Origin of the sequence: Streptomyces scopuliridis RB72, from assembly GCF_000718095.1 — a bacterium.
Taxonomy (GTDB): Bacteria; Actinomycetota; Actinomycetes; order Streptomycetales; family Streptomycetaceae; genus Streptomyces; species Streptomyces scopuliridis.
Window position 1 is genome coordinate 1 of record NZ_JOEI01000024.1, and the last position, 57,671, is coordinate 57,671.

At 67.8% G+C, this 57,671-nt stretch carries 48 protein-coding genes and 2 pseudogenes (1 of these 50 running past the window's edge); 29 read left to right on the forward strand and 21 right to left on the reverse strand.

Annotated features, from left to right (window positions below; all coding sequences use genetic code 11):
* Window positions 1–145: 145 nt before the first annotated feature.
* Window positions 146–1,894 (reverse strand): globin domain-containing protein, encoded by a 1,749-nt coding sequence (locus IF11_RS37030; RefSeq protein ID WP_037728705.1) that lies wholly within the window; start codon window positions 1,892–1,894, stop codon window positions 146–148.
* Window positions 1,895–2,234: 340 nt separating this feature from the next.
* Window positions 2,235–2,873: an HAD family hydrolase gene (locus IF11_RS0126980; protein ID WP_030354339.1), complete on the reverse strand. Its 639-nt coding sequence runs from the start codon at window positions 2,871–2,873 to the stop codon at window positions 2,235–2,237.
* A 76-nt stretch (window positions 2,874–2,949) separates the two neighbouring features.
* Between IF11_RS0126980 and IF11_RS0126985 the strand changes: the two genes are divergently transcribed.
* The 4 genes from IF11_RS0126985 (at window position 2,950) to IF11_RS0127000 (ending at window position 6,049) form a co-directional block, all read left to right on the forward strand.
* A complete protein-coding gene (locus IF11_RS0126985) occupies window positions 2,950–3,492 on the forward strand; it encodes a hypothetical protein (RefSeq protein WP_030354340.1) in 543 nt (180 codons plus the stop codon).
* 5 nt (window positions 3,493–3,497) lie between these two features.
* Complete coding sequence (locus IF11_RS0126990) at window positions 3,498–4,364, forward strand: GNAT family N-acetyltransferase (protein ID WP_030354341.1); 867 nt, start codon at window positions 3,498–3,500, stop codon at window positions 4,362–4,364.
* Between the two features lie 49 nt (window positions 4,365–4,413).
* A complete protein-coding gene (locus tag IF11_RS0126995; RefSeq protein ID WP_030354342.1) occupies window positions 4,414–4,866 on the forward strand; it encodes a GNAT family N-acetyltransferase in 453 nt (150 codons plus the stop codon).
* A gap of 115 nt (window positions 4,867–4,981) precedes the next feature.
* Window positions 4,982–6,049: a restriction endonuclease gene (locus tag IF11_RS0127000; RefSeq protein WP_037728685.1), complete on the forward strand. Its 1,068-nt coding sequence runs from the start codon at window positions 4,982–4,984 to the stop codon at window positions 6,047–6,049.
* A 115-nt stretch (window positions 6,050–6,164) separates the two neighbouring features.
* Here the strand turns inward: IF11_RS0127000 and IF11_RS0127005 are convergent, their stop codons facing one another.
* Window positions 6,165–7,556, reverse strand: coding sequence for a serine hydrolase domain-containing protein (locus IF11_RS0127005; RefSeq protein ID WP_030354344.1), 1,392 nt, complete (start codon window positions 7,554–7,556; stop codon window positions 6,165–6,167).
* Between the two features lie 98 nt (window positions 7,557–7,654).
* Between IF11_RS0127005 and IF11_RS41055 the strand changes: the two are divergent.
* From IF11_RS41055 to IF11_RS0127020, 3 genes and pseudogenes are all read left to right on the forward strand, one after another.
* Window positions 7,655–8,026 (forward strand): annotated as a pseudogene (locus IF11_RS41055) (VOC family protein); the annotation flags it as partial.
* Window positions 8,027–8,067: 41 nt separating this feature from the next.
* The gene (locus IF11_RS0127015; RefSeq protein WP_030354346.1) at window positions 8,068–9,033 is read left to right on the forward strand and encodes an aldo/keto reductase; all 966 of its coding nucleotides are present in this window, start codon (window positions 8,068–8,070) and stop codon (window positions 9,031–9,033) included.
* A gap of 325 nt (window positions 9,034–9,358) precedes the next feature.
* Entirely contained in the window at window positions 9,359–9,922 is a 564-nt protein-coding gene (locus IF11_RS0127020; protein ID WP_030354347.1) for a dihydrofolate reductase family protein, read from the forward strand.
* Window positions 9,923–9,994: 72 nt separating this feature from the next.
* Here the strand turns inward: IF11_RS0127020 and IF11_RS42360 are convergent.
* Window positions 9,995–10,321: pseudogene (locus tag IF11_RS42360) on the reverse strand (TnsA-like heteromeric transposase endonuclease subunit); the annotation flags it as partial.
* 231 nt (window positions 10,322–10,552) lie between these two features.
* The gene (gene dnaB, locus IF11_RS0127025) at window positions 10,553–12,031 is read right to left on the reverse strand and encodes a replicative DNA helicase (RefSeq protein WP_078490948.1); all 1,479 of its coding nucleotides are present in this window, start codon (window positions 12,029–12,031) and stop codon (window positions 10,553–10,555) included.
* Window positions 12,032–12,453: 422 nt separating this feature from the next.
* Between dnaB and IF11_RS0127030 the strand changes: the two genes are divergently transcribed.
* Window positions 12,454–13,791: an MATE family efflux transporter gene (locus IF11_RS0127030; RefSeq protein ID WP_030354349.1), complete on the forward strand. Its 1,338-nt coding sequence runs from the start codon at window positions 12,454–12,456 to the stop codon at window positions 13,789–13,791.
* A 150-nt stretch (window positions 13,792–13,941) separates the two neighbouring features.
* On the opposite strand, the gene rplI is transcribed toward IF11_RS0127030, so the two are convergent.
* The 4 genes from rplI to rpsF form a co-directional block, all read right to left on the reverse strand.
* Complete coding sequence (gene rplI, locus IF11_RS0127035) at window positions 13,942–14,388, reverse strand: 50S ribosomal protein L9 (RefSeq protein ID WP_030354350.1); 447 nt, start codon at window positions 14,386–14,388, stop codon at window positions 13,942–13,944.
* Window positions 14,389–14,406: 18 nt separating this feature from the next.
* A complete protein-coding gene (gene rpsR / locus IF11_RS0127040) occupies window positions 14,407–14,643 on the reverse strand; it encodes a 30S ribosomal protein S18 (RefSeq protein WP_003967857.1) in 237 nt (78 codons plus the stop codon).
* A gap of 43 nt (window positions 14,644–14,686) precedes the next feature.
* Window positions 14,687–15,280 (reverse strand): single-stranded DNA-binding protein, encoded by a 594-nt coding sequence (locus IF11_RS0127045; RefSeq protein WP_030354351.1) that lies wholly within the window; start codon window positions 15,278–15,280, stop codon window positions 14,687–14,689.
* A gap of 74 nt (window positions 15,281–15,354) precedes the next feature.
* Window positions 15,355–15,645, reverse strand: a complete 291-nt coding sequence (gene rpsF, locus IF11_RS0127050) for a 30S ribosomal protein S6 (RefSeq protein WP_006604399.1) — start codon at window positions 15,643–15,645, stop codon at window positions 15,355–15,357.
* A gap of 270 nt (window positions 15,646–15,915) precedes the next feature.
* Here rpsF and IF11_RS0127055 point away from each other — a divergent pair, with 270 nt between their 5' ends.
* The 3 genes from IF11_RS0127055 (at window position 15,916) to IF11_RS0127065 (ending at window position 18,571) form a co-directional block, all read left to right on the forward strand.
* On the forward strand, window positions 15,916–16,230 hold the full coding sequence (locus IF11_RS0127055; protein ID WP_030354352.1) for a hypothetical protein: 315 nt from the start codon (window positions 15,916–15,918) through the stop codon (window positions 16,228–16,230).
* Window positions 16,231–16,341: 111 nt separating this feature from the next.
* On the forward strand, window positions 16,342–17,460 hold the full coding sequence (locus IF11_RS0127060; protein WP_030354353.1) for a lipid II:glycine glycyltransferase FemX: 1,119 nt from the start codon (window positions 16,342–16,344) through the stop codon (window positions 17,458–17,460).
* Between the two features lie 79 nt (window positions 17,461–17,539).
* Window positions 17,540–18,571, forward strand: coding sequence for an alanine racemase (locus tag IF11_RS0127065; RefSeq protein WP_030354354.1), 1,032 nt, complete (start codon window positions 17,540–17,542; stop codon window positions 18,569–18,571).
* Between the two features lie 101 nt (window positions 18,572–18,672).
* Here IF11_RS0127065 and IF11_RS0127070 read toward each other — a convergent pair whose 3' ends face one another.
* A complete protein-coding gene (locus tag IF11_RS0127070) occupies window positions 18,673–20,163 on the reverse strand; it encodes a glycosyltransferase family 87 protein (RefSeq protein ID WP_030354355.1) in 1,491 nt (496 codons plus the stop codon).
* 115 nt (window positions 20,164–20,278) lie between these two features.
* Entirely contained in the window at window positions 20,279–22,912 is a 2,634-nt protein-coding gene (locus IF11_RS0127075; RefSeq protein WP_030354356.1) for a transglycosylase domain-containing protein, read from the reverse strand.
* 369 nt (window positions 22,913–23,281) lie between these two features.
* On the opposite strand from IF11_RS0127075, the gene IF11_RS0127080 reads away from it, so the two are divergent.
* The 3 genes from IF11_RS0127080 to IF11_RS0127090 all read left to right on the forward strand — a co-directional run bounded on the left by IF11_RS0127080 (window position 23,282) and on the right by IF11_RS0127090 (window position 26,510).
* Window positions 23,282–23,998, forward strand: coding sequence for a PadR family transcriptional regulator (locus tag IF11_RS0127080; protein ID WP_030354357.1), 717 nt, complete (start codon window positions 23,282–23,284; stop codon window positions 23,996–23,998).
* A gap of 60 nt (window positions 23,999–24,058) precedes the next feature.
* Window positions 24,059–25,141 (forward strand): inositol-3-phosphate synthase, encoded by a 1,083-nt coding sequence (locus tag IF11_RS0127085; RefSeq protein WP_030354358.1) that lies wholly within the window; start codon window positions 24,059–24,061, stop codon window positions 25,139–25,141.
* 97 nt (window positions 25,142–25,238) lie between these two features.
* Window positions 25,239–26,510: an MFS transporter gene (locus tag IF11_RS0127090; RefSeq protein ID WP_030354359.1), complete on the forward strand. Its 1,272-nt coding sequence runs from the start codon at window positions 25,239–25,241 to the stop codon at window positions 26,508–26,510.
* A gap of 62 nt (window positions 26,511–26,572) precedes the next feature.
* Here the strand turns inward: IF11_RS0127090 and IF11_RS0127095 are convergent, their stop codons facing one another.
* A complete protein-coding gene (locus IF11_RS0127095) occupies window positions 26,573–28,039 on the reverse strand; it encodes a CCA tRNA nucleotidyltransferase (RefSeq protein WP_206300699.1) in 1,467 nt (488 codons plus the stop codon).
* A gap of 211 nt (window positions 28,040–28,250) precedes the next feature.
* Between IF11_RS0127095 and IF11_RS0127100 the strand changes: the two genes are divergently transcribed.
* The 7 genes from IF11_RS0127100 (at window position 28,251) to trxA (ending at window position 37,826) form a co-directional block, all read left to right on the forward strand.
* Window positions 28,251–30,626, forward strand: coding sequence for a DUF6049 family protein (locus IF11_RS0127100; protein ID WP_030354361.1), 2,376 nt, complete (start codon window positions 28,251–28,253; stop codon window positions 30,624–30,626).
* A gap of 45 nt (window positions 30,627–30,671) precedes the next feature.
* Complete coding sequence (gene murJ / locus IF11_RS0127105) at window positions 30,672–32,816, forward strand: murein biosynthesis integral membrane protein MurJ (RefSeq protein ID WP_030354362.1); 2,145 nt, start codon at window positions 30,672–30,674, stop codon at window positions 32,814–32,816.
* A gap of 120 nt (window positions 32,817–32,936) precedes the next feature.
* Window positions 32,937–34,646, forward strand: a complete 1,710-nt coding sequence (locus IF11_RS0127110; RefSeq protein WP_030354363.1) for a protein kinase family protein — start codon at window positions 32,937–32,939, stop codon at window positions 34,644–34,646.
* Between the two features lie 25 nt (window positions 34,647–34,671).
* A complete protein-coding gene (gene sigM / locus IF11_RS0127115; RefSeq protein WP_030354364.1) occupies window positions 34,672–35,376 on the forward strand; it encodes an RNA polymerase sigma factor SigM in 705 nt (234 codons plus the stop codon).
* Window positions 35,373–36,359 carry an anti-sigma factor family protein gene (locus IF11_RS0127120; RefSeq protein ID WP_030354365.1) on the forward strand — a complete coding sequence of 329 codons (987 nt, stop codon included), beginning with the start codon at window positions 35,373–35,375 and terminating at the stop codon, window positions 36,357–36,359. Before sigM ends, IF11_RS0127120 begins: the two co-directional genes overlap by 4 nt.
* 119 nt (window positions 36,360–36,478) lie before the next feature.
* Entirely contained in the window at window positions 36,479–37,450 is a 972-nt protein-coding gene (trxB, locus tag IF11_RS0127125) for a thioredoxin-disulfide reductase (RefSeq protein ID WP_030354366.1), read from the forward strand.
* A gap of 43 nt (window positions 37,451–37,493) precedes the next feature.
* Window positions 37,494–37,826, forward strand: a complete 333-nt coding sequence (gene trxA / locus IF11_RS0127130) for a thioredoxin (RefSeq protein WP_030354367.1) — start codon at window positions 37,494–37,496, stop codon at window positions 37,824–37,826.
* A gap of 111 nt (window positions 37,827–37,937) precedes the next feature.
* On the opposite strand, the gene IF11_RS0127135 is transcribed toward trxA, so the two are convergent.
* The 9 genes from IF11_RS0127135 to rpmH all read right to left on the reverse strand — a co-directional run bounded on the left by IF11_RS0127135 (window position 37,938) and on the right by rpmH (window position 44,823).
* On the reverse strand, window positions 37,938–38,555 hold the full coding sequence (locus IF11_RS0127135; protein ID WP_030354368.1) for a GNAT family N-acetyltransferase: 618 nt from the start codon (window positions 38,553–38,555) through the stop codon (window positions 37,938–37,940).
* Window positions 38,556–38,857: 302 nt separating this feature from the next.
* Window positions 38,858–39,958 carry a ParB/RepB/Spo0J family partition protein gene (locus IF11_RS0127140; protein WP_078490949.1) on the reverse strand — a complete coding sequence of 367 codons (1,101 nt, stop codon included), beginning with the start codon at window positions 39,956–39,958 and terminating at the stop codon, window positions 38,858–38,860.
* Window positions 39,955–41,031 carry a ParA family protein gene (locus tag IF11_RS0127145; protein WP_078490950.1) on the reverse strand — a complete coding sequence of 359 codons (1,077 nt, stop codon included), beginning with the start codon at window positions 41,029–41,031 and terminating at the stop codon, window positions 39,955–39,957. The genes IF11_RS0127140 and IF11_RS0127145 overlap by 4 nt, the downstream gene beginning before the upstream one ends.
* A gap of 265 nt (window positions 41,032–41,296) precedes the next feature.
* On the reverse strand, window positions 41,297–42,013 hold the full coding sequence (gene rsmG, locus IF11_RS0127150; protein WP_030354371.1) for a 16S rRNA (guanine(527)-N(7))-methyltransferase RsmG: 717 nt from the start codon (window positions 42,011–42,013) through the stop codon (window positions 41,297–41,299).
* A gap of 104 nt (window positions 42,014–42,117) precedes the next feature.
* Window positions 42,118–42,636 (reverse strand): Jag family protein, encoded by a 519-nt coding sequence (locus tag IF11_RS0127155; RefSeq protein WP_030354372.1) that lies wholly within the window; start codon window positions 42,634–42,636, stop codon window positions 42,118–42,120.
* Between the two features lie 14 nt (window positions 42,637–42,650).
* Window positions 42,651–43,928, reverse strand: coding sequence for a membrane protein insertase YidC (gene yidC, locus IF11_RS0127160; RefSeq protein WP_030354373.1), 1,278 nt, complete (start codon window positions 43,926–43,928; stop codon window positions 42,651–42,653).
* A gap of 3 nt (window positions 43,929–43,931) precedes the next feature.
* Window positions 43,932–44,291 carry a membrane protein insertion efficiency factor YidD gene (gene yidD / locus IF11_RS0127165; RefSeq protein WP_030354374.1) on the reverse strand — a complete coding sequence of 120 codons (360 nt, stop codon included), beginning with the start codon at window positions 44,289–44,291 and terminating at the stop codon, window positions 43,932–43,934.
* Complete coding sequence (gene rnpA / locus IF11_RS39375) at window positions 44,288–44,659, reverse strand: ribonuclease P protein component (RefSeq protein ID WP_078490951.1); 372 nt, start codon at window positions 44,657–44,659, stop codon at window positions 44,288–44,290. Before rnpA ends, yidD begins: the two co-directional genes overlap by 4 nt.
* Window positions 44,660–44,685: 26 nt before the next feature.
* A complete protein-coding gene (rpmH, locus tag IF11_RS0127170; protein WP_030354375.1) occupies window positions 44,686–44,823 on the reverse strand; it encodes a 50S ribosomal protein L34 in 138 nt (45 codons plus the stop codon).
* A gap of 376 nt (window positions 44,824–45,199) precedes the next feature.
* Between rpmH and dnaA the strand changes: the two genes are divergently transcribed.
* The 8 genes from dnaA to IF11_RS39390 form a co-directional block, all read left to right on the forward strand.
* The gene (gene dnaA / locus IF11_RS0127175; protein WP_165840669.1) at window positions 45,200–46,975 is read left to right on the forward strand and encodes a chromosomal replication initiator protein DnaA; all 1,776 of its coding nucleotides are present in this window, start codon (window positions 45,200–45,202) and stop codon (window positions 46,973–46,975) included.
* An 861-nt stretch (window positions 46,976–47,836) separates the two neighbouring features.
* Window positions 47,837–48,967 (forward strand): DNA polymerase III subunit beta, encoded by a 1,131-nt coding sequence (gene dnaN, locus IF11_RS0127180; protein ID WP_030354377.1) that lies wholly within the window; start codon window positions 47,837–47,839, stop codon window positions 48,965–48,967.
* Window positions 48,968–49,056: 89 nt separating this feature from the next.
* Window positions 49,057–49,944 (forward strand): phosphogluconate dehydrogenase (NAD(+)-dependent, decarboxylating), encoded by an 888-nt coding sequence (gene gnd, locus IF11_RS0127185; protein ID WP_030354378.1) that lies wholly within the window; start codon window positions 49,057–49,059, stop codon window positions 49,942–49,944.
* A 32-nt stretch (window positions 49,945–49,976) separates the two neighbouring features.
* A complete protein-coding gene (gene recF / locus IF11_RS0127190; protein WP_030354379.1) occupies window positions 49,977–51,176 on the forward strand; it encodes a DNA replication/repair protein RecF in 1,200 nt (399 codons plus the stop codon).
* On the forward strand, window positions 51,173–51,793 hold the full coding sequence (locus IF11_RS0127195; RefSeq protein ID WP_037728696.1) for a DciA family protein: 621 nt from the start codon (window positions 51,173–51,175) through the stop codon (window positions 51,791–51,793). Before recF ends, IF11_RS0127195 begins: the two co-directional genes overlap by 4 nt.
* 453 nt (window positions 51,794–52,246) lie before the next feature.
* Window positions 52,247–54,325, forward strand: coding sequence for a DNA topoisomerase (ATP-hydrolyzing) subunit B (gene gyrB / locus IF11_RS0127200; protein WP_030354381.1), 2,079 nt, complete (start codon window positions 52,247–52,249; stop codon window positions 54,323–54,325).
* Window positions 54,326–54,376: 51 nt separating this feature from the next.
* Complete coding sequence (gyrA, locus tag IF11_RS0127205; RefSeq protein ID WP_030354382.1) at window positions 54,377–57,043, forward strand: DNA gyrase subunit A; 2,667 nt, start codon at window positions 54,377–54,379, stop codon at window positions 57,041–57,043.
* Window positions 57,044–57,130: 87 nt separating this feature from the next.
* On the forward strand, window positions 57,131–57,671 hold the 5' portion of the coding sequence (locus IF11_RS39390; protein WP_030354383.1) for a DUF3566 domain-containing protein. 80 nt of this gene lie beyond the right edge of the window; only the first 541 of its 621 coding nucleotides appear in the window; its start codon is at window positions 57,131–57,133; the stop codon falls past the right edge of the window.

A 57,671-nucleotide genomic window follows, 5' to 3' on the forward strand; every position in this document is an offset into this window, starting at 1 on the left:
TGGGGCGACCCTCCGCCTTGCGATCGCCGCTCGGCATCCGAAGGAGGAATCAAGGCGCCGAGACGGAGAGAGCGCAGCGAACGCAGTGCACCGGACGCCCCCGGGCCCGCCCTTCGGGCGGACGGCGCTACTTTGAAGACAGGCCCTAGCCGATCGCCCCCACAAGCTCTTCCAGGGAGTCGTGCCGGATCCGCTCCAGCGGGATCCCGGCCCCCTTGAGCGCGTCGAGACTGCTGCGGATCATCCCGGGCGGCCCCGACAGGTACGCGTCGTACTCATGCCAGGGACCGTATTCGCGCACCGCCTCCGGAAGCTGCCCCGTAAGCCCCTGGCTGGGCCCCTCGGCGACCACCGGACGCACCGCCAGCCACGGGTGCACGCTCTGGAGCTGCAGCATCGTCTCGATGTCGTACAGATCCTCGTCATGGCGCGCACCGTAGAAGACCTGGACGGGGCGCCGGTGCCCGTGCTCGGCGACATCCTCGACGAGCGCCTTGATCGGCGCTATGCCCGTGCCGCCGCCCAGACAGAGCAGACCGTTGTCCGTGCTGTGGTCGACCGTCATCGAACCGGCCGGCGGGCCGAGACGCAGCACGTCGCCGGGGCGGGCGTGATGGACCAGCGCGTTGGAGACCCAGCCCGCCGGAACCGCCTTCACATGGAAGGACAGCAGACCGTCCGGGCGGGGCGCGGAGGCGAACGAGTAGTGCCGCCAGACCCGCGGCCACCACGGCGTCTCCAGGCTGGTGTACTGGCCTGCCACAAACGGATACGGCTGGTCGGGGCGGACCGTGACAACAGCGATGTCGGACGTGCGGAGATCGTGCGAGACCACCTCGGCCTGCCACCAGGCCGGAGCGTGCAGCTCGTTCTCCGCCGCCGCGTCGATCATGATCTGCGAGATCGTGGTGTACGTCCTGACCCAGGCGCCCTCGGTCTCGTCGTCCCAACTGGACGAGGCGTAACGGGACAGCGCGCCCAGAAGCGCCTCACCGACGGCGGGGTAGTGCGTGGCCTGTGTGCCGTACTTGCGGTGCCCCCGGCCCAGTTGCCGGAGATAGCCCGTCAGGACGGCCGGGGAGTCCATGTGCTCGGCAGCGGTCAGCAGCGCCTTGAGGAGCCGGTCACGCTGGGCGTCCATGGCGACAGGAAACAGGCCGCGCAGATCCGGGTGGCGGACGAAGAGCAGCGAATAGAAGTACGAGGTGACCTGGTCGGAGACCGGAGCGATCTCGGCCAGCGTACGGCGGACCAGGATCGCGTCCGGCGAAGCGTTCGGATCGTCCGCGGGAGCGGAAGGAACGGCGGAAGCGGAGGGCGCGGCAGGGGCCACGGCGGACGGTTGCGGCGCCGGAGCCTCGGGGGGCAGCGCGGCCGATACGGGTGCGGCCGGCTTCGCCGCTCCTGACGCGGCTCCTGGCGCGGCTTCGGAGTCCGGCTCACCGCCGCTGCCGGCCGTCGTGGCGGGATCCGTAGCGGGATCTGCGGCGGCTGCGGCGGGGCCTGTGGCGGGATCCTCGTGGACCGGCGGATGAGGGGCAGGTCCGTCCCCGCCGCGCACCCCCTTGCCACGCGGCCGGAAGGCCTCGGGAACGTCATCCACCGGCCCCGGCTGCCGCCGGGCCGCCGTATCCGTCCGTGCCTCATGCCCTGCGGCGCCCTCGCGCGAGGGCGGAGCGGAACGAGCCGCCCCGGAGCCCACCGGGCGTATGGAGGCAAGCGAGCGACTCGGGACGGGTATTCGCTCCCGGCCCGCCGCCTCCTCAGCGCCGCCCGCGGTCCCGGAGTCCGGCCGGCCCTCGGCCCTCGGCGCTCGACGGGCGGCGAACCAACCGCCTCCTCCGCCGTCTCCAGAAGTGCCGTTGTCGGCCGACGTGGTGGTCGGAGCGTCCATGGTGTGCCTCGCCTCGAACATCTTTCGGTCGGTCTGCGCACTTCCGCTGGCCCGGAATACGCTAGCAATTCCCCGCTCTGACTAGGACTGTTGAGACCTCACGTTAACCTCCCCCGAAGCCCCAATTCGGGCACAAGGTGAAGGAGTGCGACATTGCCCACACCGCCCGCACAGGCAGCATGACAGGCCGGCTCACGACAGGGGACAAAGAGCGCGAAGTCCGGGCATCCACACCGGATTTACCGTTAGGCTCCATCGCTCCTGTGCTCATTCGCCGGATTCCGGCCGCGATTCCCGCGGCACCTCCGGGTCAGAGTATTACTGCCGACGCCGTACCGGTTCACTGGAGGCGCACCAGTTCATAGGCCTCACGCAGATCGCCCCCTGTGTACGTGTGCGTGGCAAGCCCCGACAGATGGTGATCCGCATTCACCGCCACCGCCCGGGGCGCCGCCGCGAAGATCTCCGCGTCCGACATCGAATCACCGTAGGCAACACAGTCGTCCAGGCTCACCCCGAACTCTGCACACAGCCGGTTCGCGATCTTCACCTTGGCAGCCGGGTTCAAAATGCCCGCACGGTCGACCGGCTCGGTGAAAGGCAGCACCGGCCAGCGAGAACCATGAGCGGCATGCACACCCCACTCCAGCAGCCGCGTGACAAAGAAGTCGGGCGACAAGGAGATAACAGCGCAGTAATCCCCCCGCTTCCGGATATCCGCCCAGACCTCACGGATACCCAGCAGCCAGGGCGCGCCCTCGAAAGCCGCCGCCACCTGCACCGTGGCGAGTTCGGCCCACAGCTCCCGGGCCCGCACCGCGAACTCGTCCGGCGCCAGCCCGAGTGACAGGAACTCACGCTCCAACTCCGCGATTTCGGCACCCAGCCCCAGCTGCCGGGAAATCTCCACAGCCGCCGCCGAACCACGGATCAGCGTTCCATCGAGATCGAAGAGATGCAGTCTGCGTACGCTCGCCATGTACGCCGAGGTTAGTACGCGCGGTTACTCCCGCGGGCAGACGCCCCAGACCCCGTCGCCAGGCACCGTGTTTCACGTGAAACAACTCAAGCGGCCCGCGCGCCGGACCCTCCTCGTCACCCATGTCGCCACATCCGTGAGCTGGCTGGGACTCACCCTCGGCCTCCTCACCCTCGGCGTCACCGCCTTCCTCACCAACGACGCCACCACCACACAGGCCGCCTACCGCGCCATGAAGATCCTCGCCGACTGGCTGATCATCCCCATCGCCCTGCTCGCCCTCATCAGCGGAGTGCTGCTCTCACTCGGAACCCCCTGGGGCCTGGCCCGGCACCGCTGGGTATGGACCAAGTTCTGGCTCACCCTGATCACCCTCGCGGCAACCGTCTTCGCCCTGCGGCCGACCATCAACGACGCCGCAGCCGCCGGACTCCCCGACAACAGCCTCGTCGCCGCGCCCACAGTGGCGAGCTGCGCCTATCTCTTCATGACAGCGATCTCCGTACTCAAACCCTGGGGACTCACGCGGCGCGGCCGACGTCTGCGGCGCACAGCCACATCCCATCGGACTACTTCTCGTAAAGCGGTGGACGAACGATCACCGGCTCCGACAGCCTGATCCTTATGCCGACACCGCTCTCCGCACAGCCGATCCGCCGTCTGACCTTGAGCGACCTCAAGTCCTGCGCAGACCTCGCCGAAGACCGCAGCTGGGCACGCGAGGAGCACAAATGGGGCCTGCTGCTCTCGGCGAGCACCGCCTACGGCATCGACGACCCGGCGGGCAAAGGGCTGGCCGCCGTATGCGTCGTCACCTCGTACGGCCCCACGGACCGCCCGGAACTCACCGCCATCGGCATGCTGCTCGTCGCCGGACGGCACGCCCGCCAGGGGCTCGGGCGACGGCTCATGGACCACGCACTGCACGAGGCCGGGAACACCCCCCTCACCCTCTACGCCACCCCGTTCGGACGCCCGCTCTACGAAAAGCTCGGCTTCACCGACATCGGCGAGGCCGAGACTCTCCTCGGACACCTCCGGTCACCGGAACACCCACTGCGGATCACCACCCGGCCCGCCTCCGCCGGCGACCTGCCGGCCCTCGTACGCCTGGACACCGAAGTCCTCGGAGCAGACCGCACCCACCTCATCGCGCGCCTCCCCGCCTTCGCCGACCGGCTCAGAGTCGCGGAGGAAGGCTCCACCCTCATCGGATACGCGGCGGCCTGGCCCACACCGGCCGCCGATGTCATCGGCCCGCTGATCGCCCGGGACACAGAGACAGCGAAAGCGCTGATCTCCGCGCTGGCCACAGGCTCGGACCGCCCCGTACGCACCGTCATCGACCTGCGCCACAAGGAACTACAGAACTGGCTCAAAGACCACGGCCTGAAACCGGTCACCCTCACCACACTCATGGCATACGGCGACCGGGACCTGCCCGGCGACCGGTCCCGGCGGTTCGCACCCCTGAACATGGCGACCGGCTGAGCCTCGCCGTTCGGCCCCCGCGGCCGCCCTCCGGCGTACGCTGCGGATCATGAGCGATCTGAAAATACGGCCCGCCGCCCACGACGACATCCCCGCCATCGTGGCGATGCTCGCGGACGACCCCCTGGGCGCCCAGCGCGAGTCCCCCGACGACCTCACCCCGTACACCGAGGCCTACGAACGACTCGCCCGCGACCCGAACCAACACGTGGTGGTGGCCGAACGCGACGGCCGGGTCATCGGCACGCTCCAGCTCACGATCATCCCCGGACTCTCCCGGCGCGGCGCCACCCGCTCCATCATCGAAGCCGTACGCGTCCACGCCGACGAGCGCGGCAGCGGACTCGGCACCCGCTTCATCGAGTGGGCGGTCGACGAATCGCGCCGCCAGGGCTGTCAGTTGGTCCAGCTGACCTCCGACGCCAGCCGCACCGACGCCCACCGCTTCTACGAGCGGCTCGGCTTCACCGCCTCACATGTCGGTTTCAAGATGAGTATCTGAAAACCGCACCCTTATCCGTTTTGGCTCGTTGCCTCCGGCAAGGGGCCGGACGTGCGTCCGGATCCCGTCCCCCAACTCGAACAGGCCCCACCCGGCCCGGGAGGAGACGGACCACATGCTCAACGAGATAGCTCTGATCGAGTCCAGAGCACTGCGCGCAAGCGTCGCGGAACGCGATGACGTCCTCGACAAGGTCAAACAACTGACCCTGTCACCGGACGGCCTCCACGCCACCACGAAGGACGTCGCCGCCTACTTCGAAGTCGGCGAAACCGTCATCTGGGCCGTGATCCACGATCACCGTGCCGAACTCACATCCAACGGATACCGCGTCCTCGAAGGCGAGCAACTGACTTGCTTCAAGCAAGTCTGTGGGATCTCCTCCCGCAGCCGCTCCATCGGAGTCTTCTCCCGGCGAGCCGTTCTGAACACCGCCATGCTGCTCCGCGACAGCATCGTCGCACGTCAGGTGCGCACCTACCTACTCAACGCCGAAGCAAAGCACCACGCCGTTCCTGTGGATAACCTTTTCCACAGGCTTACCGAGTGGGTCGACGAGCGCATCGCGGAGGCCGTCGCCCGGGAGATGGCCACCCGCACCGAGACGGACATGGCACGCGCGGATATGACGCGTATCGCCGAGGAAACGGTCCGTACCGCGATCGACCGGACCATCGTCCCGGTTCTCAATATCGCGGTCCGCAACGACGGCGAGCAGCGCGCCCGCATCGAAGCACTCGATGACGAAGTGACCCGCCTCAAACGCATCCTGTGTGAACGCGAGGCAGCCGGCTCCATGAACGCACTCGACGCCATGAACCCGCATCAGTTCGAACAGCACATCGCATGGCTCTGCCGGCGGGACGGCTGCGACCAGGTCACGGTGACCGGCGGACATGGCGACACCGGCGCGGACATCCTGGCCTACGCCCCCGATGGACGCCGCCTGGTCGTCCAGTGCAAGGCACGTACACCCGCCGCGACCATCACCAGCGGTGACGTACAGCAGTTCATCGGGATGGCCAAGCTGGACTACAAGGCCGACATCGCGCTGCTCGTCGCCACCTGCCCCTTCACCCGCGACGCCCTCCTGCTCGCCGCGCGGCACGATATGACAGCGGTCCACCGCGGCCTGCTGGAAGCCTGGAACAACGGGGCAAAGCTCCACGTGCTCCAGGGGTAGTCCGCCTGCGCGTACGGGACCGAAGCCGCAATCCACGCTTGCGGCTTCGGAGCCGCGCAGGCGCTACCGCCAACAGACCAGTGTGACCGGTTTCACGTGAAACATCACGGTCGCTCTACTCCTTGATATCCCCGAGGCCGCGCCAGCCCTTCGAGTCCACACCCCCGGGAACCGCGTCGTCCGGCCCGTACGGCTCGCGCGTAAAGACGAACGACCCGACGTCGAGATGGCTCACCGAGCCGTCAGGGCGACGCACCACCCGCAGGGTCTCCCCCGCGTAGTAGCCATCGAGCCCTCTCCAGTCGCCATCGGGCTGCACCACGAAGCGCGAACCACGCCCGCCGCCTCGTAGCGGGCCAAGTTCCAGGCCCCGGTCCGACAACCACTTCAGCCCGAAGGGACTCGTACCCCAGTACCACGGCCCGGTGAGATCCAGCAGATCCCGGTCGGCCTCGGGCAGCGGACGCCACGGTTCGGGGATCCGCGGCTCCGCGTCCGCCACAATGCCGATGAGATCAGCGGCGATCGCCCCGGCATACGGCCCCGAGGTGACATTGGCCAGCACCACCGCGGCCACGTCGTCCTCCACACTGACCCACAGACCGGCGACAAAGCCGGGCAGCGAACCCGTATGGCCCACCAGCGTCCGGTCCCCCCACCGCACAAGCTGCGTCCCGAGCCCATAGCCGTCGTTCCACTGCCCGGCCTCGGGCGGCACGGCCGGTGTCCGCAGCTCCCGCACAGAAGCCTCGCTCAAGACCTTCTCGTCCCCCTCCGAGAGGAAGACCGCGAAGCGGCAGAGATCGGCGGCCGTCGACCAGAGCTGACCAGCGGGGGCCATCAGCCCCAGATCCTCCGTCGGCTCGGGCAGCATCACATCGGCCCAGGGATGCACGGCCCAGCCACCCGCGTGCGGAGCCACCGGCCGCGCGGACGTACGGTCCATGGACAACGGCTCAAGGACCTCACGCCGCAGCACTTCCTCCCAGGACGCTCCACGCACCGCCTCGACCAGCGAACCGAGCAGCGTGAAGCCCGGGTTCGAGTAGTGGTGGCGCCGCCCCGCAGGATGCAGCACGGGCCGCTCACCGAGGACGTCCGCGAGCTCCGGCCGAAGCGAACCCGGAGTCCGCTCCCACCAGGGCGGCGGAGTCTCCGCGCTCAATCCCGCGCTATGGCCGAGGAGCTGAGCGACCGTGACCTCGCCCACCCCGGTCCCCGGAAGATGCTTCTCCAGCGGGTCATTCAGATCAAGCAGCCCCTCATCACGCAGCCGCAGCACCAGCACGGCGGTGAACGTCTTGGTGATCGACCCGATGCGGTACTGCGTATCCGCGTCCGGAGCATGCCCCTCCACACAACTACGGGCTCCCGTCCACACCATCCGCCCCTCCCGCGCCACCGCGCCGACCAGCGACGGGGCACGTCCCTCGGCCTGAGCTCGGGCGATGCGATGCAACAGGGCTCGTCGCGTACTGGGCAGCAACTGTTCAGGAGATGAGGTCATGCTCCACATCTACCGGCGAGAACCCGCCCGGTCGACTCCATTTCGCACCACGGCCTCACACCCTGGACAGAAACGGCCGGAATGATCAGAGTGACCGCATGACATCCCTGGTGCGCCACATCACCATCGACTGCGCGGACACCTACGCCCTGGGCAACTTCTGGGCCAAGGTCCTCGGCGCTTCCCTGGCGGACGACGACAAGCCCGGCGATCCGGAAGCACTGCTCGCGTCAGAGGGCGCCACGCTGCTCTTCATCGAGGTGCCCGAGGCCAAGGCAACCAAGAACAGAGTCCACTTGGACCTCCAGCCCCAGGACCGCACCCGCGACGAAGAGGTGGACCGCCTCCTCGCCCTCGGCGCCACCCTCGTGGGCGACCACCGCCGCCCCGACGGCGCGGGCTGGGTCACCCTCGCGGACCCGGAAGGCAATGAATTCTGCGTGGAACGCAGCGCCGCCGAACGAGCGTCCTGAGCCAACCATCCCGACCAACCATGACGTGGAGGAGAACTGTGCGCTACCGCGAGCTGGGACGCAGTGGACTGTCGGTGTCCGAGATCGGCTACGGCGCCTGGGGCATCGGCGAGTCCGGCTGGGTGGGCGCCACGGAGGACGAGTCCCTACGCGCACTGCACCGCGCCATCGACCGGGGCGTGAACTTCATCGACACCGCCCGCGGCTACGGCGAGAGCGAGCGGATCGTGGGCCAGGTGGTCCGCGAACGGGCCGGTGACCAGGTGTACGTGGCGACCAAGGTGCCCCCGAAGAACGGCATCTGGCCCGCCCCCGACGGGCTGGACCCCGCGGACACATTCCCCGGCGCGCATATCCGCGACAGCCTGGAGACCAGCCTGCGCGTCAGCGGCCTGGACCACTTCGACGTGCTCCAGTTCCACGTCTGGAGCGACGAGTGGGTCGGCCGCGGCGACTGGCTGGAGACCATCGCCGAACTGAAGCAGCAGGGGAAGATCCGCCTGTTCGGCGTATCCATCAACGACCACCAGCCCGACAACGCCCTCGCCCTGGTCCGCAGCGGCGTGGTGGACACCGTGCAGGTCATCTACAACATCTTCGACCAGGCCCCGGCCGACGCCCTGCTCCCCGCCTGCCAGGAACACGGAGTCGGCGTGATCGTCCGGGTGGCCCTCGACGAAGGAGGCCTGACGGGGCGCATCACGGCCGGAACCACCTTCCCCGAAGGCGACTTCCGCAGCCGCTACTTCCGCGACGGCCGTCCCGCCCAGGTCGAGCAGCATGTCAACGCCATCACCGCCGAACTGGGCATCGCCCCCGACGAGATCGCGGAAACCGCACTGCGGTACGTGCTCAGCGCACCGGCCGTCTCCACCGTCATCCCCGGCATGCGCACCGTACGGAACGTGGAACGCAACACCGCCGTGAGCGACGGCCACCTGCTGACCGACGGCCGGCTCACCCTGCTCGCCAAACACCGCTGGCAGCGCAACTTCTACGCCTGACCCGCAGCCGGCACGACCCCGGCCGGATGGGCCGCACAGGGTGGGAACGCGAAACGCGAACCTCCCCGAGCCCCCTCCGGCCGGCCTGTAGGGTCTCGCCGCCGATCACATGTCGATCTTCTGTGACCTGCTGGTTCTCTGTTGTCTCACCGCGATGTCACCCAAGATCAGTCTCAGATCGATGCCATTTCCTCGGCGGAACGATGAGTCTGCGGCTGAGCCACCGAGCACGAGGACTACATGCGAGCTCAGATCGCGTACCGATGAGTTTCCCGCGCCGCGCCGGTCTGTACGCGTGAGACCGACTCACGGAAGGCTGGGCCCCATGCGGAAATTGATCTACGGCATGAACCTGACCCTGGACGGCTACATCGCCGCGCCCGGCGACGACATCGGCTGGAGCGTGCCGAGCGACGAGCTGTTCCAGTTCTGGTCCGACCAGTTGCAGGCGACCGAACTGTCGCTGTACGGGCGCAAGCTGTGGCAGACGATGAGCTCCTACTGGCCGACCGGCGACCAGCAGCCCAACGCCACCCCGGCGGAGATCGAGTTCGCGCGCCGCTGGCGGGACATGTCGAAGGTGGTGTTCTCCTCGACGATCGACGAGGTCGACTGGAACACCCGCCTGGTCACCGGCGACGCGGTCGCCGAGATCACCCGGCTCAAGGCCGAGGACGGCGGCCCGATGGACATCGGCGGCGCGACGCTCGCCGGGGCGGCCATGCGGGCCGGGCTGATTGACGAGTACGTGCTGGCCACCGCGCCGGTCCTGGTGAGCGGCGGCACGCCGTTCTTCACCGCGCTGGACAGCTGGGTGAACCTGAACCTGGTGGAGACGCGGACGCTTCCCTGCGGCGTGATCCTGACCAGGTACGAGACGAGGCGCTGAGCGCCCGTCACGCGACTCGACCGCCTGCCGGGTCCACGCGAACGTGAACGCCACCACTGGGGTGGACAGCCGGCAGTGCGGCTTCACATCCACCACTACCGGACCCTGCTCAGTGGACAAGATGCAATCCGGGATGTGCTTGCGGGCCTGCCCCTCCACAACGGCCTTCAGCAGGAAAGGCTGGGCCACGATGCCGCGTACGGACGGATCGAAGTCGGCAAAGAGCAACCGCGACAGTTCCAAGCGCGACTCGTAGATCACGTGGTCGCGCATCGTCGCTGACCAGTAGATACCCGAGTAGTGCTTCTGGCCCCCAACGGAACGTCCGCCACGGACAAGCCGACTGCAGAAGGTCGACAGGTGCCGTACCCCAGTCCCGGTCCTCCACAAGAGCACCACGCTGCTGACGGATACTCACCGTCGCCGTGACACTGTCCATCGCATACCCCCGCCCCACGGGCAACGACCCGTACAGCCAAGGGTGTCAGCCAGGCACTGACGGGCGGAGCGGGCCGCCCGAAAGGGTGAGAACCCCGACCAGCGAGTCTCACGAAGACGGCATAAGTGCCGCCGATGTGCCATCGGAGATGAGACTGTGCCGCGAAATCTGAGGCCCTACACGGCCCGGGCTCAGGTCTGGGCCATGTCCACGAAGCGTGAGTAGTGGCCCTGGAACGCCACCGTGATCGTCGCCGTCGGACCATTACGGTGCTTGGCCACGATGAGGTCGGCCTCGCCCGCGCGCGGCGACTCCTTCTCGTACGCGTCCTCGCGGTGCAGCAGGATCACCATGTCCGCGTCCTGCTCGATCGAACCCGACTCACGCAGGTCGGAGACCATCGGCTTCTTGTCCGTACGCTGCTCCGGACCACGGTTCAGCTGCGACAGCGCGATGACCGGCAGTTCCAGCTCCTTGGCCAGCAGCTTCAGGTTTCGCGACATGTCCGAGACCTCCTGCTGACGGCTCTCGGCCCGCTTCGAACCACCCGACTGCATCAGCTGCAGATAGTCGATGATCACCAGCTTCAGCTCGTTGCGCTGCTTCAGCCGCCGGCACTTCGCCCGGATCTCCATCATCGAGAGGTTCGGCGAATCATCGATATAGAGCGGAGCCTGCGAGACATCCGGCATACGACGGGCCAGCCGGGTCCAGTCCTCGTCCGTCATCGTGCCCGATCGCATATGGTGCAGCGCCACCCGCGCCTCCGCCGACAGCAGACGCATCGCGATCTCATTGCGCCCCATTTCGAGCGAGAAAATCACACTCGGCAGATTGTTCTTGATCGACGCGGCCCGCGCGAAATCCAGAGCGAGCGTGGACTTACCCATGGCGGGACGGGCCGCGATGACGATCATCTGGCCGGGGTGCAGCCCGTTCGTGAGGGAGTCGAAGTCCGTGAAGCCCGTCGGCACACCGGTCATCTCACCGCTGCGCGAACCGATCGCCTCGATCTCGTCAAGCGCGCCCTCCATGATGTCGCCGAGCGGCAGATAGTCCTCACTGGTCCGCTGCTCGGTGACGGCGTAGATCTCGGCCTGGGCGGAGTTGACGATCTCGTCCACATCGCCGTCGGCCGCGTATCCCATCTGCGTGATCTTCGTGCCGGCCTCGACAAGCCGCCGCAGCACCGCCCGCTCATGGACGATCTCCGCGTAATACGAGGCATTGGCCGCCGTGGGCACCGACTGGACCAGCGTGTGCAGATACGACGGCCCGCCGACGCGGGTGATCTCACCCCGCTTGGTCAGCTCGGCCGCCACCGTGATCGGGTCGGCCGGCTCCCCCTTCGCGTAGAGGTCGAGGATCGCCTGGAATACCGTCTCGTGCGCGGGGCGGTAGAAATCATGCCCCTTGATGATCTCCACCACGTCGGCGATGGCGTCCTTGGACAGCAGCATGCCGCCGAGAACCGACTGTTCGGCATCGAGGTCCTGCGGCGGCACCCGCTCGAACCCGGGAGACCCGCCGTCCCAGGCATCGCTGTCCCGGCCGCGCTCGTGCTGCTCCTCGCGGCCCCGGCCCTCGCCACGGCGCTGCCGGGAGACAGGCAGACGGTCACTGGGACCGGCGTCGGTCCAGGGGTCGTCCAATGGCTCGGGAATGCTCACCGGCCACCTCCTCACGTCCGCTCAGCGGACCTCGCCGTGCCACTCTTTCTACGGCACGACACTGACAAAACGAGAGGCCTGACTCCGGTTCCGGCGCGTCGGACGCCGGTCCACGGTAGGCCCGCGGGCACCGTCAGCCAATCTGGTTATCCACAGGCCATGTGGACGACCGATCAGATGCTGTGGAGAACCCCGGAGAACCTGTGCACGGACCGGGGGACAGCACTGTGGACAAACTCATATCGACCCCGCCGCACCCTTCCTGAGCTGGGCTTTTTCCGTCCACCGGCTGTGGGGGAGAAAAACTTTCCCGACTGGACCAAGATCACAACAAACGGCACACAGCCGAGCCCTCACCAGGCGGCACGGTAAGGACCCCTGACGCATTGCATCACTTACCTGTGGAAGATTAGATTGAGCGCATGACAAAGGCTCCCGCGATATCCAGGACAGGCCCCCGACGGCACGATCGCGAGATCGTCGCCCTCGCCGTTCCCGCCTTCGGCGCCCTCGTCGCCGAGCCGCTCTTCGTGATGGTGGACAGCGCGATCGTCGGCCATCTCGGCACCCCCCAACTCGCCGGACTGGCGATCGCGGCGGCCCTGCTGACGACCGCGGTGAGCATCTTCGTCTTTCTCGCCTACGCCACCACCGCGGCCGTGGCCCGGCGCGTGGGCGCGGGCGATCTCCAGGCCGCCATACGTCAGGGCATGGACGGCATCTGGCTCGCGCTTCTGCTCGGCGCGGCGGTTATCGCCGTCACCCTGCCCGCCGCGCCGTGGCTTGTCGGTCTGTTCGGGGCGTCGGACACCGCTGCCCCGTACGCGGTCACCTATCTGCGGATCTCCAGTCTCGGTATCCCCGCCATGCTGGTGGTGCTGGCCGCCACGGGTGTGCTGCGCGGGCTCCAGGACACCCGGACGCCGCTGTATGTCGCCATCGGCGGGTTCGGGGCCAACGCGGCGCTCAATGTCGTGCTCGTCTACGGCGCCGGTCTCGGGATCGCCGGTTCAGCCTGGGGGACGGTGCTGGCTCAGTGCGCCATGGCGGCCGTCTATCTGGTGGTAGTGGTTCGGGGAGCGCGACGGCATGGTGCGTCGCTGCGTCCCGACGCGGCGGGGATACGGGCGAGTGCCCAGGCCGGCGTACCGCTGTTGGTTCGTACGCTGTCGCTGCGCGCGGTTCTGATGATCGCCACCGCGGTAGCCGCGCGTCTGGGTGACGCGGATGTCGCGGCCCATCAGATCATTCTGTCGTTGTGGAGCCTGATGGCTTTCGCGCTCGATGCGATCGCCATCGCGGGGCAGGCGATCATTGGCCGCTATCTGGGGGCGGGTGACACTCAGGGCGCGCGGGAGGCCTGTCGGCGCATGGTGCAGTGGGGGGTCGCGGCGGGTGTGGTGCTCGGCGTTCTGATCGTCGCGGCACGTCCGCTGTTCATTCCTCTGTTCACCGGTGATCAGGTGGTGCGGGACACGCTGCTGCCGGCTCTGCTGGTGGTGGCCGTTACCCAGCCGATCTCGGGGATCGTCTTCGTGCTGGACGGTGTGCTGATGGGCGCCGGGGACGGGCCGTATCTGGCGGGAGCGATGCTGGTGACGCTGGCGGTCTTCGCCCCGGTCGCTCTGCTCGTGCCTGCCTGGGGCGGTGGTCTGACGGCTCTGTGGTGGACGATGGGGCTGATGATGGGCGTCCGGATGCTGACGCTCTGGCTGCGTACTCGGTCGGGTCGCTGGCTGGTCACGGGCGCCACTCGCTGACGGAAGCGCGCATGCCATGTTTCACGTGAAACATGAAACGTGAAACACGGACCGTCCCGAGCGGTCTCAGGAAGGGCGAGAGGGCCGCACCCCCTGGGGGATGCGGCCCTCTCCATGTACTGCTGAGCGCTGTACTGCTGAGCGCTGTGCTCAGGCGGCGATGACCTCGACGCCGAGCTTCGCGGCGACCTCGGGGTGCAGCCGGACAGACACCTGGTGCGAGCCCAGGGTCTTGATCGGCGAACCGAGCTCGATGCGGCGCTTGTCGACCTCCGGGCCACCGGCGGACTTGATCGCCGAGGCGAGGTCGGCCGGGGTGACGGAGCCGAAGAGGCGGCCGGCGTCACCGGAGCGAACGGCCAGACGCACCTTCACGCCTTCGAGGCGGGCCTTGATCTCGTTGGCCTGCTCGATGGTGGCGATCTCGTGGATCTTGCGGGCGCGGCGGATCTGCGCCACGTCCTTCTCGCCGCCCTTGGTCCAGCGGATCGCGAAACCGCGCGGGACCAGGTAGTTGCGAGCGTAGCCGTCCTTGACGTCGACGACGTCGCCGGCGGCACCGAGGCCTGAGACCTCGTGGGTGAGGATGATCTTCATGATTCGGTCACCCTTCCCTTATCGCGCGGTGGACGTGTAGGGCAGCAGCGCCATCTCACGGCTGTTCTTGACTGCCGTGGCGACGTCACGCTGGTGCTGCGTGCAGTTGCCGGTGACGCGGCGGGCACGGATCTTGCCGCGGTCGGAAATGAACTTCCGCAGCATGTTCGTGTCCTTGTAGTCCACGTACTGGGTCTTGTCCTTGCAGAATGCGCAGACCTTCTTCTTAGGCTTGCGCACAGGCGGCTTCGCCATGGTGTTTCTCCTGTGTGATCAAGAAGTGGGGTACGAGCCCGCCCTAGAAGGGCGGCTCGTCCGAGTAGCCGCCGCCGGAGCTTCCGCCCCAGCCGCCTCCATTGCCCCCGCCGCTCTGCGGCTGCTGCTGGCTGCCGCCGGCCGGCGCGCTGGTGGCCCACGGGTCGTCGGCGGGTGCTCCGCCGCCGCCCTGCTGGCCACCACCACCGGGGCCGCCGCCCCAGTTCCCGCCGCCCTGCTGGCCGCCGCCGTAGCCGCCCTGGCCACCGCGGCCGGTGGTCTTGGTGACCTTGGCCGTGGCGTTCTTGAGACTGGGGCCGACTTCCTCGACGTCCAGCTCGTAGACCGTGCGCTTGACGCCCTCGCGGTCCTCGTAGGACCGCTGCTTCAGCCGGCCCTGCACGACAACGCGCATGCCTCGCTGGAGCGACTCGGCGACGTTCTCCGCCGCCTGACGCCAGACCGAGCAGGTCAGGAAGAGGCTTTCGCCGTCCTTCCACTCATTGGTCTGGCGGTCGAAGGTGCGGGGAGTGGACGCGACGCGGAACTTCGCGACCGCCGCACCGGACGGGGTGAAGCGCAGCTCGGGGTCGTCGACGAGATTGCCGACGACCGTGATGACGGTCTCGCCTGCCATGGGTGAACCTCTCGGCGGGGATTGCTTCTGGCTGCTTGCTGCTGCTCGGACCCGATGACCTCTGAGCTAGGAGCTCAGTGGGTCTCGGGACGGAGGACCTTGGTCCGGAGGACCGACTCGTTCAGGTTCATCTGTCGGTCGAGCTCCTTGACGACTGCGGGCTCGGCCTGCAGGTCGATGACCGAGTAGATGCCCTCGGGCTTCTTCTTGATCTCGTAAGAGAGACGACGACGGCCCCAGGTGTCGACCTTCTCGACCTTTCCGTTGCCCTCGCGGACGACGGAGAGGAAGTTCTCGATCAGCGGGGAGACAGCGCGCTCCTCGAGATCGGGGTCGAGGATGACCATCACCTCGTAGTGACGCATGTGGAACCCACCTCCTTTGGACTCAGCGGCCACGGTCGTTCCGTGGCAGGAGGGTCGTGATGCGTAAGCAACGGTATCGGCCGCCACTGACAATCCGGCTCGCCGGGCGAGCGGATCGTTCTGGCGTGGGCAGACACCGGTGCAGACCGTACAGACTACTCACAGACCGGCTTCCGGTTGAAATCCGGCCGCCTGCGGACGCAATCTGTACACATCGGGTGTGCGCGGCGCTACGATGCGCCGCCTTCCGGCAAGGCCAGGAGGTGCCAGATGGCACAGGCAATGCGACCGAACTCCGCCACTTCTCTGTTCTCCACGGACGGCAAGCGTCATCCGCTCCAGGACACCCTGGTCGCGGTGACGCTGACGCTGGGCGTTCTCGCCTTCGTCTCGGCTTTCTTCCACAATCTGCATCTGCTCAGTTCGTGGGCGGGGCTGGTGGGGGTCCTGACGGGCGCGTACGGGCAGTTCATCTCCGTGACGACGCGTGAACGGTTCCTGATCATCATCGGGCTCGGCGCCTCGGCGGTCGGGTTCTTCCTCGGAATGGCGCATGGCGGACTGTTCGGTGGGGTCGTCGGATAGCCGGACGCTCCGCCCACAGCCAGACGGGGCGCTCCATCGGCGCAGTAGGCTTCGGCGCGAGAGCCGGAGCCCCTGTATCGATGGGGACACACCTGCCGAGGAGCGCCCCGCATGAGCCTGACCCTGAGGACCATCAGTCGAGAGCAGCATCTGGCGTATATCCAGAGTCTGCCGGCGGCGAGTCATTGCCAGGTCCCGGCGTGGGCTGACGTCAAGACGGAGTGGCGCTCGGAGAATCTGGGCTGGTTCGACAAGAACGACCAGTTGGTCGGTGCGGGGCTGGTGCTCTACCGTCAGTTGCCGAAGATCAAGCGTTATCTGGCGTATCTGCCCGAGGGGCCGGTGCTGAACTGGTACGCCCCGAATCTGGACGAGTGGCTGCAGCCGATGCTGGCGCATCTGAAGCATCAGGGTGCCTTCTCGGTGAAGATGGGCCCGCCGGTGGTGATCCGCCGGTGGAACGCGGGTGCGATCAAGTCGGGTATCCAGGATCCGGATGTGAAGCGGCTGCGTGATGTCGAGGCGACGCATATCGAGCCGCGTGCGTTCGAGGTGTCCGACCGGCTGCGCAAGATGGGCTGGCAGCAGGGGGAGGACGGCGGCGCGGGCTTCGGTGATGTGCAGCCGCGTTATGTCTTCCAGGTGCCGTTGGCGAACCGGTCGCTGGATGATGTCCTCAAGGGCTTCAACCAGTTGTGGCGGCGCAATATCAAGAAGGCCGAGAAGGCCGGCGTCGATGTGGTGCAGGGCAGCTACGAGGATCTCGGTGAGTGGCAGCGGCTGTACGAGATCACGGCTGAGCGGGATCATTTCCGGCCGCGCCCGTTGTCGTACTTCCAGCGCATGTGGACGGTGCTGAACAACGAGGACCCGAACCGTATGCGGCTGTATTTCGCCCGGCACGAGGGTGAGAATGTCGCGGCGGCGACGATGCTGATCGTCGGTGGTCATGTCTGGTACTCGTACGGTGCGTCGGCCAATCACAAGCGTGAGGTCCGGCCGTCGAACGCGATGCAGTGGCGGATGCTGCGTGACGCGTACGCGATGGGTGCGACGGTCTATGACCTGCGCGGGATCTCCGACTCGCTCGATGAGTCCGATCATCTCTTCGGTCTGATCCAGTTCAAGGTGGGTACTGGCGGCGAGGCCGTCGAGTACATCGGTGAGTGGGACTTCCCGCTCAACAAGCTGCTGCACAAGGCGCTTGACATCTATATGTCGCGCCGCTGACCGCGGCTGTTCTTTTCCTTCTCCCTCGTTCATCCATCTCTTCGATTCACGGCAGCCGAGAGAAAGGTTCCGGACCGGCATGGCGCTCTCCCTCTACGTCGACACCGCGCGCTGGCGGGCGCACCAGAAGTCGGTCATCGAGCAGTTCCCGGGGGTTGTCCCGGTCTGCAAGGGCAATGGCTATGGCTTCGGTCATGAGCGTCTCGCCGATGAGACCACGCGTTTCGGTTCCGACATGCTGGCTGTCGGGACCATCTACGAGGCAGCGAGGATCAAGGACTGGTTCAGTGGTGACCTGCTGGTTCTGACGCCGTTCCGGCGGGGTGAGGAGCCGGTGCCGCTGCCCGATCGGGTGGTGCGTTCGGTCTCGTCCGTCGATGGTGTCTTCGCGCTGGTGGGCGCTCGTGTGGTCATCGAGTGCATGAGTTCGATGAAGCGCCATGGCGTGAAGGAGGAGGAGCTCGGCCAGTTGCACGCGGCTATAGAGGATGTGCGGCTGGAGGGCTTCGCCCTGCATCTTCCGCTGGACCGTACGGACGGTTCCGACGCGGTGGAGGAGGTCATCGCGTGGATGGACCGGCTGCGTGCGGCGCGGCTTCCGCTGCACTCGATGTTCGTGAGTCATTTGCGCTCCACGGAGCTGGCCAGGTTGCAGCAGCAGTTCCCGCAGACCCGCTTCCGGGCCCGTATCGGTACGCGGCTGTGGCTGGGTGATCATGACGCGACCGAGTACCGGGGCTCTGTTCTGGATGTCACCCGTGTCTCCAAGGGGGACCGGTTCGGCTATCGCCAGCAGAAGGTCGCTTCCGACGGCTGGCTGGTGGTGGTCGCCGGGGGTACGTCTCATGGGGTGGGTCTGGAGGCTCCGAAGGCGCTGCACGGGGTGATGCCGCGTGCGAAGGGTGTCGCGCGGGCGGGTTTGGCCACGGTGAACCGCAATCTGTCGCCGTTCGTCTGGGACGGTAAGCAGCGCTGGTTCGCGGAGCCGCCGCATATGCAGGTGTCGATCCTGTTCGTGCCGTCGGACGCGCAGGAGCCCAAGGTCGGGGATGAGCTGGTGGCGCATCTGCGGCACACGACGACGCAGTTCGACCGTCTCGTCGACCGCTGAGCGGGACGTCACCCGAAAGGCCGCAGAGCGCTCCTGGAGCGCTCTGCGGCCTTTTTGATGCGGAGCGGGACCCCCGGGCGGTGTCGCGGGCCCGGGGCCGCTCAGGCGGCTCCTGGCGGCCGTACTCCCCATTCGACCCGGGGCGCCCCCACCGACTGGGTGACGTGCTGTGTGGGCCGGGCCGCTCCGCCGAGTACGAATCTGTCCTCCGCGCGGTCCAGTACGCCGCCGGACGGGTCGTCGGAGCCGTCGGTGCGTACGCCGTCCTTCTCGGGCATCAGGATGTCGCGTACGACCAGCGCGCAGAGGTACAGCGTGCCCAGCAGATGCAGGGCGATGGCGAGCTGGTAGCCCTCGGTGGGCAGTCCTTTGTGGGCGTCGCCGCTTGTCGTGTAGGCGAGGTACATCCAGATGCCGAGGTAGTACATGACCTCGCAGGCCTGCCAGATCAGGAAGTCGCGCCAGCGCGGCCGGGCGAGGGCCGCCAGCGGGACGAGCCACAGGACGTACTGCGGTGAGTAGACCTTGTTGGTGAGGATGAAGGCGGCGACGACGAGGAAGGCGAGCTGGGCGAAGCGCGGCCGGCGCGGGGCTGTCAGGGCGAGCGTCGCGATGCCCGCGCACGCCAGGAGCATCAGCAGCATCGCCCAGTTGTTGACCGTGCCGACGTCCAGGGACTCGCCCGTGCGCTGGGTGATGATCAGCCAGAAGGAGCCGAAGTCGACCTGGCGTTCCTGGCTGAAGGTGTAGAACTTCTTCCATCCTTCGGGTGCGAGCACCATGACCGGCAGATTCACCGCCAGCCATGCGGCGGCCGTGCCCAGGACCGCCGTTCCGTACTCGCGGAATCTCCCGGCGCGCCAGCACAGCAGGAGCAGCGGTCCCAGGAGCAGCACGGGGTAGAGCTTGGCGGCGGTGGCGAGGCCGATGAGGATGCCGAAGGCCAGGGCGCGGCCGCGTGACCACATCAGCATCGCGGCGGCGGTGAGCGCCACGGCCAGCAGGTCCCAGTTGATGGTGGCGGTGAGTGCGAAGGCGGGCGCGAGGGCGACGAGCAGGGCGTCCCAGGGGCGGCGGCGGTGGGTGCGGGCGACGCAGACCGCGATGACCGCGGCGCAGATCATCAGCATTCCCGCGTTGACCATCCAGTACATCTGTTCGCGGTACTGGAGGGAGCCGCCCGGTGTGAGCCAGGAGGCGACTTCCATGAAGAGGCCGGTCAGTACGGGGTACTCCAGATACTCCATGTCGCCGTTGAGGCGGTCGAAGTACGGCACGAGGTTGTCGGCGAAGCCGCGCCCCAGGTAGAGGTGCGGGATGTCCGAGTAGCAGGCGTGGGTGTACTGGGAGCTGGCGCCGCGGAACCAGGCCCAGTCGTAGCAGGGCATCTTCTGCGCCATGCCCAGCGCAAACATGCCGATCGCCACGAGTGCGACGACGCGTACGGGGGTGAGCCTGCTGCTGCCGAGCCAGGCCCAGCGCCCGATGGGGCCGCCGATCAGCTCGCTGCCGGCCGCGGCGATCTCGTCACGCCGCGTGGGCGGCACGTCCGGCCGGTCCTGGTCCACGGATGTCTCTTCTGCGCTGGGCATGGCGCCCATCCTGCCGTACGCCGCCGGGAACACGGCGAGGGCCGCCGCGCCGTACACGTACGCGGGGCGGTACGTGTCGGTGCGGCGGCCCTCGTGGCGGGTGCCGTGGGGGCGGTCAGCCTCCGGGACCTCCGAAGATGCCTCCGCCGTTGTCGGTGCTCTCGCCGGGGGAGCCGGATGGCGAGCTGCTTTCCCCGCCGGGCCCGCCGTTGCCCCCATTGCCCCCATTGCCTCCGTTGCCGCCGTTGCCCCCGTTGCCGCCGCCATTGGCGCAGCCGAACGGCTGGTTGCAGGATTCCGAGGAGGACGGCGTCTCGGACGGCGACTCGGACGGCGACTCGGACGGCGACTCGGACGGCGACTCGGACGGCGACTCGGACGGCGACTCGCTCGGCGTCGGGGACGGGGACGCGCCGCCGCCGTACCAGGCCCCTCCGATGGGCTCGGGCTCGGGGAACTTCACGGCCTGCTGCCCCTTGAGCGCCTCCGCCATGTAGTCATGCCAGATCTCCGAGGGGAACGAGGCACCGTGGATCTTGTCCTGGCCACCCGTGCCGAACATCTTCAGGAACTCGCGGTCCTTGTTCGTCGCGTCGTCGTCCATCCGGTACATGTCGATGGCGGTCGACAGCTGCGGGGTGTAGCCCACGAACCAGGCCGACTTGTTGCCGTCGGTGGTACCGGTCTTGCCGGCCACCTCGCGCCCCGGGAGCCGGGCGTTCTTACCGGTGCCCTTCTCCACGACGGTCTTCAGTACGTCCGTGACGTTGTCCGCGACGGCCGCGTCGAACGCGCTCTTCACCTTGGTCTCGTGCTCGTAGACGCTCTTGCCGCTCTGGAGCACTTTGGTGACGGAGTAGGGGTCGCGCTGCTTGCCACTGGAGGCGAACGTGCCGTAGGCGCCGGCCATCCGGATGGCGCTGGGGTCGGAGATACCGATCGAGAAGGACGGCACGTTCGACTGGGAGAGGGAGCCGTTCAGCAGCCCGGCATCGATGGCGGCGTCCCGCACCTGGGGGATGCCGACGTCCATGCCCAGCTGGACGAACGGGGAGTTGGCCGATTCCTGCATGGCGTAGCGCAGATCGACGGGCCCGTACGACTTGTCGCCGTCGTTGACCTGCAGCCACTCCTTGTCTTCCTCGTTGGTCCAGATCGAACCGTCGTAGTTCTTGATCTTCAGCTTGTTGTCGCCGTTGTAGATGGTCTTGTCGGGCGAGATAGATGTACGAGTGCCGTCGGCCGGGTCGCGGACGCCGTCCCGCATCGCCGCGGCCAGGACGAACGGCTTGAAGGTCGATCCGACCTGCGCGCCGGTCTGGTCGGCGTTGTTGGTGAAGTGCTTGGTGGCGTCCTGGCCGCCGTAGATGGCGACGATCTTGCCGGTGTCGGGCTCGACGGAGGCGCCACCGAACTGGACGTGTGTGTCGGTCTTCGGGCGCTTCTTGGGGTCGATGTTGGCGTCGTAGACCTCCTCGACCGCCGTCCTCAGCTGTTCGACCTTCTTCTTGTTGAAGGTCGTGTGGATCTCGAAGCCGCCCCTGGAGAGGTCGTCCGTGGTGAGGCCCCTGGTGTTGTTGTTGACGAAGTAGGCCTTGGCGAGGTCGACCAGGTAGCCGATCTGTCCGCTCTGCTCGGTGTTCTTCTTGACTCCGTCCGGCATCGGGAACTTGGTGTACTTGGCCCGCTCTTCCGGCTTGAGGTGGCCGTCCTTCACCATCTCGTCGAGGATCCAGGCCCAGCGCTTGGTGGCTCTGTTCGTGTTCGCCGCCGCGGTGGCCTTCGGGTCGATGGAGGTCTGGCCGGCCGGGTCGTAGTACGTCGCGCCCTTGAGGAGCGTGGCCAGGAGCGCGCACTCGCTGGCGTTCAGCTGGGACGCGTCCTTGCCGTAGTAGGTACGGGCGGCGGCCTGGATACCGAAGGCGCCGCGTCCGTAGTAGGAGGTGTTGAGATAGCCCGCCATGATCGCGGGCTTCTCCATCTCGGTGCCGACCTTCATGGAGATGAAGAGCTCTTTGAACTTGCGGCTCAGGGTCTGGCTCTGGTCGCCCAGCCGGGCGTTCTTGACGTACTGCTGGGTGATGGTGGAGCCACCCTGGGTGTTGCCGCCCTTGGCCATGTTGACCAGAGCGCGGCCGATACCCATCGGGTCGACGCCCGAGTCGTCCCTGAAGGTCTTATTCTCGGCGGAGATCACCGCGTTCTGCATGTCCTCGGGGATCTTCTCGATCGGGATGATCTGCCGGTTGACCTCGCCGCCGGTGGCGACCATCTGGGTGCCGTCGTCCCAGTAGTAGACGTTGTTCTCGGCCTTCGAGGCGAGATTGGGGTCCGGCACCTGCACCAGCGCGTAGGCGATGGTCCCGGCGACCATGATGGAGCCGACGAAGGCGATGCCGAGTCCGGTGGTCTGCTTCCAGGACGGCACCCAGCGGCGCCAGCCGTACTTGCCCTGGCGCGGGTAGTCGATCAGCCGCTTCTTGTACGGCTCACCGCGGCCGCGGCCGGATCCACCACGTCCGGCGCCGCCGTCGTCCCCTCCACGTCTGCGGCCACCGCGCTGGGCGGCTCGTCTGGCCGCGGCACGGCCACCGTAGGGCGGCTCCTCCTCGTACGAGCCGGAGGGTGAGGCCGAAACGGTTTCTCGGGGCGGGGCTGCGCGGCGGCCGGATGGCTGCTGGGCTGCACGCCTGGCCGCGGCACGACCGCCACCCTGCGGCTGCGGCGGTTTGCGACGGTGCTCGCTCATCGAACGACTACTCCTCGGGCAGGCGCGGACGCCTGGAAGCGGCAGTTGAGTTCCGGTCCCCCCGAAATGAATACGGACCGGCCCGGCATCGGGCTCATCCGATATGCATCCGGTAAGCCGACAGTCTTGACGCTTACCGACGTCACTCGGTTCCCGGTGGTCTGCATGCCGCACAGACTACGCACGGTCAAAACCCCCCGAGAGCTGAAGTTCACCCTAAATCAGGCAAGTTGCTTCCTGAGAATTGGTGATGTGACGCCGTTCACCATGACCCCTCTTGTCGCAACCTCCACTCCGTTCTATCGTCGGGATGTATCGAGTCGATACATCAGTACGGCATAAGAGTCCGGACAGCGAAGGAGGCGACGGGTGAGCAGACGCTCGGGCATCCTTGAGTTCGCTGTCCTCGGTCTGCTCCGCGAGTCCCCCATGCACGGCTATGAGCTGCGGAAACGGCTCAATACCTCGCTGGGGATCTTCCGCGCCTTCAGTTACGGGACGCTCTATCCCTGCCTCAAGACGCTGGTCGCCAACGGCTGGTTGATCGAGGAGCCGGGGAGCGCTCCGGAGGACGCGCTCGCCGCCTCGCTGGCGGGGCGCCGCGCCAAGATCGTCTACCGGCTGACGGCGGAAGGTAAGGAGCACTTCGAGGAGCTGCTGTCCCACACCGGTCCCGACGCCTGGGAGGACGAGCATTTCGCGGCTCGGTTCGCCTTCTTCGGACAGACGGAACGTGAGGTGCGGATGCGGGTGCTGGAGGGCCGCCGCAGCAGGCTGGAGGAGCGTCTGGAGAAGATGCGCGCCTCCCTGGCCCGTACCCGCGAGCGCCTCGACGACTACACGCTGGAGCTTCAGCGGCACGGCATGGAGTCCGTGGAGCGCGAGGTGCGCTGGCTGAACGAGCTCATCGAAAGCGAGCGGGCGGGACGGGATCAGAGACGGTCCGGCCCCGGGAGTCCCGCTGAGCAGGAAGGCACATCAGGAGAAGCGGACGGCCTGCCCCGGCACCGGGATGCCGCGTCTTCCGGGGGCACGCCCCCGGGACATCCCGGCCCGCCGGATCCGTCCGCGGACACCACCAAGTGAGGTCCTGCATCTCCGCAGGGTTTCATCACGAACACTGACATCACACAGGGAGCAACCGGAATGGGTTCGGTACGCGTAGCCATCGTCGGCGTGGGCAACTGCGCCGCCTCACTGGTGCAGGGCGTCGAGTACTACAAGGACGCCGACCCGGCGGGCAAGGTACCGGGGCTGATGCATGTCCAGTTCGGCGAGTACCACGTGCGGGACATCGAGTTCGTGGCCGCCTTCGACGTTGACGCGAAGAAGGTCGGCCTCGACCTCGCGGACGCCATCGGCGCCAGCGAGAACAACACCATCAAGATCTGTGACGTGCCGTCCTCGGGCGTCACCGTCCAGCGCGGCCACACCCTCGACGGTCTCGGGAAGTACTACCGCCAGACCATCGAGGAGTCCCCCGAGGCGCCGGCGGACATCGTCCAGACCCTCAAGGACAAGCAGGTCGATGTCCTGGTCTGCTACCTGCCCGTGGGTTCCGACGACGCCGCGAAGTACTACGCGCAGTGCGCCATCGACGCCAAGGTCGCCTTCGTCAACGCCCTCCCGGTCTTCATCGCCGGCACGAAGGAGTGGGCGGACAAGTTCACCGAGGCCGGTGTCCCGATCGTCGGTGACGACATCAAGTCCCAGGTCGGCGCCACGATCACGCACCGCGTCATGGCGAAGCTCTTCGAGGACCGGGGCGTTGTCCTGGACCGCACGATGCAGCTGAACGTCGGCGGCAACATGGACTTCAAGAACATGCTTGAGCGTGAGCGTCTGGAGTCCAAGAAGATCTCGAAGACGCAGGCCGTCACGTCCCAGATCCCCGACCGCGACCTGGGTGCCGACAACGTCCACATCGGCCCGTCGGACTATGTCGCCTGGCTCGACGACCGCAAGTGGGCGTACGTCCGCCTCGAGGGCCGCGCCTTCGGTGACGTCCCGCTGAACCTGGAGTACAAGCTGGAGGTCTGGGACTCCCCGAACTCCGCGGGTGTCATCATCGACGCCGTGCGCGCCGCGAAGATCGCCAAGGACCGGGGCATCGGCGGCCCGATCCTCTCCGCGTCCTCGTACTTCATGAAGTCGCCGCCGGTCCAGTACTTCGACGACCAGGCCCGCGAGAACGTCGAGAAGTTCATCGCCGGCGAGGTCGAGCGCTAGAGCGCGGCCTCCCCGTCACGACGAGAAGGGTCTCCGGACTGCTGGTCCGGCGACCCTTCTCGTATGTGGCGGGGCCGCGTGTGTGACGCTGGCTCACATGCCTGTCGTGCGTGATCTGCGTGTGCTCCTGCGCCTCGGAAACTTCCGCCGACTGCTGGCGGTCCGGCTGCTCTCCCAGGGGGCCGACGGTGTCTTCCAGGTGGCGCTCGCCACGTATGTCGTCTTCTCCCCGGAGAAACAGACCTCGCCCGGCGCGATCGCCTCCGCGATGGCCGTGCTCCTGCTGCCGTATTCACTGATCGGCCCATTCGCCGGGGTGCTGCTGGACCGCTGGCAGCGCCGCCAGGTCTTTCTGTACGGGAATCTGCTGCGGGCCCTTCTCGCGGGCTGTACGGCGGTGCTGATCGTGGCCTCCGTGCCCGACTGGCTCTTCTATGTCTCGGCGCTGTCCGTGACTGCCGTCAACCGGTTCGTTCTCGCGGGGCTCTCTGCCGCCCTGCCGCATGTGGTCGATGACGAGCGGCTCGTCCTCGCGAACTCACTCTCCCCGACCGCCGGAACGCTCGCCGCGACCGCGGGCGGCGGACTCGCCTTCGTCGTACGGCTGACGATCGCGGACTCCGACGCCGCCGTGGTGCTGCTGGGCGCCGCCCTCTATCTCTGCGGGGCGCTCACCTCGCTCCTGCTGGCGCGCGAACTACTGGGCCCCGGAAAGCCGTCGCGGGGCCGGCCACGGCTGGGGACCGCCCTGCTCTCCACGGCGCGCGGACTGGCCGACGGGGTGCGCCATCTCACGGAGCGGCGGGCGGCGGCCGGTGCGCTGGCCGCCATGACGGTGATGCGCTTCTGCTACGGGGCGCTGACGGTGATGGTGCTGATGCTCTGCAGATACGCCTGGACGGAGCGGGAGGCCGACGGGCTGGCACTGCTCGGGCTGGCCGTCGCCATCTCCGGCGCGGGCTTCTTCGCCGCCGCGGTTCTCACGCCGTGGGCGGTGGGACGGCTCGGCCCGTTCGGGTGGATAGCGCTGTGTGCGGCAGCGGCGGCCGTCCTGGAGCCGGCTTTGGGGCTGACCTTCGCACCTACGCCCATCCTGGCCGCCGCCTTCGTTCTCGGCCTGATCACCCAGGGGGCGAAGATCGCCACGGACACGGTGGTACAGACGGCGGTGGACGACGACTTCCGCGGCCGGGTCTTCTCCCTCTACGACGTCCTCTTCAATGTCGCCTTCGTCGGTGCGGCGGGGGTGGCCGCGGCGATGCTACCGCCGGACGGCCGCTCCGTGCCGCTCGTGGCGACGGTGGCCGTGCTCTACGCAGGCGTGGCCGCGGCCCTGACATACAACGGGCGGGGGCGATGTTTCACGTGAAACATCGCCCCCGGAGCATCGCGCGCGGGTCATGTTTCACGTGAAACATGACCCGCGCGGGTTCAGTTCTGCGCGGTCCACCATTCCTTGAGGGCGGCGACAGCCGCATCATGCTCCATCGGCCCGTTCTCCAGCCGCAGCTCCAGCAGGAACGTGTACGCGGCGCCGATCACCGGTCCGGGGCCGACACCCAGGATCTCCTGGATCTGGTTGCCGTCCAGATCGGGCCTGATGGCGTCCAGCTCCTCCTTTTCCTGAAGCTGGACGATGCGCTCCTCCAGGCCGTCGTAGGCCCGGGAGAGAGCGCTCGCCTTGCGTTTGTTGCGTGTGGTGCAGTCCGAGCGGGTCAGCTTGTGGAGCCTGTCGAGCAGGGGCCCGGCATCACGTACGTAGCGCCGCACCGCCGAGTCGGTCCACTCGCCCGTTCCGTAGCCGTGGAAGCGCAGGTGCAGCTCCACCAGCCGGGAGACGTCCCTCACCATCTCATTGGAGTACTTGAGCGCGGTCATCCGCTTCTTGGTCAGCTTCGCGCCCACCACCTCATGGTGATGGAAGGAGACCCGGCCGTCCTTTTCGAAGCGGCGCGTCCTCGGCTTGCCGATGTCGTGCAGCAGCGCGGCCAGCCGCAGCACCAGGTCCGGCCCGTTCCCCTCCAGATCGATGGCCTGCTCAAGGACGGTCAGCGAGTGCTCGTAGACATCCTTGTGCCGGTGGTGCTCATCGCTCTCCAGACGCAGCGCCGGCAGCTCGGGCAGCACCCGGTCCGCGAGCCCGGTGTCGACGAGCAGCGCCAGGCCCTTGCGCGGGTGGGCGGAGAGGATCAGCTTGTTCAGCTCGTCCCGTACGCGTTCGGCGGAGACGATCTCGATACGGCCGGACATGTCCTTCACGGCCTCGACCACATCGGGATCCACGTCGAAGTCCAGCTGGGCGGCGAACCGCGCGGCCCGCAGCATCCGCAGGGGGTCGTCGGAGAAGGACTCCTGGGGGGTGCCGGGGGTCCGCAGCACCTGGGCGGAGAGGTCTTCCAGCCCGCCGTGGGGATCGATGAACTCCTTCTGCGGCAGCGCGACGGCCATCGCGTTCACCGTGAAGTCCCGGCGCACAAGGTCTTCCTCGATGGAGTCGCCGTAGGACACCTCGGGTTTGCGTGATGTCCGGTCGTAGGCCTCCGAGCGGTATGTCGTGACTTCGATCTGGAAGCGCTGATCGGCGTCTCCGACCCGGGCGTCCTTCTGGAGACCGACCGTGCCGAAGGCGATCCCCACTTCCCACACCGAATCCGCCCAAGGCCTGACGATCTTCAGAACATCCTCGGGCCGGGCATCGGTCGTGAAGTCCAGGTCATTGCCGAGCCGGCCGAGAAGGGCGTCCCTGACCGAGCCGCCGACCAGGGCGAGTGTGAATCCGGACTCCTGGAACCGGCGCGCGAGATCGTCAGCGACGGGGGATACCCGCAGCAGTTCGCTGACCGCACGGCGCTGCACCTGACTGAGGGCACGGGGATTGTCTTCATTGGCGTTCGGCACAACAGAAAAGGGTACGTGCCGCGGCCCCCGCGGGCGCCCCCGTTTCGGGCCGCCCCGTCTCGATGCGGAGGTTTCCGGTGGCTCATGAGATTCTTCCGATCATGTGGAGCAGTCCCCAGCACTTCGCCACAGCGCACATCGTTACCATGCGTGGACGCGGCAATTGACAACCACCAACGGCAACCGACGATGACAAGGGACGGGCGAGCGCGTGGCGGAGGCGGCAGACTTCCAGGGGATGGGTCATTCTCCTGCCCGCCGGTGGCTGCGGCGCACGGCCTCCGTGCTCGCCGGAGCGCCGCTCTTGGCGGGTCTGCTGGCCGGGACGGCGGCGCCGGCGGCCCAGGCCGCGCCGACGGCCACCGGCTCCCGTACGGTCCATGTGTCGCTCGACACACTGGCCCCCAGTGCGCCGGTGAAGGGCGACACGCTCACCGTCTCGGGGACGGTGACCAATACGGGCAAGAACACCGTCACCGACGCCCAGGTCGATCTGCGGGTCGGCCCGCGCATGTACGGCAGGACGGCCATCGACGACGCCGCCGAGCGCACCGGCACCTTGGGTGATGTAGCTCCGCTCGGCGGCAAGTACAAGGTCACCATCCCGAAGCTCGCCGTCGGCATCCCCCAGGACTTCGCCCTCTCGGTACCGGTCAGCAAGCTCGGGCTCGGCCAGGACGGCGTCTACCAGCTCGGTGTCTCACTGACCGGACGGACCTCGTCCGCACAGTACGACCAGGTGCTGGGCATCCAGCGCACCTTCCTGCCCTGGCAGCCGGACGCGACGGAGGAGAAGACACAGCTCACCGTCCTCTGGCCGCTGATCTCGTCGACGCGTCTGTCCGCGGAGACCGGCTCGGACGATCAGCAGACCCCGGTCTTCGAGAACGACGACCTGGCCGAGGAGCTGGCCCCCGGCGGGCGGCTGGAGCAGTTGGTCTCGCTCGGCAATCAGCTTCCCGTCACCTGGGTGATCGACCCCGATCTCCTCGCCACGGCCGACGCCATGACCAAGAACTACCAGGTCAGAAGCGGGGACACCACCGTCCCCGGCAAGAACCAGGCCGTGGCCACCAAGTGGCTCGACACCCTGGAGAAGGCGGTGCAGGGCGGCAAGGTCGTCGCGCTGCCGTTCGCCGATCCGGACCTGGCGTCGCTGGCCCACCGCGGCAAGGACGTCTCCGGTGCGCTCAGCCATCTGCAGCCCGCCACGGACGTGGCCGGGAAGACCGTGGAGACCATCCTCCATGTGAAGCCGTCCGTCGACTTCGCCTGGCCCGTGGACGGTGCGATCGACCCCTCGATCGTCGATGTAGCCACATCGGCGGGTGCCCACAAGGTCATCACCCGCAGCGACAGCCTCCAGGACAATCTGCCGTACACCCCCACCGCGGCACGGCCGATCGGCGGCGGGACCACGGCCGTCGTCGCCGACACCCGGCTCTCCACCGCTTTCCAGGGGGATATGTCGGAGGCGGGCGCGTCCACCCTCGCGGTCCAGAAGTTTCTCGCCCAGTCGCTGGCCGTGACGCTCCAGGACCCGGAGAATCAGCGCAGTATCGTCGTCGCTCCCCAGCGGATGCCGAGCGCAGCCCAGGCACAGTCGATGGCGCGCGCGCTGCGGGGCCTGGATCCCGAGCGCTGGACGGAGCCGTCCGATCTGCTCGCGGCGGCCGCGGCCACACCCGACTCGGACGCCACCACCAAGGTGCCCGGCTCTTCGCGTTACCCGAAGAAGCTGCGGAACCAGGAGCTGCCGACCGAGGTCTTCCTGGACATCAAGAAGACGCAGGAGCGGCTCGACAACTTCAAGGCCATCCTCAGCGCTCCGGACCGGGTGGCCGCGCCCTTCGGCAACGCGATCGGCCGGGCGATGTCGACCTCGTGGCGCGGGGAGCCTGAGAAGGCACAGCAGTACCGCGGCACGGTGGAGAACTATCTGATGGGCCTCACCACCGAGGTGAAGCTCATCCCGAAGTCCGTGCTGACGCTGTCGGGGCGCAGCGCGACGATCCCGGTGACCGTCCAGAACCAGCTGTTGCAAGGCGTGCAGAATCTGGTGCTGCGCCTGAAGTCCGACAACCCGACGCGTCTCAAGCTGGACGGCGACCGGGCGGTGGCGGAGCGGCCGATCAAGATCGACGGCGGGCACAGCCAGTCGGTGAAGTTCACCGGGGCGGGCAACGCCAACGGACCGGTGCAGGTGACCGCCCAGCTGTACACGGTGGACGGCACGCCGTACGGCAGTCCGATGACGTTCCAGGTCAAGGTCTCCGAGATCACCCCCACCGTGATGCTCGTCATCGCCGGCGGTGTGCTGCTTCTTGTCCTCGCGGGGGTCAAGATGTACAGCCAGCGCAAGCGGGCGGTGGCCCGTAAGGCAGCCGCGGAGGACGCGGAGGACACGGACGGCGGAGACGACACGGAAGACGGCACCGGCGCGGACGGGAACGCGCGGGACACGCAGAGTACGGACCGCGCGTGGGCCGCTGAGGACACAGATCCCGGGCAGCCGAGTGACCCGACACCGGACACCGGTCCGGAAAGCGCGGACGCGTCGGGCGCGGGTGAGAAAGTGGACCGTTGAGCGATGTCGTGGCCGGTCGGCCGGGGACGATGAGGTGGGGTAACCATGAACGCGCCGTACGACGGTGACCGTGGGCAGGGCGCGGGTGGCGACCCGGCGGGCCGGATTCCGCCCACCGCGCCGTCTGCCCAGGATCCCTATGTCCAGGATGCTTACAACCGGGACCCCTACTGGTCACAGGACCTCTCCGCGCAGGATCCGGTGACGGAGGCGCTGTACGACCGCGCCTCGCACCCGCCGCCGCCTCCCGGCACCTATCCGGAGACCCACCAGCTCTACCAGCAGCCGCCCGCCCCGCAGAACGCCCCCGATCCCCGGGTCTGGGCCCAGACCCCGCCGCCCGAGCCCTCCGGGCCGACGCGCCACCTCCCGTACGGGGACGACCCGAGGACCACCCAGTTCACCGGCCTCGACGACCTGGTCTCCCGGGCCGGCGACGAGAACCCGCCGCCGGACGCGTTCGCTCACCTCTACCGCGACCAGCAGGGCTCGGGCCAGGTACTGACCGCGCCGGAGCCCGAAGCCGCACCCGCACCGCCGCCGCCCCCCAAGAAGTCGGGAGGCAAGGCCGCCGGGCTGCTCAAGTCCAGTGCCCTGATGGCCGCGGGCACGCTGGTCTCCCGGCTCACCGGTTTCGTACGGAGCCTGGTGATCACCGCCGCTCTGGGCGCGGCCCTGCTCGGTGACTCCTTCACCGTGGCGTACACGCTGCCGACGATGATCTACATCCTCACCGTCGGAGGCGGTCTCAACTCCGTCTTCGTCCCGCAGCTCGTGCGCGCGATGAAGAACGACGACGACGGTGGCGTGGCCTATGCCAACCGGCTGCTGACCCTCGTCATGGTGGCGCTCGGCGCGATCGTGGCCCTCGCCGTGTTCGGGGCGCCGTGGCTGGTGCGTCTGATGTCCGACCCGATCGCCAGTGACGCGGCCGCCAACAACGTCGCCGTCACCTTCGCCCGCTACTGCCTGCCCACGATCTTCTTCATGGGTGTTCATGTGGTGATGGGGCAGATCCTGAACGCGCGCGGGAAGTTCGGCGCGATGATGTGGACTCCGGTCCTCAACAACATCGTCATGATCACCACGTTCGGCCTGTTCATCTGGGTCTACGGCACCGCAGCCGACTCGGGCATGACCGTGCAGACGATCCCGCCGGACGGCGTGCGGCTGCTGGGTATCGGTACGCTGCTCGGCCTGGTCGTCCAGGCGCTCGCGATGATCCCCTACCTCCGCGAGACCGGCTTCCGGTTCCGCCCGCGCTTCGACTGGAAGGGCCACGGCCTCGGCAAGACGGTCAAGCTGGCCAAGTGGACGGTTCTGTTCGTCCTCGCCAACCAGGCCGGTGTCCTGGTCGTCACGCAGCTCGCCACCGCCGCCGGCGTCGACTCCGGCAAGGACGGCACCGGCATCCTCGCCTACAGCAACGCCCAGCTGATCTGGGGCATGCCGCAGGCCATCATCACCGTCTCCGTCATGGCCGCCCTCCTGCCCAGGATCTCCCGCGCCGCCCACGACGGCGACCCGGGGGCGGTACGCGACGACATCTCCCAGGGGCTGCGCAACTCGGCGGTCGCCATCGTGCCGATCGCCTTCGGGTTCCTCGCCTTGGGTGTCCCGCTGTCGATCCTGATGTTCTCGTCCAGCGGCCTGGAATCGGCTCGCTCCATGGGCTTCATCCTGATGGCGTTCGCCCTCGGACTCATTCCGTACTCCGTGCAGTACGTCGTCCTGCGCGGCTTCTACGCCTACGAGGACACCAGGACGCCCTTCTACAACACGGTCATCGTCGCCGCGGTCAACGCCGCCGCCTCCGCCGTCTCGTATGTGGTCCTGCCCTCCCGCTGGGCCGTGGTCGGCATGGCCGCCTCCTACGGCCTCGCCTACGCGGTCGGTGTCGGTGTCGCCTGGCGCAGGCTGCGGAACCGGCTGGGCGGCGATCTGGACGGCGGCCGCGTCCTGCGTACGTACGCCCGGCTCTGCCTGGCGGCCGTCCCCGGTGCCCTCGCGGCCGGAGCGATCGCCTACGCCGTCCTGAACGCTCTGGGCAGCAGCGCTCTCAGCTCGCTGGTGGCACTGGTCGGCGGCGGTATCGCCCTGCTGGCCGTCTTCTTCGTCGCGGCGAAGAAGATGCGGATCGAAGAGATGAACGCCATGGTCGGCATGGTGCGCGGACGCCTCGGACGGTAAACGCGGCGCGGTCCAGCACAACCATCACCGGCTGCCGCGTGTCGTGCATAGCGTCCAACTGTGGGCACAATTGGCTTGGCTGTTGGATAGTGCGCAACGGATGGGGAGGCAGGAGCGACGGTGGCGGAACGTAGCACGGCTGCCGTCGACGTGGCCGACAACAGCGGTGATGAGCCGCTGGCCGCCAAGGCGGGCAAGGCCACGACCGACGGGTTGGCGGAAGCCCAGGACGAGGCGGACAAGTCCGCACCGGACACGGGCAGCGAACGGCAGAACACCGAGCCGGGCATCTCTGCGCCCGAGCTGCACAGCGGCCACAAACTCGCCAGACGCTACCGCCTGGAGGAGTGTGTCACCCGTCTGGACGGTTTCAGCAGCTGGCGAGCGGTCGACGAGAAGCTGCGCCGCGCTGTCGGCGTGCATCTGCTGCCCGCCGACCATCCGCGGGCTCGTTCCGTACTGGCGGCGGCCCGGTCCTCCGCTCTGCTCGGCGACCCCCGCTTTGTGCAGGTCCTGGACGCCGTCGAGGAGAACGACCTCGTCTACGTCGTTCACGAGTGGCTGCCCGACGCGGTCGAGCTGACCGCGCTCCTCGCCTCGGGGCCCCTGGAGGCCCATGAGGCGTATCAGCTCGTCAGCCAGGTCTCGCAGGCCATGGCGGCGGCCCACCGTGAGGGCCTCGCCCATCTGCGGCTGACCCCCGGAGCGGTACTGCGTACGTCCACCGGTCAGTACCGCATCCGCGGCCTCGCCGTGAACGCCGCTCTGCGCGGGATCAGTGCGGACCGGCCGCAGCGCACCGACACCGAGGCGATCGGCGCGCTCCTCTACGCGGCCCTGACCCAGCGCTGGCCGTACGAAGCCGACGCGTACGGGCTCTCCGGCCTTCCCAAGGGCGTCGGGCTGATCGCCCCCGACCAGGTACGTGCCGGGATCCACCGCGGTCTCTCCGAGCTCGCCATGCGTGCCCTGATCAATGACGGCGCGACTGCCTCCCGCCAGGATCCGCCGTGCACGACCCCCGACGAGCTGGCCGCGGCCGTCGCGGAGATGCCGCGCATCCGGCCGCCGGAGCCCACCTTCACGGCCCCGCCGGAGTACCAGCGCACCACCTACCAGCAGGGCACCTACGGACGCTCCCAGCCCGGCCTCGGAACGGTTCCCCTTCCGCCGGTGGCGCCCCCGCCACCCCCGCTCCAGAGCCGTACCGGCAAGGCGCTGAAGTGGACCGTCGCCGCGCTCCTCATCGCCGCGCTGGGTCTCGGCAGCTGGCAGGTCGCCGACCGCCTCCTCGACCAGAGCAATGAGAGCGACACCACGCCCATCCAGCCGGCCAACGGCGACGACAAGCCGGCCAAGCCCCTCAAGCCGCTGCGGATCACCGACGCGACCGAGTTCATGCCCAGCGGGTCCGGGATAAAGCCGGCCCTCGTACCGAACGCCATCGACGGCAAGCCCGGCACGGCGTGGATCACGCTCCAGTACCAGAACTACCCGAACTTCGGGAATCTGCCGGATCGCAAGCAGGGCAGCGGGATCGTCGTCGACTTGGGCAGCGTGCAGGACGTGTCCGGTATCGACATCGCCATGTACCGCGGCGGCCAGAAGGCCGAGGTACTCGCGGCCGGTGCGGACGCGTCGGCCCCGTCGGCGCTCGCGGACTTCTCTCAGCGCCTCACCAAGCTGGAGACGGTGGGCAGGACTCTGAAGACCACTCTCGACAAGCCCGTGCGAACCCGGTACGTATTGATCCACATCACCGAACTGCCGACGGACGGGTCCGCCGACCGCTTCCGCGGGGGAATCTCCGAGATCACGTTCACCGGCTGAGGGATCAGGGGAGGGGGGCTCACTGTTGGACGACGCCGCACTCGGCGACTCAAGCGACCAGGACCTTCTGAGCGCTCATGTCGCGGGCCACCCTCACGCCTTCGGCGAGTTGGTACGGCGCCACCGGGACCGGCTCTGGGCGGTGGCCCTTCGGACGCTGGGGGACCGGGAGGAAGCCGCTGACGCGGTCCAGGACGCGCTGGTTTCCGCCTTCCGGGCGGCCCACACCTTCCGCGGGCAGTCCGCCGTGACCACCTGGCTGCACCGCATCACCGTCAATGCCTGCCTCGACCGGGCCCGTAAGGCGGCCTCACGCAGGACCTCCCCCGTGGACGACACCGAGCGGCTGGAGCAGCTCCTTGAGCCCCACGAGTCTGCCGAGGCCCCTGCGGAGCGCCAGGATCTCCACCGTGAGCTGCTGACGGCGCTGGCCAAGCTCCCCGTCGAGCAGCGGGCGGCCCTGGTGCTCGTCGATATGCAGGGCTACCCCGTGGCCGAGGCTGCTGCGGTTCTGGGCGTACCCACCGGAACGGTGAAGAGCCGCTGCGCACGCGGCCGGGCCAGACTGCTGCCCATGCTCGCGCATCTACGCGGGGCCACCAGGGATAACAGCGGTCTCGGCAGGGGAAGGAACCGGACGCCGGGGGCATCCGTCCCACCGGCAGCGGAACCAAGAGACCCAGGACCAAATGATCCTGCTGGAGTGAAGGGCGGAGGTGGGCGCGCGTGACATCGACGACCGACATGGCTCAGCACCCGGATGTCTCGGAGATCTCCGATCTCGCGGAGGGGCTGCTCTCGCCGTCCCGCACCGCCGATGTACGGCGCCACCTCGACGGCTGCGCTCTGTGCGCGGACGTCCATGACTCACTCGAAGAGATCAGGGGACTGCTGGGCACGCTGCCCGGACCACCTCGGATGCCAGCCGATGTCGCCGGCCGTATCGATGCCGCACTGGCGGCGGAGGCGCTTCTGAACGCCACCGCCCCGGAGGAGGCCGCGGATGTTTCACGTGAAACATCGCCCTCGTCCGAGACGTCCTCACCCCGGAGGCCCTCGGCACCGGCCATCGCCGCACCGACTGGACCGCCGTCCCCGGCGGAGTCCACAGCAGAAACGGTACGAACAGACCGGCCCGCCGGCCGTCCGAGGGCGGCCACCGGCCCCGGCCGCAGTGGGCACACCCGCCGACGCCGCCGCAACGCCGTCCTGGGGGCTGTCTTCGGAACAGCGGCCGTAGGTGTCAGCGTTCTCCTGCTCCAGTCGCTCGGGATTTCGGACGACAACACCGCCTCCAAGCAGGCCGACGCCGCAGCCAGCGCCCCGAGGAACGGCAGCAAGGAGTTCTCGGAGGCCCACCTCCAGAGCCGCGTGGACGCGCTGCTGGCCTCAGGCGCCTCAGTGAAGGAGTCCAAGGGTTCAACAGCCGAGGAGCCTCGCGATACCGGGAGTGACCGAAACACGGCGAATACGCCACTGCTCCAGCCCGAGCCCGAGGTCCCGCCGTGCGTTCAGCAGGGCACGGGCAGCACCGCGCCCGCCCTCGCCGCCGAGCCGGGCACGTACCAGGGCAGCAGCGCCTATCTCGTCGTTCTGCCGCACGCCACCGACAGCACGCGGGTCCAGGCCTATGTGATCGATGCTGCCTGCGTCGACAGCGATCCTTCGGGCACGGGGAAAGTCCTCCTGAAGCACGCCTACCTCCGCCGCTGACGACTGCCTTCGTGGAGCCGGGACACCTCGGGAATGCAGGACCCGTAGGATCCGTTGGATGGGGTGAAAGTCGTTGATCCGGCCCCAGTAGGCAGTCTGCAGAGACGAGGAAGAAACCCGTGAGCGACGTCCGTAATGTGATCATCATCGGCTCCGGGCCCGCCGGCTATACGGCCGCGCTGTACACCGCGCGTGCATCGCTGAAGCCGCTGGTCTTCGAGGGCGCCGTCACCGCCGGTGGTGCGCTGATGAACACCACCGATGTGGAGAACTTCCCGGGCTTCCGCGACGGCATCATGGGCCCGGACCTGATGGACAACATGCGGGCGCAGGCGGAGCGCTTCGGCGCCGAGCTCGTCCCGGACGATGTCATCGCCGTCGACCTCAGCGGTGACATCAAGACGGTCACCGACACGGCCGGCACCGTGCACCGGGCCAAGGCCGTGATCGTCACGACCGGCTCCCAGCACCGCAAGCTCGGCCTGGCCAACGAGGACGTCCTCTCCGGGCGCGGTGTCTCCTGGTGCGCCACCTGCGACGGCTTCTTCTTCAAGGACCAGGACATCGCCGTGGTGGGTGGCGGCGACACCGCGATGGAGGAAGCCACCTTCCTCTCGCGCTTCGCCAAGTCCGTCACGATCATCCACCGCCGGGACACGCTGCGTGCCTCCAAGGCCATGCAGGACCGCGCCTTCGCCGACCCCAAGATCAAGTTCGCCTGGGACAGCGAGGTCGCCGAGATCCATGGCGAGCAGAAGCTCTCCGGTCTGACCCTGCGCAACACCAAGACCGGCGAGACCTCCGAGCTCCCCGTGACCGGCCTGTTCATCGCGGTGGGCCACGACCCGCGGACTGAGCTGTTCAAGGGCCAGCTCGATCTGGATGCCGAGGGCTACCTCACCGTCGCCGCCCCGTCGACGCGGACGAATCTGTCCGGTGTCTTCGGCGCCGGTGATGTCGTCGACCACACCTACCGCCAGGCGATCACCGCTGCGGGCACCGGTTGCTCCGCCGCTCTCGACGCCGAGCGTTTCCTCGCCGCGCTCAGCGACAGCGAGAACGCCGAGCCGGAGAAGACCGCCACCGTCTGACCAGCTGTACCGACCCACACCCCGCGAATTTAAGGAGGCCGCCGTGGCCGGCGACCTGAAGCATGTAACCGACGCCTCGTTCGACGAGGATGTACTCAAGAGCGACAAGCCCGTACTGGTGGACTTCTGGGCCGCTTGGTGCGGACCGTGCCGCCAGATCGCCCCGTCTCTTGAGGCCATCGCGGCCGAGCACGGCGACAAGATCGAGATCGTCAAGCTCAACATCGACGAGAACCCGGCCACGGCAGCCAAGTACGGCGTCATGTCCATCCCGACGCTGAACGTCTACCAGAACGGCGAGGTCGCCAAGACCATCGTCGGCGCCAAGCCCAAGGCCGCGCTCGTACGCGACCTTGAGGACTTCATCGGCGAGTAAGTCGACGGCGGCGGCCCTCGATGTTTCACGTGAAACGGGCCGACTCCCCCATCGGGGAGTCGGCCCGTTTCTCTTTCCCTTTACGCCGCCGGGCCCCTTACGCTGCCCGGCTCAGAGCGGCCGTAGCGCAGGTTCCTTCTTGACGGCCCCCAGCAGCCGGTCCAGCGCCAGCTCCACGTCTTCCTTCCAGGAGAGCGTGGTCCGCAGCTCCAGCCTCAGCCGTGGATACGTCGGATGCGGACGTACGGTCTTGAAGCCCACCGCCAGCAGATGATCCGCGGGGAGCACACAGGCCGGCTCCTTCCAGCGGGCGCTACCAAAGGCCTCGATCGCCTTGAACTCCCGCCGCAGGAGATCCTTCACCACGGTCTGCACCATCACCCGGCCGAGTCCCTGCCCCTGATACCCGGGCATGATCCATGCGGTCATCAGCTGGACGGCGTCCGGGGAGACCGGGCTCGTCGGGAAGGCCATGGACCGCGGCACATACGCCGGGGGCGCGTACATCACGAAGCCGACCGGTACATCGTCGATGTAGACGACACGGCCGCAGGATCCCCACTCCAGCAGAACGGCCGAGATCCAGGCCTCCTTCTCCGCCTCGGCCCTGCCTGCTCTTACCGCTGCTTCCCCGCTGACCGGGTCAAGCTCCCAGAAGACACACGCTCGGCAGCGCTTGGGGAGGTCGGGAAGGTTGTCCAGCGTGAGCGGTACGAGCCGACGCCCCATGGAGGCTGTTCCTCACTTCCTTCGCCTGCCGCACCACGGGCGGCCGTCAGCGCGCTCCGCTCTCGAAGCAGGCTGCCGACGAAGCCGCCGAGCACTCCAAGACCCAGTCCAGCCGATACCAACCGACTGCGGCTCACCGATCGCATGGCCCCCGCTCTCCTTCCGGGATGGATCAAGTGGATGCGCCATACCAGAACGCATCGTATCCACCCGAAGATGTCCGGCACACCGCGAGACAGCAAAGGGCGGGCCGTGTTCCGGTAAGCATGGAACACGGCCCGCCCGGGGGCTGTTCGAGAGCCTCAGCTCTCGTCGTCCTCCCCGGCTTCCTCGTCGAGGCCCTTGTCCAGGACGCGTCCCTCACCGGGGGCGAGAGTGCCGAGAATCCGGTCCAGATCGTCTATTGAAGCGAACTCGACGACGATCTTTCCCTTCTTCTGGCCCAGGTCGACCTTCACCCGGGTCTCGAAGCGATCCGAGAGACGCGAGGCCAGATCGGTGAGCGCCGGCGACAGCCGGGCGCCGGCCCGCGGCCCCTTCGACTTGGGCGAGCTCTGCGGGCGCGAACCCATCAGGGTCACGATCTCCTCGACCGCGCGCACCGAGAGCCCCTCGGCCACGATGCGGTGCGCCAGCCGGTCCTGCTCCTCGGAATCGTCCAGCGCGAGCAGCGCCCTCGCGTGACCGGCCGAGAGCACACCGGCGGCAACCCTGCGCTGCACCGGGGGAGAGAGGCGCAGCAACCGGAGCGTGTTGGAGACCTGCGGACGTGAGCGGCCGATCCGGTCGGCCAGCTGGTCATGCGTGCAGTTGAAGTCCTTGAGCAACTGGTCGTAGGCCGCGGCCTCTTCCAGCGGATTCAGCTGGGCACGGTGCAGGTTCTCCAGCAGCGCGTCGAGCAGCAGCTTCTCGTCGTCGGTCGCGCGGACGATCGCCGGAATGCGTTCCAGACCGGCTTCCCGGCAAGCCCGCCAGCGCCGCTCGCCCATGATGAGCTCGTAGCGCTCGGACCCCACCTGCCGTACGACGACGGGCTGGAGGAGGCCGACTTCCTTGATGGAAGTGATCAGTTCGGCGAGGGCGTCCTCGTCGAACACCTCGCGCGGCTGGCGCGGGTTCGGTGTGATGGAGTCGATCGGTACTTCGGCGAAGTGCGCCCCTGCCGTCGTCACCGGCTCGGGCGCCGCTTCGAACTCCGGGGCGACCGTCTCCACTTCCGGCACCATGGTGGCCTGCGGCAGCGAAGTCACCTTCGCGGCGGCCACACCCCGCTCCGCGGTCAGTACGGGAGCCGCCCCCGGAGTGGCAGCGGCCGCTCCTGGAGAGGGCACCTGCTTCTCCTGCGGAGCGGCAGGGATCAGCGCACCGAGCCCACGTCCCAATCCCCTGCGTCGCTCGCTCACTGGATCCCCTCCGACATACTCTGCTGACTGTTCTGACTGCCCACATGGGCCTGCTGGGCGTCGTAGTGGACCCCGACCCCCCGTAGAGCGATCTCACGGGCGGCTTCGAGATACGACAGGGATCCACTGGACCCCGGATCGTAGGTCAGCACCGTCTGCCCATAGCTCGGCGCCTCGGAGATACGTACGGACCGAGGGATGCTCGTCCGCAGCACCTCCTTGCCGAAGTGACTCCGTACCTCGTCCGCCACCTGCGAGGCGAGCCGAGTCCTGCCGTCGTACATGGTGAGCAGGATCGTCGAGACATGGAGCGTGGGGTTGAGATGCCCTCGCACCAGGTCGACGTTCCGCAGCAGCTGACCCAGCCCCTCCAGTGCGTAGTACTCGCACTGGATGGGGATCAGCACCTCCGCGCCGGCGACCATCGCATTGACGGTCAGCAGGCCGAGCGAGGGCGGGCAGTCGATGAGGATGTAATCCAACGGCTGCTCGTACGCTTCGATCGCCCGCTGCAGTCGGCTCTCCCGTGCCACCAGCGAGACCAACTCGATCTCCGCACCGGCGAGATCGATGGTGGCCGGGGCACAGAAGAGACCTTCGACGTCCGGGACAGGCTGGACCACTTCCGAGAGTGGCTTGCTCTCCACCAGGACGTCATAGATCGAGGGAACTTCGGCGTGATGGTCGATCCCGAGCGCCGTGGAGGCATTGCCCTGGGGATCGAGGTCGACCACCAGCACGCGCGCGCCATGGAGCGCGAGCGAGGCGGCGAGATTGACCGTGGTGGTGGTCTTCCCTACGCCGCCCTTCTGGTTGGCAACGACCATGACACGCGTCTGCTCCGGGCGGGGCAGACCCTCGCCGGCGCGGCCCAGTGCCTCCACCGCCAGCTGGGCTGCACGGCCAATGGGGGTGTCGTCCATCGGGGGCGGTGTTTCACGTGAAACATCCTCCCCCGCCGACTCGGTACGGGGACCGGGGACCGGATCGGTCATCGGTCCCGCGATGTTGGCGTCGGACCGCAAGGATTCACTCTCCTCGACTTCAGACTCGCAATGGACAGAGCCTGCCATGCTTTCGGGGTCGTGAACCAGCGAGGCCCGTGGTTCTGTGGAGGAATCCACCTCTGTGGACAACCCCGTCCCCCTTGCGAGGGGCTTTCGGCCGCGCGGTGTAGCAGCAGCGCGGCCACGGCCGATGATTCCCTGCAGCAGTGAGCGACGTTTCACGTGAAACACGATGCACGGGCCGCAGAGCTACACCGTCACGACACTCCGCAATGCATAGGTATGGCAGCTTGTATGGAGCATCACTGATAGGCAGTACGGACTGTACGGCTCAACGGCGCCGCCGCGCACGGCCGGCCCGTGCGGCCTTGGCCCGCTTCGTGGCGAACCGCACACCGCCGGGGCTCTCCCCGACCTCCACTCGCACCACGGTGGCCAGCGGATCGACGATGCCCTCACCGACATGCAGGACCGAGGTCTCCACCACACCGAGCCTGCTCAGTGCGGCGCGGGCCCCGTTGATCTCCTCCGCGGCGGTGTCGCCCTTGAGCGCCAGCATCTCGCCGTACGGCCGCAGCAGGGGCACTCCCCAGCCCGCCAGCCGGTCCAGCGGAGCCACCGCGCGCGCCGTCACCACATGCACCGGCTGCAGGGTGCCAAGGACCTCCTCGGCACGGCCGCGCACCACCGTCACATGGTCCAGGCCGAGCAGCTCGACGACTTCCTGGAGAAAGTTCGTCCGCCGCAGCAGAGGTTCCAGGAGCGTGATCTTCAGATCGGGCCGTACCAGCGCCAGCGGGATCCCGGGAAGCCCCGCGCCCGAACCGACATCGCAGACCGTCACGCCCTCGGACACGACCTCGGAGAGCACCGCGCAGTTCAGCAGGTGCCGCTCCCAGAGCCGTGGGACCTCACGCGGGCCGATCAGGCCACGCTTGACCCCCGCGTCCGCCAGCAGTTCCGCGTAGCGGACAGCCTCCGGAAAGTACTCACCGAAAACAGTGCGCGCCTCGTCCGGTGCGGGGGGAAGCTCTGCTGCCTCCGTCACGGGAACCGTCCTTCCATACCGAACCACCGACCGGTGGCTGACTATCAGGCTGACAAAGTTCGGCCCCGTCTGCGCAACAGACGGGGCCGAAAAGAATGGACCGCTCAGGCAGGGAGCACCACGACGAAGCGCTGCGGCTCCTCGCCCTCGGACTCACTGCGCAGACCCGCGGCGGCGACCGCGTCATGCACGACCTTCCGCTCGAAGGGCGTCATGGGGTTCAGCTTCACCGGCTCACCGGTGCTCTTCACCTCGTCCGCGGCCTTGGCGCCCAGCTCGGCGAGCTCAGTGCGCTTCTTGGCCCGGAAGCCGGCGATGTCCAGCATCAGCCGGCTGCGGTCGCCGGTCTCGCGGTGCACGGCGAGCCGGGTCAGCTCCTGAAGCGCCTCCAGCACCTCACCGTCGCGTCCGACAAGCTTCTGCAGATCCCGCGCCGAGTCACTGATGATCGAGACCGCGGCCCGGTCGGCCTCGACGTCCATGTCGATATCGCCGTCGAGATCAGCGATGTCGAGCAGACCTTCGAGGTAGTCGGCCGCGATCTCCCCTTCCTGCTCCAGGCGGGTCAGGGTGTCGCCCGCCTCGTCGGCGGACTCGGCGGCGGAGATGGTGCCTTCCGTCACGGATGGACTCCTTCTTACTTCTTGGACGGGTGCTTGGGCCGCTGCTGGCCCTTACGCTGCCCCGACTTGGCTTGGCGTGCGGAACCGGCGGCGGGCGTGCCCGACGGCTTGGACTTGGTGTCCTGCGGCTCGCCCTTCTGCAACGAAGTCTTCGCCGGCTTGTCGGCGGCCTCGGAGTCCTTGGGCTGTTCCGGCTTGTCCGTACCCGACTGGGCGGCGGCGGCCTGCCGCTTCGCCTTGGTCTGGCGCTTGGGCTGGTGGCGCCTCGCCGCAGCGCCGGACTCGGCCTCGGCAGCGGCGGTGTCGCTCTTGATCACCGTGCCGTCGGGCTGTGCGGCCAGCCCCGCCTTGGCGAGGCTCGTGACGAACTTGCGCTCGTTGTCATTGCGGTCCGGGCCCTTGGCCACGATCGCCTGGACGATGGCGCGCTTGCGACGGGACCGCACCTCGCTGTGCGCGGTGATGCTCTTCAGCAAACGCTGCAAGTACTGGTCCTGCGCCTTGCTGCCCGGGGTCGGGTTCTGGTTGATCACATACATCTGCTGGCCCATGGTCCACACGTTGGTGGTCAGCCAGTAGACGAGGACGCCGACGGGGAAGTTGACACCCGTGACGGCGAAGATCAGCGGGAAGATGTACATCAGCATCTTCTGCTGCTGCATGTACGGCGTCTTGACCGTCAGGTCGACGTTCTTCGTCATCAGCTGGCGCTGCGTGTAGAACTGCGACGCCGACATCATCACGATCATGATCGCGGTGACGACCCGTACATCGGTCAGCGACGCGTTCAGGGACGCGACCTTTTCGCTGCTGTCCATGAACTTGGCGGCCAGCGGGGCACCGAAGATATGCGCCTGACGCGCGCTGTCCAGCAGCCCCTGGTCGATCACGCCAATGGTCTTGCCGCTCGCGATGCTGGAGAGCACGTGGTAGAGCGCGAAGAAGAACGGGGACTGCGCCAGGATCGGAAGACACGAGGAGAGCGGGTTGGTACCCGTCTCCTTGTACAGCTTCATCATCTCTTCGGACTGACGCTGTTTGTCGTTCTTGTAGCGCTCCTGAATCGCCTTCATCTTGGGCTGGAGCACCTGCATGTTCCGGGTCGACTTGATCTGCTTGACGAACAGCGGGATCAGACAGATCCGGATCAGTACCACCAGGGACACGATGGACAGTCCCCAGGCCCAGCCCGTGTCGGGGCCGAAAATCATCCCGTACAGCGAGTGGAACTGGACGATGACCCATGAAACAGGTGTGGTGATAAAACTGAAGAGACTGGCAATCGTGTCCACTAATCAGGCTCCTTGAGCTTTGGGCGAGGTCTCTGCGGCCGGACTCGGGGTGTCGGGGGCCGATCCCCCGGAAGGCACGCCAGCGGCGGAGTGTCCGCCCTTACGGCCGCGCCAGGCATTGCGCAGCGATTCATGCCAGCGCGGGCGTTTGCGCGGCGGGACATGGTCCACACCACCCGGCGACCACGGATTGCACCGCAGAATGCGCCAGGCGGTCAGCGCCGTGCCCTTCACCGCGCCATGCCGGTCGATGGCCGTGTATCCGTAGTGCGAACACGACGGGTAGTACCGGCAGACGGGCCCGAGAAGCGGGCTGATCGTCCACTGGTACAGCTTGATCAGAGCCAGCAGCGGGTATTTCATCGCGTGCCCCCTCCCAGCAGCCGCTGAAAGGCGGCGTCCAGGTCTCGGGCCAGGTATGCATATTCGGCGTCGCCCGCTCCGGGCAGCGCCCGTACGACAACCAGGCTACCGGGGGGCAGCTCGGACAGTCGTTCGCGTATCAGATGACGCAGTCTCCGCTTCACGCGGTTACGTACGACGGCTCCACCCACGGCCTTGCTCACGACGAAACCCGCACGCGTCGGGGAGGCGCTCTCCCCAGGCGCGTGCGGGTCCGTTGCACCGCTGCGTAGATGGACGACGAGAAGCGGGCGTCCGGCCCGGCGTCCCCGGCGTACCGCGGTCGCGAAGTCCTCGCGCCGCCTCAGCCGATTCTCGGTAGGCAGCACGTCATGACCTGTTGGCGATCAGGCGATCAGGCCGACAGACGGGCGCGACCCTTGCCACGGCGGGTCGCGAGAATCGCGCGACCGGCACGGGTACGCATCCGCAGCCGGAACCCGTGGGTCTTGGCGCGACGGCGGTTGTTCGGCTGGAAGGTGCGCTTGCTCACTCGGGGGCTCCAGAAAATGATGTGTGGATGGCGGGACATCGCCTGGCTGTCACCGTGCGCCCACGAGAAGCTGAGAAGCTCGCGATCACGCCCGAGTGCACCGCTTCACAACCACAGATCGTGATCTTTGCCCATCGGAGGCAGGCGGCAGCAGCCATCGACAACTCGACCTGGTCACGGTACGCGCGGCTACGCCATCCGGTCAAACCAGCTCGATGCCGGGCCCCATTGTGCACAGGCTGTGGACAACAACTTGAACCGCGCGGGTCGCCCTGACTACCGTGGCTGAACTCCGGCTTCATTTCCTGCCGGTCTTCCCATCCCGTCCCGAGAACCACACATTCGTGGGACCTGGACCTGCGAGAGAGCGTGCCTTGTGGCTGATGTACCTGCCGATCTTGCCGCAGTGTGGCCACGAGTGCTGGAGCAGCTCCTCAGGGAGGGCCAGCAGGGCGTCGAGCCCAAGGACAAGCAGTGGATCGAGCGCTGTCAGCCTCTCGCGCTGGTCGCCGACACCGCGCTGCTCGCCGTCCCCAATGAATGGGGCAAGCGTGTCCTGGAGGGTCGGCTCGCCCCTCTCATCAGCGAGACGCTGAGCCATGAGTGCGGCCGGCCCATCCGGATCGCCATCACCGTCGACGACTCGGCCGCCGAGCCCACCCCGCCGGCCCCGCCCGTGCCCCAGCAGCACCGCTATCAGGGGCCGTCCCACGACGAACAGCGGCAGGCCGATACATACGACGGCTACGGGCACCGTCCGTCGGACGACGGCATGCCGTCGGTACGGCCCGCGTACCCGGACTATCAGCAGCAGCGCCCCGATCCCGGCGCCTGGCCGCGGACCCAGGAGGATCTGTCCTGGCAGCAGCCCCGGCTCGGCGGCTACCAGGATCGCGATCCGTACGCCACCGCTCACCAGCAGCAGCCGCAGCACGACTACCGGCAGCCGCAGGGGCCCGAGCACTCCCCGTACGAGCAGCACTCCGACCGGCACGATCTCCAGGAGCCGCCGTCACCGCGCCACGGCGGCGGGCCCAATGTCGGCCGCGGCGGTCCGCGTGGCGGAGCGCTGGGACCGCTGGGCGCCCAGCCCGCTCCGGCGCCGGGTCCCGGCGAGCCCCATGCCCGGCTGAACCCCAAGTACCTCTTCGACACGTTTGTCATCGGGGCGTCCAACCGGTTCGCGCACGCGGCCGCGGTCGCGGTCGCCGAGGCCCCGGCGAAGGCGTACAACCCGCTCTTCATCTACGGGGAGTCCGGGCTCGGCAAGACGCATCTGCTGCACGCCATCGGGCACTACGCGCGCAGCCTCTACCCCGGCACGCGCGTGCGGTATGTGAGCTCCGAGGAGTTCACGAACGAGTTCATCAACTCGATCCGCGACGGCAAGGGCGACACCTTCCGCAAGCGGTACCGGGATGTCGACATCCTGCTGGTCGACGACATCCAGTTCCTGGCGAGCAAGGAGTCGACGCAGGAGGAGTTCTTCCACACCTTCAACACGCTCCACAACGCCAACAAGCAGATCGTGCTCTCCTCGGACCGGCCGCCCAAGCAGCTGATCACGCTGGAGGACCGGCTCCGCAACCGCTTCGAGTGGGGCCTGACCACCGACGTCCAGCCGCCGGAGCTGGAGACGCGTATCGCGATCCTCCGTAAGAAGGCGGTGCAGGAGCAGCTCAACGCCCCGCCCGAGGTGCTGGAGTTCATCGCCTCCCGTATCTCGCGGAACATCCGTGAGCTGGAGGGCGCGCTGATCCGGGTGACGGCGTTCGCCTCGCTCAACCGGCAGCCGGTGGACCTCGGCCTCACCGAGATCGTGCTCAAGGATCTGATCCCGGGCGGGGAGGACTCGGCCCCGGAGATCACCGCGAGCGCCATCATGGCGGCGACCGCCGACTACTTCGGGCTGACGGTGGAGGACCTCTGCGGCTCGTCGAGGAGCCGGGTGCTGGTGACGGCCCGGCAGATCGCGATGTATCTCTGCCGTGAGCTGACCGATCTCTCCCTGCCCAAGATCGGCGCGCAGTTCGGCGGCAGGGACCATACGACCGTGATGCACGCGGACCGGAAGATCCGCGCGCTGATGGCCGAGCGGCGCTCGATCTACAACCAGGTCACGGAGCTCACCAACCGCATCAAGAACGGCTGACAGCCGGCTCTCCGCCCGCTGCCGAGGCGCTCAGGGACCCCGTCCGCGACGGTCCCTGGGCGCCTTTTCGCGGTCTGTGGACCCCGCGGCGGCCGGCTCCGCGTGTCGCCGCCCGGCCCTCGCTGTTCGAATAGCTGGGGATGGAGGGGCCTTCTCCACAGATCGGGTCGCGATCTTCCGTCCACAGCCTGGGGACCGAGAAGTTGTCCAGACTGCGTCCACAGGCGCACCGGGCGGGAGGTCATCTGCCCAGGTCAGAGCCCTGTGGATTTGTGGCCGACGCTGCTCCACAGACTGTGGACGGAAAATTCTTCCACAGGGCGGCGGCGCTGTTGTCCACTGGCGGCCCACAGGCGGGCCTCCCTTTCCCACAGCTTCTCCACACCCCTGTCCACTGTTCGGCAACGAAACGCCCGGGATCGCTGAGTCGAGTGAAAGGCGTCACACCAAGGAGCTCGATTGGGCTGTGGGGAACGTGGGTAAAGCTGGGGACGTGGCTGGGGAGAAGTCCCTGTGTCCTGTGCATCGGTTGTGCAGAACTTTCGCCCGTCCACAGAACGACCGGGTTGTCCACGGACGGCGCCCACAGGGTCGGTGGACAAAAAAACGGGTCTGACCTGCGCGGATGACGTTATCCACGGTTTCCACAGGCCCTACTACTACTCCCACTCAGAGTTAACGAGGAATCCGCTTCGAAGAAGGCCCTGTGCACAACTCGGCCCCGGAGCCCTCGGCACCTGTCTCGCCGACTTGACCCGCAGCCGCACCGACTGTCGGTGCCGTACGTCAGACTGGTCCCCGGCATCACAGCCGACGACGAAGGCCAGCAGGGCGAGCCAGCAACAGCAGGAGGCGGTTCCGGTGAAGATCCGGGTGGAGCGCGATGTACTCGCGGAGGCGGTGGCCTGGGTGGCCCGTAGCCTTCCGGCCCGTCCGCCGGCGCCCGTACTCGCAGGCCTTCTGCTGAAGGCCGAGGACGGCGCTCTCAGCTTCTCCAGCTTCGACTACGAGGTCTCGGCGCGGGTCTCGGTGGACGCCGAGGTCGAGGAGGACGGCACCGTCCTCGTCTCCGGCCGGCTTCTCGCCGACATCTGCCGCGCGCTGCCGAACCGGCCGGTGGAGATTTCCACAGACGGTGTACGGGCGACCGTGGTCTGCGGCTCCTCGCGCTTCACGCTCCACACCCTCCCGGTGGACGAGTACCCGGCGCTGCCGCAGATGCCGACCGCGACGGGCACCGTCCCCGGTGAGGTCTTCGCCTCGGCCGCCTCCCAGGTCGCCATCGCCGCGGGCCGCGACGACACGCTGCCGGTGCTGACCGGTGTACGGATCGAGATCGAGGGCGACACGGTCACCCTGGCCTCGACCGACCGCTACCGCTTCGCGGTCCGTGAGTTCCTGTGGAAGCCGGAAGCCCCCGATGTGTCCGCGGTCGCGCTGGTGCCCGCCAAGACGCTGCTGGACACCGCCAAGGCGCTCACGAGCGGTGACACGGTCACGCTGGCGCTCTCCGGGGCGGGTGCCGGCGAGGGGCTGATCGGTTTCGAGGGCGCCGGGCGGCGTACGACCACCCGGCTGCTCGAAGGTGATCTCCCGAAGTACCGCACGCTGTTCCCGACCGAGTTCAACTCGGTCGCGGTGATCGAGACCGCCCCGTTCGTCGAGGCCGTCAAGCGTGTGGCGCTGGTCGCCGAGCGGAACACCCCGGTGCGGCTCAGCTTCGAGCAGGGCGTGCTGATCCTGGAGGCCGGTTCCAGCGATGACGCACAGGCTGTGGAGCGCGTCGACGCGCAGCTGGAGGGCGATGACATCTCGATCGCCTTCAACCCGACCTTCCTGCTCGACGGGCTGAGCGCGATCGACTCGCCGGTCGCCCAGCTCTCGTTCACGACGTCCACGAAGCCGGCGCTGCTCAGCGGTCGGCCGGCCGTCGACGCGGAGGCGGACGAGGCGTACAAGTACCTGATCATGCCGGTACGCCTGAGCGGCTGACCCCACAGGTGAGTGGCCGGATCCGGGCGTAGGCTCGGATCCGGGTACGAACCCGGGTACGAATCGCCTCAACGCTTAAGGAACACCTGATGGAGCTCGGTCTCGTCGGTCTCGGCAAGATGGGCGGCAATATGCGCGAGCGCATCCGCCGCGCAGGCCACACCGTCATCGGATACGACCGCAATCCGGACCTCGCCGATGTGCACAGCCTCCAGGAGCTGGTGAGCAAGCTCAAGGGGCCGCGCGTGGTGTGGGTGATGGTTCCGGCCGGTGCCGCGACCCAGGCCACGATCGACGAGCTGGCCGAGCTGCTGTCGCCCGGCGATGTGGTGGTGGACGGCGGGAATTCCCGCTGGACGGACGACGAGAAGCACGCGGTTGAGCTGGGCATCAAGGGCATCGGTTTCGTCGACTGCGGTGTCTCCGGCGGGGTCTGGGGCCTGGAGAACGGCTACGCGCTGATGTACGGCGGCGCCCCGGAGAACGTGGCGAAGGTGGAGCCGGTCTTCGAGGCGCTCAAGCCCGAGGGCAACTTCGGTTCCGTGCACGCCGGCAAGGTCGGCGCGGGCCACTTCGCCAAGATGGTCCACAACGGCATCGAGTACGCCATGATGCAGGCCTACGCCGAGGGCTGGGAGCTGCTGGAGAGCGTCGACTCGGTCACCGATGTCCGTGAGGTCTTCCGCTCGTGGCAGGAGGGCACGGTCATCCGTTCCTGGCTGCTGGATCTGGCCGTCAACGCCCTGGACGCGGATGAGCACTTGGAGCAGCTGAAGGGCTACGCGGAGGACTCCGGCGAGGGCCGGTGGACGGTCGAGGCGGCCATCAACCACGCGGTGCCGCTGCCCGCGATCACCGCGTCGCTGTTCGCGCGCTTCGCGTCCCGGCAGGACGATTCGCCGCAGATGAAGATGGTCTCGGCGCTGCGCAATCAGTTCGGCGGCCACGCGGTCGAGCCGAACAAGCCCAAGAAGTAGAGCCCTGAGCCGGGGGAGGCCCGCGTACATCCATGCACGTCACGCATCTGTCGCTGGCCGACTTCCGGTCCTACGCCCGGGTCGAGGTACCGCTCGATCCGGGCGTCACCGCGTTCGTGGGGGCGAACGGGCAGGGGAAGACCAATCTGGTCGAGGCGGTCGGCTATCTCGCGACCCTCGGCAGTCACCGGGTGTCGTCGGACGCCCCGCTGGTGCGGATGGGCGCGGACCGCGCGGTGATCCGGGCCGCGGTCACCCAGGGCGAGCGTTCCCAGCTGGTGGAGCTTGAGCTCAATCCCGGCCGCGCGAACAGGGCGCGTATCAACCGGTCCTCGCAGGTCAGACCGCGTGATGTGCTGGGGATCGTACGGACGGTGCTGTTCGCGCCGGAGGATCTGGCGCTGGTGAAGGGCGATCCGGGTGAGCGGCGCCGGTTCCTCGATGAGCTGATCACGGCGCGGTCGCCCCGGATGGCCGGGGTGCGGTCGGACTACGACCGGGTGCTCAGACAGCGCAATACGCTGCTGAAGTCGGCGGCGATGGCGCGGCGGCACGGCGGGCGCGGCATGGATCTGTCGACGCTGGATGTGTGGGACCAGCATCTGGCGCGCGCGGGGGCCGAGTTGCTGGCGCAGCGGGTCGATCTGATCGCGACGCTCCAGCCGCTGGCGGACAAGGCGTATGAGCAACTGGCGCCCGGGGGCGGTCCGGTGGCGCTGGAGTACCGTTCCTCCGCCGGTGATCCCGGCGATTCCGGGGCGCCCGGCGCTTCCGGTGATGACGCCTCGGGGCCCGGGGCCGCGGACGGGCTCATGCCCTCGGGGATGACGTCGCGCGATGAGCTGTACGCGCATCTGCTGGCGGCCCTGGCCGACGTGCGCAAGCAGGAGATCGAGCGGGGCGTGACGCTGGTCGGGCCGCACCGCGACGACCTGGTGCTGAAGCTGGGCCGGCTGCCCGCGAAGGGGTACGCCAGCCATGGCGAGTGCTGGTCCTTCGCGCTGGCGCTGCGGCTTGCCTCGTACGATCTGCTGCGCGCCGAGGGCAATGAGCCGGTGCTGGTGCTGGACGACGTGTTCGCCGAGCTGGACGCGCGGCGGCGGGAGCGGCTCGCGGAGCTGGTGGTTCCGGGTGAGCAGGTGCTGGTGACGGCGGCCGTGGACGACGATGTGCCGGGGGTGCTGGCCGGGGCACGGTTCGCGGTGGCCGACGGTGCGGTGGAGCGCGTATGAGTACTTCTCGGGGACCGTCGGGGGTGCCCGGTTCCGACGGATCCGGAGGGCCCGCCGAGCTGCCGGGCTCCTCCCCGGCTTCCGGGGCGCCGGGTGCGCCGCTGCCTCCGGAGTCGTCGGGGGTGGATCTGGCGCGGGTCGCGCTGCGCGCCGCGAAGGAGCAGGCGCGGGCGCGGGGCGCCGCCGTACAGCAGAAGAAGCAGGCGCGGCGCGGCGGCGGGCTGCGTTCGGGGGCGCGGGCGGACGGCCGCGATCCGCTGCCGCTGGGTGCGGCGATCAACCGGCTGATCACGGAGCGGGGCTGGGAGACGCCGGCGGCCGTGGGCGGGGTCATGGGCCGGTGGCCGCAGATCGTCGGCGAGGACGTGGCGAAGCACTGTGTGCCGCAGCGGTACGACGACGGCAATGACGAGCGGGTGCTGACGGTGCAGTGCGACTCGACGGCGTGGGCGACGCAGTTGCGGCTGCTGGCGCCCCGGCTGGTGGCGCGGCTGAACGAGGACCTGGGGCAGGGCACCGTACGGATGATCAAGGTGCTGGGCCCGGGTGGTCCGCCGCAGCGGTACGGCCGGCTGCGGGCGCCGGGCAGCAAGGGCCCGGGTGACACGTACGGTTGATGGCGCCGGTTCCGCCTTGACAGCTGGAAGAAGGCTCTGACCAGGGCTTTCGGCGTCGGTAGGACCCTGCTGCCGAGCGCCGCCCGCTCTCCGGCGGCGGGTGGGGCGTGCCGTCGCGGGGCTCGCCGCGGGCCGGTCGCCGGGCTGCTCCGGCCCTCTCTCCGACTCCGGGATGTCCTGGCGGGACGCCTGTGGAGAGTGAGGTGTCCCTCACCGTAGTGGGAGGTTGACAGGCCGAAGCGCTCAATGCCGGTGTGAGCCTCTTGGAGCCCCTTCCCGAATATGGGGAGTCGGCGGGCGCTCATTCAGGGCGGCACATGCGGACTCAGGTACCGGCAAACCCCCATTCGGGTCGGCGCTACCGGTAGACTGGTGGAAAATCCCGCTGTGCTTGCGGGACCCGTCGATACAAGCCGAACGACGCAGCCGCTCCCGCTTGCCGGAGAACGGCCTGTGCTGTGCCAGAAAGGGCGCTTCGTGGCCGATTCCGGCAACCCCAATGAGAAGACTCCGTCCACCGCCACTGGAGAGAACGGCGAGGTCACCGCCTCGTACGACGCCAGTGCCATCACCGTGCTCGAGGGCTTGGACGCGGTCCGCAAGCGGCCCGGTATGTACATCGGATCCACCGGTGAGCGTGGGCTGCATCACTTGGTGTACGAGGTCGTCGACAACTCCGTCGACGAGGCCCTGGCCGGGCACGCGGACACCATCGACGTCACGATCCTCGCCGACGGCGGGGTGCGCGTGATCGACAACGGCCGCGGTATCCCGGTGGGCATCGTTCCGTCCGAGAACAAGCCGGCCGTCGAGGTCGTGATGACGGTGCTGCACGCGGGCGGCAAGTTCGGCGGCGGCGGGTACGCCGTCTCCGGCGGTCTGCACGGCGTGGGCGTCTCCGTCGTCAACGCGCTCTCGACGAAGGTCTCGGTCGAGGTCAAGACTGACGGCTACCGCTGGACGCAGGACTACAAGCTCGGTGTGCCGACGGCTCCGCTGGTCCGTAACGAGGAGACCTCGGACTCCGGTACGACGGTGACGTTCTGGGCCGACCCGGACATCTTCGAGACGACCGAGTACTCCTTCGAGACGCTGTCGAGGCGCTTTCAGGAGATGGCCTTCCTCAACAAGGGCCTGACCCTGACGCTGACCGACGAGCGCGAGTCGGCGAAGGCCGTCGTGGGCGCCGATGTCGCGGGCTCGGACGTGACCGAGGGCACGAGCGAGGAGCCGGTCCGTACGGTCACGTACTTCTACGAGGGCGGCATTGTCGACTTCGTGAAGTACCTGAACTCGCGCAAGGGCGAGCTGATCCATCCGACGGTCATCGACATCGAGGCCGAGGACAAGGAGCGGCTGCTCTCGGTCGAGATCGCGATGCAGTGGAACGCGCAGTACAGCGAGGGTGTGTACTCGTTCGCGAACACGATCCACACGCATGAGGGCGGTACGCACGAGGAGGGCTTCCGCGCGGCGATGACCGGTCTGGTCAACCGCTACGCGCGCGAGAAGAAGTTCCTGCGCGAGAAGGACGACAACCTGGCGGGCGAGGACATCCGCGAGGGTCTGACCGCGATCATCTCGGTGAAGCTGGGCGAGCCGCAGTTCGAGGGTCAGACGAAGACGAAGCTCGGCAACACCGAGGCGAAGACCTTCGTCCAGAAGATCGTCCACGAGCACCTCACGGACTGGTTCGACCGCAATCCGAACGAGGCGGCGGACATCATCCGCAAGTCGATCCAGGCCGCCACGGCCCGGGTCGCCGCCCGTAAGGCGCGGGATCTGACCCGGCGCAAGGGGCTGCTGGAGAGTGCGTCGCTGCCGGGCAAGCTGAGCGACTGCCAGTCGAACGACCCGTCGAAGTGCGAGATCTTCATCGTCGAGGGTGACTCCGCCGGTGGTTCCGCGAAGTCGGGCCGTAACCCGATGTACCAGGCGATCCTGCCGATCCGGGGCAAGATCCTGAACGTCGAGAAGGCGCGGATCGACAAGATCCTCCAGAACACCGAGGTGCAGGCGCTGATCTCGGCGTTCGGTACCGGTGTGCACGAGGACTTCGACATCGAGAAGCTCCGCTATCACAAGATCATCCTGATGGCGGACGCCGACGTCGACGGCCAGCACATCAACACGCTGCTGCTGACGTTCCTCTTCCGCTTCATGCGCCCCCTGGTCGAGGCCGGGCACGTCTATCTGTCGCGTCCGCCGCTCTACAAGATCAAGTGGGGCCGGGACGACTTCGAGTACGCCTACTCCGACCGGGAGCGCGACGCCCTGGTCGAGCTGGGCAAGCAGAACGGCAAGCGCATCCGCGAGGACTCGATCCAGCGCTTCAAGGGCCTGGGCGAGATGAACGCCGAGGAGCTGCGGGTCACCACGATGGACATCGACCACCGGGTGCTCGGCCAGGTCACGCTGGACGACGCGGCCCAGGCCGACGATCTGTTCTCGGTGCTGATGGGCGAGGACGTCGAGGCGCGGCGGTCGTTCATCCAGCGCAATGCCAAGGACGTCCGCTTCCTCGACATCTGAGTCGGTCTCAGCTGACGGATTCGACAAGGCCGAAAGGAACACTGACCAGCAATGGCCGACGAGAACACCCCTGACACCCCTGATATCCCCGAGAGCTCCGGCGTCCCCGGCACCCCTGGTACCCCTGTGGTCCAGGAGGCCGTCGAGGCGGTCGAGGGTCTCGCGATGCGCGTAGAGCCGGTCGGGCTCGAAACGGAGATGCAGCGCTCGTATCTCGACTACGCGATGTCCGTCATCGTGTCGCGCGCGCTGCCGGACGTACGGGACGGTCTCAAGCCCGTCCACCGGCGTGTGCTGTACGCGATGTACGACGGCGGCTACCGGCCCGAGAAGGGCTTCTACAAGTGCGCCCGCGTCGTCGGTGACGTCATGGGTACGTACCACCCGCACGGCGACTCCTCGATCTATGACGCGCTGGTCCGGCTGGCGCAGCCGTGGTCGATGCGGATGCCGCTGGTGGACTCCAACGGCAACTTCGGTTCTCCGGGCAATGACCCGGCCGCGGCCATGCGGTACACCGAGTGCAAGATGATGCCGCTGTCGATGGAGATGCTCCGGGACATCGACGAGGAGACCGTCGACTTCACGGACAACTACGACGGCCGTAACCAGGAGCCGACGGTTCTGCCGGCGCGGTTCCCGAATCTGCTGATCAACGGCTCCGCCGGCATCGCCGTCGGTATGGCCACGAACATCCCGCCGCACAATCTGCGGGAGGTCGCGGCCGGTGCGATGTGGGCGCTGGAGCATCCCGAGGCGAGCCACGAGGAACTGCTCGACGCGCTGATCGAGCGGATCAAGGGCCCGGACTTCCCGACCGGCGCGCTGGTCGTGGGGCGCAAGGGCATCGAGGAGGCGTACCGTACGGGCCGCGGCTCGATCACGATGCGCGCGGTGGTCGAGGTCGAGGAGATCCAGAACCGCCAGTGCCTGGTGGTCACGGAGCTGCCGTACCAGACCAACCCGGACAATCTCGCTCAGAAGATCGCCGACCTGGTCAAGGACGGAAAGGTCGGCGGCATCGCGGACGTCCGCGACGAGACGTCCTCGCGTACGGGCCAGCGGCTGGTCGTCGTGCTGAAGCGGGACGCGGTCGCCAAGGTCGTCCTGAACAACCTGTACAAGCACACCGATCTGCAGAGCAACTTCAGCGCGAACATGCTGGCGCTGGTGGACGGCGTGCCGCGCACGCTCTCGCTGGACGCGTTCATCCGGCACTGGGTGACGCACCAGATCGAGGTCATCGTCCGGCGTACGAAGTTCCGGCTGCGCAAGGCCGAGGAGCGGGCGCACATCCTGCGCGGTCTGCTCAAGGCGCTCGACGCGATCGACGAGGTCATCGCGCTGATCCGGCGCAGTGACACGGTCGAGATCGCGCGTGAGGGCCTGATGGGGCTGCTCACGATCGATGAGATCCAGGCGAACGCGATCCTGGAGATGCAGCTGCGCCGACTGGCGGCCCTGGAGCGCCAGAAGATCGTCGCGGAACACGACGAGCTGCAGCAGAAGATCAATGAGTACAACGCGATCCTGGCCTCGCCGGAGAAGCAGCGGCAGATCGTCCATGACGAACTGGCCATCATCGTCGACAAGTTCGGTGACGACCGGCGCTCGAAGCTGGTGCCCTTCGACGGTGACATGTCCATCGAGGACCTGATCGCCGAGGAGGACATCGTCGTCACGATCACGCGTGGCGGCTATGTGAAGCGTACGAAGACGGACGACTACCGCTCGCAGAAGCGCGGCGGCAAGGGCGTACGCGGTACGAAGCTGAAGGAAGACGACATCGTCGACCACTTCTTCGTCTCGACGACGCACCACTGGCTGCTGTTCTTCACGAACAAGGGCCGGGTCTACCGGGCCAAGGCGTACGAGCTGCCGGACGCCGGGCGGGACGCGCGCGGTCAGCATGTGGCCAATCTGCTCGCTTTCCAGCCGGACGAGCAGATCGCCGAGATCCTGGCGATCCGTGACTACGAGGCCGTGCCGTATCTGGTCCTGGCCACGAAGGCGGGTCTGGTGAAGAAGACCCCGCTCAAGGATTACGACTCACCCCGCTCGGGCGGTGTCATCGCGATCAACCTCCGGGAGACGGACGACGGCGCGGACGACGAGCTGATCGGCGCGGAGCTGGTGTCGGCGGAGGACGATCTGCTGCTCATCAGCCGGAAGGCGCAGTCGATCCGGTTCACCGCGACGGACGACGCGCTGCGGCCGATGGGGCGTGCGACCTCGGGCGTGAAGGGGATGAGTTTCCGCGAGGGCGACGAACTGCTCTCGATGAATGTCGTCAGGCCCGGTACGTTCGTCTTCACTGCTACAGATGGCGGATACGCGAAGCGGACCGCTGTCGACGAGTATCGCGTCCAGGGTCGTGGCGGTCTGGGCATCAAGGCCGCCAAGATTGTGGAGGATCGGGGTTCTCTTGTCGGTGCGTTGGTGGTCGAGGAAACGGATGAGATCCTTGCCATCACCCTCGGCGGCGGTGTGATTCGCACGCGAGTCAACGAAGTCAGGGAGACCGGCCGTGACACGATGGGTGTCCAACTGATCAACCTGGGCAAGCGGGATGCCGTCGTCGGTATCGCGCGCAATGCCGAGGCGGGACGTGAAGCCGAAGAGGTCGACGGGACCGATGACCCGGGGACCGAAGAGGCTGGTACGGCCGAGGTCGTCGCCGAGGGCACTCAGCCCTCGGCCGGGGAGCACGAGGAGTAGAGCGTGAGTGGAGCCACGGGCGCCGGATCGGCCGCTTCCGGAGCGAACGGTGCCCGTGGCCCTGCCACGGACTCCCAGGGGGTATCGGTGACCGACACTCGGGGGCAGAAGCCCCCTTACGAGACGTACGGACGTGAGCAGCCGCAGCCGGCCGCTCAGCCGTACCACCCGCCGCAGGCGTATCCCTCGCCCCAGGGCGGCGGGCCGAGCCAGGGCGGACAGCAGATTCAGCAAGGGGCTTCTGTGACATCTGCCGTTTCCGGTGGGGCCGGTCCTTCAGGGGCTCCTTCCGCTTCCGCGGTGCGCCGGCCGCGGACGGGCGCGCGGACGACTCCGCGTACCCGCAAGGCGCGACTGCGGGTGGCGAAGGCCGATCCGTGGTCGGTGATGAAGGTCAGTTTCCTGCTCTCCATCGCGCTGGGTCTGTGCACCATCGTCGCGGCCGCCGTGCTGTGGATGGTCATGGACGCGATGGGCGTCTTCTCGACGGTGGGCGGGACGATCAGTGAGGCCACGGGCTCGAACGAGAGCAATGGCTTCGACCTTCAGTCGTTCCTCTCGCTGCCGCGAGTGATCATCTTCACGTCGGTCATCGCGGTGATCGATGTGGTGCTCGCGACGGCGCTGG

Coding starts and splice junctions, on each gene's coding strand:
- IF11_RS37030 (WP_037728705.1), bottom strand. CDS start 1,894: ATGGACGCTCCGACCACCACGTCGGCCGACAACGGCACTTCTGGAGAC.
- IF11_RS0126980 (WP_030354339.1), bottom strand. CDS start 2,873: ATGGCGAGCGTACGCAGACTGCATCTCTTCGATCTCGATGGAACGCTG.
- IF11_RS0126990 (WP_030354341.1), top strand. CDS start 3,498: ATGCCGACACCGCTCTCCGCACAGCCGATCCGCCGTCTGACCTTGAGC.
- IF11_RS0126995 (WP_030354342.1), top strand. CDS start 4,414: ATGAGCGATCTGAAAATACGGCCCGCCGCCCACGACGACATCCCCGCC.
- IF11_RS0127000 (WP_037728685.1), top strand. CDS start 4,982: ATGCTCAACGAGATAGCTCTGATCGAGTCCAGAGCACTGCGCGCAAGC.
- IF11_RS0127005 (WP_030354344.1), bottom strand. CDS start 7,556: ATGACCTCATCTCCTGAACAGTTGCTGCCCAGTACGCGACGAGCCCTG.
- IF11_RS0127020 (WP_030354347.1), top strand. CDS start 9,359: ATGCGGAAATTGATCTACGGCATGAACCTGACCCTGGACGGCTACATC.
- IF11_RS0127030 (WP_030354349.1), top strand. CDS start 12,454: ATGACAAAGGCTCCCGCGATATCCAGGACAGGCCCCCGACGGCACGAT.
- rplI (WP_030354350.1), bottom strand. CDS start 14,388: ATGAAGATCATCCTCACCCACGAGGTCTCAGGCCTCGGTGCCGCCGGC.
- rpsR (WP_003967857.1), bottom strand. CDS start 14,643: ATGGCGAAGCCGCCTGTGCGCAAGCCTAAGAAGAAGGTCTGCGCATTC.
- IF11_RS0127045 (WP_030354351.1), bottom strand. CDS start 15,280: ATGGCAGGCGAGACCGTCATCACGGTCGTCGGCAATCTCGTCGACGAC.
- rpsF (WP_006604399.1), bottom strand. CDS start 15,645: ATGCGTCACTACGAGGTGATGGTCATCCTCGACCCCGATCTCGAGGAG.
- IF11_RS0127055 (WP_030354352.1), top strand. CDS start 15,916: ATGGCACAGGCAATGCGACCGAACTCCGCCACTTCTCTGTTCTCCACG.
- IF11_RS0127060 (WP_030354353.1), top strand. CDS start 16,342: ATGAGCCTGACCCTGAGGACCATCAGTCGAGAGCAGCATCTGGCGTAT.
- IF11_RS0127065 (WP_030354354.1), top strand. CDS start 17,540: ATGGCGCTCTCCCTCTACGTCGACACCGCGCGCTGGCGGGCGCACCAG.
- IF11_RS0127070 (WP_030354355.1), bottom strand. CDS start 20,163: ATGCCCAGCGCAGAAGAGACATCCGTGGACCAGGACCGGCCGGACGTG.
- IF11_RS0127075 (WP_030354356.1), bottom strand. CDS start 22,912: ATGAGCGAGCACCGTCGCAAACCGCCGCAGCCGCAGGGTGGCGGTCGT.
- IF11_RS0127085 (WP_030354358.1), top strand. CDS start 24,059: ATGGGTTCGGTACGCGTAGCCATCGTCGGCGTGGGCAACTGCGCCGCC.
- IF11_RS0127090 (WP_030354359.1), top strand. CDS start 25,239: ATGCCTGTCGTGCGTGATCTGCGTGTGCTCCTGCGCCTCGGAAACTTC.
- murJ (WP_030354362.1), top strand. CDS start 30,672: ATGAACGCGCCGTACGACGGTGACCGTGGGCAGGGCGCGGGTGGCGAC.
- IF11_RS0127135 (WP_030354368.1), bottom strand. CDS start 38,555: ATGGGGCGTCGGCTCGTACCGCTCACGCTGGACAACCTTCCCGACCTC.
- IF11_RS0127145 (WP_078490950.1), bottom strand. CDS start 41,031: ATGGCAGGCTCTGTCCATTGCGAGTCTGAAGTCGAGGAGAGTGAATCC.
- yidD (WP_030354374.1), bottom strand. CDS start 44,291: ATGAAATACCCGCTGCTGGCTCTGATCAAGCTGTACCAGTGGACGATC.
- gnd (WP_030354378.1), top strand. CDS start 49,057: ATGGAGCTCGGTCTCGTCGGTCTCGGCAAGATGGGCGGCAATATGCGC.
- recF (WP_030354379.1), top strand. CDS start 49,977: ATGCACGTCACGCATCTGTCGCTGGCCGACTTCCGGTCCTACGCCCGG.
- IF11_RS0127195 (WP_037728696.1), top strand. CDS start 51,173: ATGAGTACTTCTCGGGGACCGTCGGGGGTGCCCGGTTCCGACGGATCC.
- gyrA (WP_030354382.1), top strand. CDS start 54,377: ATGGCCGACGAGAACACCCCTGACACCCCTGATATCCCCGAGAGCTCC.